Here is a 57,671-nt window from a genome sequence, read left to right as displayed (position 1 = left end):
CTGGCAGGCGACATAATTCTATTTTTTACTGTTTACCATAAATAGCTACTCCAAAGCCTTGATATTTCTAGGTCTAACTAAAAAAGGTTCATAACTTCTATACAGTAAAAAAAGGTCGCTGAAGCGATCTTTCTTCAGCAAACCTTTTTGCGCATCTGCCTTTTCTGAACGTATGTGAAGAAATTCTGGCAGGCGACATAATTTTATTTTTTACTGTTTACTATAAATAGCTACTGAAATCCTTGATATTTCTAGGTCTAACCAAAAAAAATTATAATTTCTATACAGTAAAAAAGATACCTAAACCAAACTCCCAGCAGCTCTGATTTAGGTACCTTTTTTGATTATTGGACTTATGCGTTTCAAACATTAATATTTTGGCCACATATCCAAAGAATATTCGTATTTTTTTTATAATTTTACACTATTTTTTATATTTTTTTATATATTAAACACTAGTGTCACGAATTACTATATAGTATTAATTTCTTTTTATCCCTTGGTGTTAGTGCCCACTCCATAAACAGCTTCCCAATCTTGTATAAACTTATCTACACTCCAATCAGTTAGTGGATGATCCATCATTGCTTTGGCTATGTCATAAGGTACAGTGACACTATGAACACCAGCCTTCATCAACTCAATTACCTGCTGAGTGTTCTTAAAACTTGCAGCTAGTACCTTAGTTGATAATCCGTATCTATCTATTATTTGAATAAGGTCCTTAACTGTTCCTACTCCATCTGCAGATATGTTATCAAGTCTATTTACGTATGGTGCTACATAGTCAGCTCCAGCCTTAGCAGCTAAAAAGCCTTGGTGAGCAGTGAATATAGCTGTAGCAGTTATCTTTATCCCCTTATTTTTTAATTCCTTTATAGCTCTCAAACCATCATGAGTTACAGGTATCTTTACATAGATATTTTCACGCAGCCCACTTATAAATGTAGCCTCTTCTATAATATCTTCATAACTAGTACTTATAACTTGTGCATGTATTGGAGTTTCATCTCCGATTATTTCTCCTATTTCTTTTATTAAATCTACAAAATTCTTCTTCTCTTTAGCTACAATTGTAGGATTAGTTGTTACACCGTCTATGTCCAAAATTGTAGAAAGTTCTTGGATTTCTTTCAAGTTGCCAGTGTCTAGTATCAGTTGCATGATTATTCCCCCTAATTCTTTTTATTATTATAAAATGCTCCCTAAAACTTAGATTAATTACAAAACATATTTTTTACATCCTTACAATAATTTATTTATTGTTATTGTTTTTTATTACTTATTATTATTTTAATACTTGTTTTTTATTATTTCAAGTGTGATTTTTTTAAGTTTTGTATAGATATTATTATTGATTGATTCTTATTTTTATTTCATAATTAATATATACTAAAAAAGAGGTTAATTATATTTTATGATATCAGTAATAAAATCAAAGGAATATATATTAGCTTAAGTTTTGAAGGAACAAGATATATAGGTATCCTTTACGAAAACTTAATTTATACTTGTTATAAAATCCCGGCTTCTGGGGATTTTGTGGCATGTATAAATTAATAGTTGAAGTTGGTTCCCTATATGTGTAAGTTATAAAAAAGAGTGGTAAATAAATATTCTATAAGAGATAGCGGACATTAAAGCATTTCATTGAAATTAAGTGGCTAATCATCTGCTGCTTAGATGAAATTAAGTGAATAATTAATATGAATTGGAGGTACAGTAGTTGTTTGCAGAAGAAAGATTAGATTCAATTATTAATATATTAGAAAATGAAGGAAAGATTAAAGTTAAAGACTTAAGTATCAAATTTAATGTTACAGAGGATTGTATAAGAAAGGACTTAAAGACTTTAGAAAACCGAGGGCTTTTGAAAAGGACTTACGGAGGAGCTGTCCAGGTTAGAGGAACTGCCGAAGTTAAGGACGTAGTAACAAGAAAAGATGCCAATATATCTACAAAAAGCATAATAGCAGAAAAAGCCTTTAAGCTAATTAATCATAGAGAAACTATATTTTTAGACATATCAACTACTAACATTTTATTAGCAAAGCTATTAGCTGCTAGTGATAAGCAAATAACTATAGTCACAAACATGCTGGACATACTAAATGTTCTTTCAAAACCAAGCAATATAAGAGTTATAGCTACCGGTGGAATCCTTAACAGGAATCTAGATGGCTTTACAGGTGCTCCAACCATTGAGGCTATATCAAAATACAAATTTGACAAATCCTTTATAGGAAGCTGTGGGGTTGATGTCTTCGATGAAAGCATCACAACCTTTGATATAGATGACGGCATAACAAAAAAAGCTATATTAGAATCAAGTAAAAAAAGCTATGTAGTTATGGAAAGCTCAAAGTTTCATATAGATGGGAACTATAAATTTGCATGCCTAGGTGATATAGACTCAATAATTACAGATACAGCTCCAAAAGAAGAAATTGCTAGTATACTAACAGACTTTAATATTGATGTATTTTAGAATAAACCTATATTTCTTTGCAAAGTAAAAAGCAGCTTGATAGCTGCTTTTTATGTTATACTTTGAATCTATTTACCACTGAAACCATACTGCTTGACATTTCAGATAGAGTTTGAGCTGATTCTGCTACTTCTTCTGAAGAACTACTCATTTGCTCTGAAGATGCTGTTATTTCTTCCGATGAAGCTGAATTTTCCTCTGCTACTGCAGAAGCATTACCAATTCTCGCAATTATGTCATTCTTATCAGAATCAATACTATTCATAGCTCCACTTACTTCCTTCATCAATGGAATCACTTCTTCCACTAGCTCTATTATATTCTTAAAGGAAGCTATCGACTCTTCTATAGTATTTATCTGTCCTGTAAACTCATCATTAACCACATTGGTGGTATCTACCACCTCACTAGTTTCCTTTGATATCATATCAAGTCTACTATTTATTTCTGTAGATGACTCTTTGCTTTGTTCTGCTAATTTTCTGATTTCATCTGCTACTACAGCAAAGCCTTTTCCAGCTTCTCCAGCTCTTGCTGCCTCTATTGCTGCATTTAAAGCTAAAAGATTGGTTTGATCTGCAATACTATTTATAAGTGAGGTTATTCCATTTATTTCTTTTATGTTTGCTCCCAGCTTATCAATTTTATCAGTAACCTTTTCAAAGGATTCACTTACCGTCTTAGCTGAAAGAACCAAGCTCTGCATTTGTTCGTTACTAAGGTTTGCCATGGAACTTATAGTTTCCGTTGATTTATTAACATTACCAACAATGCCAGAAATGTTTTCTATAGCTTCTCCAAATTCATTAACAACGCCAGCTATTGTCATAAGCTCTTGAGCCTGTGAGGTAGAACCTATTGCAACTTCTTGTATAGCAGTACTAACCTCTTGAGATGAAGATGTCATCTCTTCTGAAATGGCAGATAGAGATAACGCTTGGTCATTCATCTTACCAGCATCTTGCTTAACCTCACCTAATATGATGGCTATTGCATCTACTGTTGAAGATAGTTCTCTTTTCATTATTCCAAACTCATTATTCTCGTTTGTTTCTATGTCCAAAGTTAAATCTCCTGATGCTACAACCTTTAACTGAGCTGTAAATTCTTTTATAGAATTTCTTATGTACCATAATATAAACATAGATATAGCTGTAACCAAAATAAAAATACCAGCGGTAATTAATATAAATTTGGTTCTTGTTGATACAAAATCATCTTGACTTTGCTTATTTATAAGATCTGCAGACTGCTTTTCACTAGCAACAAGCTTTTCTATACTTGTGCTCACTCCTGTACCAACCTTAGTATAGTCGTCCATGTACTCCTTAGTCATTGCTTGTCCAACTTTTCTTTTTTCAGCTAGTGGAGGGAACTTGTCCATATACTTATCATAATAATCTTTCATATCACTTATAAGTTTATTCTTTTCATCAGAATTACCTTTAGTATTAAGCTCACTAATAAGTGTTCTTATCTTACTATCAGTATCCTTGACAGTTGTTATCATTGCCTCATCATAAGTTCTGTCAATTATTTTAGTAAGTACATTTCTCATCCCATTAAAAGAACCATTAACATCTCCAAGAATTTTAATATTTTGAAGTTGCTTCTCATTGAGACTAGTGAGATTGCCATTTATTTTGTACATATTTATTATGGCTACAGATTCTACTGACAATAAAGAAATTACTGCAATTAACCACAAGGCTACAATCCCATGAACTATTTTGAAATCTTTCCTTCTCTTTTTCATACAATTCCTCCAAACCTATATATTAGTTTTTATTGTTGGAATATTCACGCAACTTCTGCAAAAATATCCCTATTTATTTTTCATAATACCGATTATTAATTATATTATCGTTCCAATATTATAAAAATTCATAGATGATTTATATTTTTAATGTAATAATTATTCGGTATTTTTTACTATAGCTATCCAACTTCAACTAATAATTTATGCATCCGTGATGCTTCCCAAAACCGTGATCATCTAATCCTCAGAAACCTGGATCATCTAATTCCCAAAACCTACGATTTTCGAACATGCATAACTTAAGTTTTCGTAATAGAACCTATATATTAATTCCATAATGAATTAAAATACAAAAACAAGCCATAGTATTTTAACCTATGGCCTGTTTTGAATATCAGTTCTATTTTGTTTTTCTTATCTTAATAGTAACGCCTGCCCCTAAAACTATCATTAGCAATGCCAGTACTATTAATAAATTACTATCAACAGCTGAGCCAGTTGTAGGAAGGACTTGATTGCTACTTTCAGCTTTTTCAGCCACTATAAATTTCGGTAAATTATTTGTAGCAAAGCTTACCTTGTTGCCATCAAGCTTAGTGTCCATAACTTCAAATTGCTTTGTATTCTCATTGTAGTAGAATACTGAAAGCTTGTTCTTATCTAAGCCTTTAAGCTCATCGTCAGTGAGTATTAAAGATATTTGAGCTTTTCCATCAGCAAAGTTGTATATATCAACTTTATTTGCTCCAGTTACAACAGATAAGCTGAGTTGGTATAGCTTCTTTATACCTCTAATATCTTTTGTAAGATCATTTCCCTCAGCAATATTGAAGCTTAATACAACTCTAGATCCATCTTTTAATAACTGTTTACTTATAGCTGTAAATGGAACTAACACATCTAGATTTGAGCTCTTTATCTCCAAACTTCCATTGCCAGACTTTAAGGTTTCTATATCGCTAACCTCTAAAGTAAACTCTCTAGAACCATCAGCTATTTGAATCAAATTATAACTAGAGGATAGCTTAGACACCTGAATCAACTTCTTACCATTTTCATCGGTTATTATGGTTATATTCTGTCCATTATTGGAGTTGCCATTTCCTGAGTTATTGCTAGGATTGCCAGGGTTATTGTTTGCTCCATTATTGGAATTTCCGTTTCCGCCTTGACCTGACCCTCCATTGCCTGAATTATTTCCTCCATTGCCTGGATTCTGAGCTACTTCTTTTACAGTGACCATTCTCTCTTTATTTATTATATTGCCCTCTTTATCAACTATCTTGTAAATAATCTTATAGCTTCCAGCTTTAGTGGTATCAACATTGTTAAATGTTACTTCTATCCTTGAGGTCAAGTCTTCTCCATCTATGTCTAGAGCCTTCACTCCATATAAAGGATTGAACTTATCTCCTACATTTATAGTTATATCACTTGTATCAATTACACCCATGCTCAATACTCTTACTATAAAGTAGCTTACGGAACTATTTCCTGAATTATCAGTAACTGATACTTTTACTCTAAATACTCCATCCTTAGATGTATCAACAACCTGAGTAATAACTGCTTTATTAGTTATATCTCCATCCTTATTATCAGTTATCTTTATTCCTAAATCTTTTATTGGATCAAAGCTTGCACCTACTGGCAATACTGCATTATGTCCTTCTATAACCGGTGCAATGGCATCTTCTTTTACAGTTATCTTGAATGTCTTTGAAGCCTTATTGCCAGAAGTGTCTGATACTGTGGCAGTAACTTCATAAGTTCCTACATTATTTATATCCAGCTTACTGTCATCTAATGCCACCTTACCAGTGATATCTCCATCCATATCATCTATGGCGCTTAAGCCAATAGCTTTCATTAAATCTGGCTTTTCTCCCTTTTGAATAACAGCATCACTTCCATATATGCTAGGTGCTGTATTATCTAATATATACTTTAAATTAAATGATCTTATATTAAAGCCATCAACATCAACATAAACTCTTAAGGTTTGAACTCCCTCATTAAGATATACTGGTGTTGAGTCGGAATCAGCCCACTTATTCCAATCTCCTGTAGTTGGAAGTTTTACTTTACCAAGCTCTTTTCCCTGACCATCCTGAAGTACTGCTACTGGCACTGAACTTACTGAATCAGCATAGTTATAAGTTACTTTGTAAATTCCTGCTTTTTTAACATTTACAGAGTAATCCATGTATGAACCTACAGAAGTATCCCCTATATTCTTTACACCATCTTTTGTCTCAATAGCATATCCCTTATCTCTTGATCCACCAAAAACACTATCAGCATTGATAACAGTTATATCTCCATTACTATCTGCTTTGATATCCTGTGGCCCTTGCTTCTTAGCTATAGAGATTGAATTTAAACTAAAGCCTCCGTTTACAACCTCTAATCTTAAGGTCTGAAGGCCAGCCTCTAGCCTTACAGTATCCTTTACGTCAAGATTATTTCCCCAGAACTTAGCTAGGCTTAAAGTAGCTATATTTCCTGAAACATTAAGGTCATTTCCAGTGCTTATCTTTATGGCATTGGTAATTGAAGCATTGTTATTTGCAGTATAGGTTATTGTATAGTCTCCAGCTTCTGCTACATCTAGATAGTAATCAACTCTATTACCTGGTTGAACCTCACTATTTAGAGAACCTTTAGTTCTATAAGCTTTGTCCTCAGTTAAAGTAATTGCCTTATCCCCAACCTTACATGGCGTTGGCTTCAAATCACTCTTTCCACAGGTAATTTCAGTAGTCAATCCACTATCGTTTGTGGAGTCGCTATATGCAGTTACAGGTACATTTATATCCATTGGAAGATCTTCATAATAGGTTGCAAGCCATTTTAAATGAATTCTTATATGAGTTGCATCCAAGTATTCAACTGAATCTAGCTTAGCATACTTTCCATCAACAAGAGCTCCTGATAGACTTACATCATTAACCTTTTCTTGTATAAAGGTTCCTCCACTTAAGGTTACATCTACATATGGTGTATTTATAGGAATAGTCTTATCAGAAAGTAAGGTTTCTTTATCGTTATTAGCTGTTATTACAAAGCTGCTACTAATACTATAAGTTTTATCACTTAATCCTCCAATTTCCTTAGCACACATCTCTATATTTATAAGTTTATCATAATCAAAATCAACATTTGAGTTCCCATGAAGTGTAAGCCTTGCAGTTGTATCATCTACTCTTTCAATGTCGTAATCAATACCTGAAGGTAATCCACTTAACTTCCAATTTGCTTTAGTAAGAGTAGGTACAAACTCACCATCATAAAGCTTAAGGTTTACCACGGCTTTATCTTCTTTACCTTCATTTATAGTGGTATTGCTTGAACTTATTGCTGCACCTACAGAGAACCAATCTAAGTTAAAGCCTACTTTAGCTAATAGCTTAAGAGTATGTTCTCCTTTTGTAAGACTTATTTTTGATCCTTCTAGCTTCCAGTTATCCCAGGCACCAGTGCTTTCAAGCTCTACGTTTTTAATAAGTTTATCATCAGAATATATATCAAAACTTGGCTTGTCGTTATTTGAAGCAACATTAAGATTGAGATTATACTCGCCATCTTCAGCTACGTTAACTTTATACTCCATAAAGTCGTCTTTATCTACGTAGCCTACCTTTCCATTTTCTATCACTACACCTCTTGAGTTAATATAATTTGTACCATCTATTCTTCCAGGCAGATTATATATTGGAACAGCCTTTTCAAATTTAATATTTCTTATATTAAATTCTCCTGCATCAATATTGAATCTTATTTTTTGCAAACCTTTATTCTTGAAGTTAACTGTATTCTTTACTGTAAAGTAATTACTCCAGGTTTGATTGTCCCAAGCAGTTTGAGGCACTAAAACATTTGTTAACTCTTGGTCGCCTAAAAGCACATGTATCTGTCTATTCTTTTTAACATTATCATCATAGTTTCCCCATGGTGTTGCTGTTTCAAAGGTCATGTTATATAAACCAGCTTCATCAACCTTCACATAATAATCAAGGTAATTATTGTCATGTATATAAGCAGTATGGTCTCCCTCTACCTTTATATTTGAACTAGCTTCTGTATAGTTGGTTGAACTAAAGGTTCCTGGAACAGCATTTACCTTATCTCCATCAATAGGTTTCCACACATAAGTAGCTACATTCTTTGCAGGGATACTTGCAAAAATCTGTGCTCCACTACTTGTTAACTTAAAGCTTTGAGCTTGATCAGTCTGATTTACCACTACTGCTACTAAAGTACCATCTGTGTTCTTGAACACCACATCTGTAACAGTATCTGAGGAACCATAATCGCTATCTACTCTCACTGCTCCTGGCTTAATGAATTTTGAGAACTGTCCAGTTATATAGTATTCTGGTGTAGCCCAATAATTGTTGTTATCATTTGCATCTAAAACGAACATGGTAGGATCAGGAGTTCCAGTCCATTGTTCCGGTGATATATTACTATCTAGCATAGTTACCCAAGAGTTATAGCTTTCAGCATAGTTTCTATAGTACTGAATTATTCTATCAGCACCAGTGGTCCCCCAAACAGATCTTTCTGTAAGATTTACCGAGTGATCTGGGAACAAATTATGAACCTGTGTCATTGCGGTTGGCTCTCCACCATAATCATGGAAGGCTATGCCATCAATTGCAGACTTTGAAGCATCATTATTTAGAGCCTGAGTTGCAAAACTAACTCCGCTGTCAAAGTTGTGATCAAAAGCCCATATCTTAATATCTTTTCCTTTTAGTACATCGCTCTTTGCAATATCAGCCTTAATTGCTATGGCCAATTTTTGTTCTTGCTCTGGTGTAATATAACAGCTTGGATAATCTATCTGAAGTCCTGGTTCATTCTGAAGAGTCATAGCATATATTGGAATGCCTTGCTTAGCATATTCTTCAAGATATCTAGTATAGTACATAGCTGCATCAGAAATATGTGCATCACTTAACTTTCCACCTTTTATGAGCTTATCATTATTTTCATAGCTCTTACTGCTGTCTGTCTGTTCCTTCATCCATCCTGGAGGAGTCCAAGGAGAAGAAAATAGCTTTAAATTTGGATTTATTTTTAGTGCTTCCTTTACTGTAGAAACTATATTATAGTCTATATCTTTTTGTATAGAAAAACCTTTACCAGTAGTATTGTACCAATCTGGCCCGTCTGCTGCTGGAACATTATCGTAATAGGTATAAAAATCTCTTCCTGTAAAATCTGCTGTACCTATAGTAAGTCTCATAAGACTCATTCCAGCTCCATCCACAGGATCTACAAGCTTCTTTAAGAACTCAGTTCTTTTCTCAGGTGACATCTTAGAGATATTATTTATAGTTGACTCCTCTAAGGAACTACCCATACCCAAGAACTTTTGATATTCTTTGCTTTGATCTATTTTTATATCAGTAACCTTTGTATCATCTTCTGAGGTTATATCTAGATTATCCTTTTTACTTAGGGTGTTAGATAAATCCTTAGGAGCATCATACCAGCTCATACTACCTGACTGCTCTGATGAGCTCATGTACACATCAACTGCACCAGCTTTTATAATAGGTCCTGATGGTGTTGGTACTGGAGTCTGCCCACCACCATTATCTCCTCCATTGTCTTCATAGTCTCCTATTCTGGTGAAATTTATCCAGTTCATATTGAAGTTTCCATTGCCAGCCTTAAATCTTAAAGTTTGTTTTCCAGCTTTAATATTAGCTACACCTTCTACCGTAGTCCAATTCTGCCAGCCACCAGTGTCCGGTATATCTGCTTTTGTAAGATTTTTCGAACCTGAAAACAGCTGAGCTCCAGAAGTTGAACCACCAGGGCTAGCAACTCTAAATTCAACTTTGTACTTGCCATCCTCTTTAACATTGACACTATAGTCCATCCAGTCTCCGCCATCTATATAGCCCACATCTTTTCCGCCACCTACATCACTTACATTCTCTGTTTGTATTCCATACATACTAGTGTAAGCTTCGGCTTCTACTTTTCCAGGTATAGCTATAGAGTTATCCACTTGATTTGGTTTTGCTGGCAAAGCTGCTGTTTGTCCCTTCTTTAACCCATAACCAAACTTGAATAAAGCTTTTCCATCAGCCTTTTTATTAGTAATATCAGAAGCATACCATGGCCAAGTAATATTTAGTTTGCCAGTGAAATCATAATTGCCAAACAATACATCAGCTATGCCTTGTCCTTCAGTACCAGGAAGCCAAGCCTCAACTAACCCATCCATATCACCTATTTGATCTGCTATAGTTAATGGTCGTCCAGAAACCAATACTACTACTATTGGTAGATTAGGATTGGTAGCTTTAATATTTTTTAGTGTTGTAATATCATCAGAGTCAAGAGTCAAAGCATCTGGAGTCCTATCACCATCAGTTTCAGCATAAGGTTTTTCACCTATTACAACTACCGCAGCATCATTGTCTGAAGCTGCCCTTCCACGGCTATTGTAAGTTACCTTAACATCCTTTCCTACAGTATTTTTTATTCCTTGTAAAATGGTAGTTCCATTGGTTGTCTTGCCTGCAGCACCTTGCCAAGTTATAGTCCAACCGCCACACTGAAGACCTATATCATCTGCACTTTTTCCTGCTACAAGTATATTTTTCTTATCCTTAAGTTTACCCAATATATCATTATCATTTTTCAATAACACTAAGGATTCTCTAACCGCTTGTCTTGCTATATCCCTATGGTCTTGAGAGCCTACTGTCTTTAGTAAATCTCTTTGAGCATAAGGGTCTTCAAATAATCCCTGCTCAAACTTAACCTTTAATATTCGTGTAACTGCATCATTTATTCTATCCTCAGTAACTTCTTTCTTTGCTACTAAGTCTTTTAAATTAGTTATAAAACTTCTCCAGGAGTTAGGTACCATGGCCATATCGATTCCAGCATTAATAGCTTTCTTTATCTGATCTCTTTCAGTTCCTGGAAGCTGAGCTATTCCTTCATAGTCAGATACAACTATTCCTTTAAAGCCTAACTGCCCCTTAAGAACATTGGTTATAAGATCTACGTTACCGTGACACTTCTCGCCATTTATACTATTGTAAGAAACCATAACTGATCTAGCACCAGCGTTTACAGCTGAAATATATGGTGGAAGTAATTCATCTTTAAGAGTTTCACTTAGATTGCTTATTACAGCATTTCCTTGATTTACTCCATCAGTAGTTAAGCCTTCCCCTATATAGTGCTTAGCAGTAGCAATTACAGTGTTATTCTTTTTAAGCGTTCTGCTTGGCTCATCTCCTTGTAAACCTTTAACATAAGCTGCTCCTAGTTTTGAAGCAAGCTCAGAGCTTTCTCCAAAGGTTTCATAAGTTCTACCCCATCTCTCATTATGAGCAATTCCAAGAGTAGGTGCAAAAGTCCAGGTTACACCTGTTGCTCTCATCTCCTCAGCGGTTGCCTGTCCTATCTTTTTTGTAATATCTGCATCGCCTGACGCTCCAAGTCCTATGTTATGTGGGAATATCGTTGCTCCGAAGACATTGTTATGACCATGAACTGCATCAACTCCATACAATATCGGTATCCTAAGTCTAGTCTCTGATGCAGCCTTTTGAAACCCATCTACCATGTCAGCCCAGCTTTCAGCTGTGTTAGGTGTAGGCAAGGAACCTCCTCCACTCAATATAGAACCTAAAAAGTAATTTTTAACATCTTCTGCTGTAGCGGTTTTTCTTTCAGCCTGTACCATTTGTCCTATCTTTTCATCAATAGTCATCCTAGACATCAAGTCCTGAACTCTTTCATCCACAGAAAGCCTAGAATCTAAGTATCTAGGCGTATCTTCAGCTTTTACAATAGATGCTGTTCCATTACCTAACACCATAGTTGTTATAAAAGTCGCTGTTAAAAATCTGGCTAACCACTTTTTCAACATTCCTACTACTCCCCCTTTAACCAATTAGTATTTGATTTACTATAAACCTATTAATTTTCCTAGGCTTAAAATTATTCTTGAAATTAAGTGGTTAAGAAGGAGATGCTATATGAGCGAGTAATTAGAATTAAATGATTTTTTTAGATGGAATGGGCTTTAAAAATCACTAATACGTTCTTCATTAGTGATTTTTTGCGCATCTGCCTTTTCTGAACGTATGTGAAGAAATTCTGGCAGGCGACATATTCTCTCTTTTTACTCTTTATTTTAATAGCATTCTTAATATACTTAAGATTAAGATACATAAGATTTATAAAAAGTCAATGGTTAAATAAAGAGTAAAACTGTACTGTTCGAACGTAGTGAGTTTACAGTTTTAGCCATGGAATATGACAAAATCATATTAATTCTTTGCGCAAGCTCATCTAAGCATCGGATGACTGACCACTTAATTTCAACAGTGCCAATAATTTTAATTACTTAAGCTCTTCTTTCTTTACCTCCTTATCTATGTCATTCAAGAAATTTTCAGGGCTTATCCTTCCTGCTGCTAACTGATAACATAATTCTTCTGTAGATACTTTAAAATTTGGAGTCAAGCTATCATGCCAAGATGTTCCGCTTAAGGAATTAGCTTTACTTAAAATATCTACCAATTCTTTTTGAAGTTTTGTTTCATTTTTATTTGAATAGTTCTCATACTTTTGTGCAGGAACTATTAACCCCTGTTCAAAACCATTTTCAGCCCAATTTTCTGGCTTCATCATATACTCCAAAAACTTTATGGCCTGCTTTTTCACCTTTGATGTTGAAGATACCGCATATCCTCCGCCATTCCATGCAATCAAATTATTTTCAGTACTTTGATGCTCCAAAAGTAATGGCATCTTAGAAACCTCTATCTGCTTTCTAAAATCATCAGGTAAACTAATATTGCTCACCATTCCTACTTCCCAAGATCCTGTATATAGCATGGCACTTTGTTTTCTTGTAAATAAATTCATAGATGTATTGTAGTCTAGCTGTGACATACTCTCCTCTAATCCACAAGCTTCAAGCAACAATTTTAGATCCTCTGCAGCTTTTCTTAACACAACATTATCCTGAAAACTTACTTGTCCTAAAATTGCATCATATATAAGCCTCTGATCTTGTCCCTCCATTAGCACTAATTCCTGATATAGCAATGCTAATGGCCATTTATCTTTTATATTTATTGAGATAGGGTTAATTCCCATCTCCTTAAACTTTTTGCACACCTCAATAAGCTCTTTAAAGTTTTTAGGAAAATCTATATTGTTTCTATAAAAAAGTTCTTTATTATAATACAAAACCATATAATCCATACTCTTTGGAATTCCATAAAGTTTTCCTTCAAAACTAAATCCATCTAAAGCTCCTTCTTTAAAATCATTCTTTCTAAACTTGTTAGCATCCAAAGCTTCAGCATATCCACCCTTCATCACAGGATTAAAAAATGAGGGTTGACCCCAAACAAAGAATACATCTGGAAGCTTATCACTTATGGCATAAGCCTTAAATCTTTGCTTATAAGGCTCATCTTGGTAAGCTTCCACCTTTATATTGATATCAGGATTTTCGCTAATATATCTATCAATAAGCATCTGTTCAAGTTTTCCTTGCCCTGACTGTCTATCAGGTAAATTTGACAAAAAGCTTATAGTTATTTTCTTTTTATCCTCCCTACCTGTAGAGGTTTCATTATTGCAACCTACAAGAGAAAATAATAGAATCACTACTAATGATATGCATTTAATGTTTTTTAGCGTCTGTTTATTCATATATCTCTCCAGTTTCTATAGGAACCCTTTATGAAAACTTAATTTATACTTGTTATAAAATCGCGGCTCCTAGGAATTCTGTGGCATGTATAAATTAATAATTGAAGTTGGATACTTATAGATCTATCATTTATTTTTAAAATTTAAAGTTTGCAAAACTCCTCTCAGGAATCAGAGTAGTTTTGCAGATAGATTTCGGGTTGAAGTTGTACATCTTTCCTTATAACTTAGGTTTATTTACAGTGTAATTATAAAATTAACTGTAATAAAATGGTAGTGCTCAAATTGTAGAAAATGGTTCCGTTTTTAAGAACTTGCACTTAATCTAAGCTAATTGAAAAGCTTTTCTTTTTAATGTAAAATATACTTGAACCAACAGTAAATTTATTCCAAAGGAGAGGTTCTTTATGAAAATTCTTAAAACTTTCTCCATTAGATTCCCTATGAATTATATGAACTTGAGCATAAAAAATAAGATACTAATTTTCTATGTATGCATTTTATCAATAATATGTCTTATCCTTGGAAGCTACTCCTATGTAGTTGCATCAAAATCTTTAAAGGATGAAGTAACTTCTATTAATATTAAAGATATTAATCAAACCTCAGATAATATCAATTTTCTTCAAAAGGATATTACAGATTTATCAACCTTCATTTGCTTAAATCCTCTAATCCAATCCCTTGTCACCAGTAACGAAGCTTCTTCCGAATATGAGAACTTTACTAAGTATGGGCTAGAGCCTCTAAATATATTATTGGCCTCTAAAGACTATATAAGCTTCATATTTATATACGGTGATCAAGGTTCCAAATACTATCTCAGTAAGGATGGAAGCAGTGGACTAAACTCCTACGAAGAAATTAAAAAAAGCGATATATATAAAAGTGCCCATGCTTTAAAAGGAGCCCCTCTATGGGTCAATTTAGATACTAAAAACAATGTATTCATAACTGATAATAGAAACCCTAAGATTGCAATGGTTCGAACTATAATAGATACCAATACCTTACAAGAATCTGGATTAATGGTTATATGCATTAATACCTCCTTCATAGAAAACATATATGCTCAAGATTTGAAAGGATCCGACAGCATTGTATTGTTAGATAATAAAAATAACATAATATCCTCAAAGGATTCGAAGAAGATTATAAACTCACAGGATATACCTAAGCTTTCTCCTTTGCTAAATGAAAGCAGTGGCTACCATAATACCACCTTAGGCGGTTCTGAAGTTCTTTTTACTTATAGCACTATAAAAGAAAGTGGCTGGAAGCTGGTTTCTCTCACTTCTCAGTCTGAAATGTTCAAAAGTGTACAATCCATAATGACAATGACCCTTGCAGTCATTGGTTTATGCATAATAATCTCATTTTTTATATCTATATTTGTATCCTCTAAGTTAGTTAATCCTATACAGAAATTACTTCAATCAATGAAGCGAGTTAAGAGTGGTAACTTTAAAGAAAAGGTAGATTACGAATATAATGATGAAATAGGCAATTTGGTTTGTGAGTATAACGATATGATTGATAACCTACAGAACTTAATCGATAAAGTGTACAAACTTCAATTAAAGGAAAAGGAAGCTGAGCTTAAAGCTCTTCAAGCTCAAATAAACCCTCATTTTCTATACAACACCTTAGACATGATATTTTGGAAATCAGAAAGAGCAAAGCAACCTGAAATAAGTGAAATGATATATGCCTTATCAAAAATATTTAGAACTAGCTTAAGCAATGGAAATGACTTTATCTTAGTGAAATCAGAAAAAGAATTTATAGAAAATTATCTACTGCTTCAAGGAAAGAGATATAGGGATAAACTAGATTATTCTGTAGATATTGACAATGATATTCTTGATTATTATATTCCAAAGTTAATTCTTCAACCTTTTGTTGAAAATTCAATAATACATGGCACCGAGGCTGATAATGATAAAAGTTATCTGAATATATCAGGAAAGCTAGTAGACGGAATGCTTATTTTTACTATAGAAGATAATGGAACTGGCATTGATGAAATAACTCTAGAAGCTCTACTTAAAAATTATAATAGTAATAATACTTCAAACTATAAAAAAGGTTACGCCATTAGCAATGTTAAACAAAGATTAGAGCTTTATTACGGAGATAATCATTCATTATATATACAAAGTAAATTAGGACAAGGAACAAAAATTACAATATCTATACCATTCAAAGGAGTTTGATGATATGTATAAACTATTCTTAGTAGATGATGAAATAGAACTTATTGAAGGCCTAAAAGAATTGGTAGATTGGGAAAGGAATAATATTCAAATCTGTGGAGAGGCAAACAACGGTATAGATGCCCTTGAAAAAATACTTACTCTTAAACCGGATATAGTAATCATGGACATAAGAATGCCTAAAATGAGTGGTTTAGAGCTTCTTGAAAAAATATATTCTAAAGGTTTAAGTATTAAATGTATAATATTAAGCGGCTATGATGACTTTTCTTATGCAAAACAAGCTTTAAACTTATCTGCTTATAATTATCTTTTAAAGCCTTGTCGTCCATCAGAAATACTGGAAGCGGTTCTCGACGCAAAAAATAAATTAATAGAAGAGCGTTCAAAGGAAAAAATAATCCAAGCCAATATGCTTAAGGAACTTATATTAAAACCCTTCAGTAATACTGAAACAAATGATAGTATTTTTATAAGTAGTTTTGATTACGCCAACCTGCAAGTTATTATATTATCAATAGACCACTCCACTGTTATCTACAATCTTTTTGATAATAAAGATATAGATTTCTTAAAAGAATCTATTAAAAATATAACTATTGAAACTCTGGATTGCCTTAATATAGTGAACTTATTTGAAGAAGATTCTAGCTTAGTACTTCTAATAGCTCCAAGCAGCAGCCTTTTAAGTGAAGCACCAGTCTCTACAACACTCTTAAAGCTTAAAGATCTCATAAGAAGCTCCTTAGGTTTTTCCATAACAATAGCTGTAGGAACATCCGTTAACAAACTAGAAGCTTTAAATCTTTCATATAGCAGTTGTAAAAAAGCTTTGGAGTATAAGTTTTTTCTTGGGGAAGGTAATATAATCTACGCTGATAATATAAGCCATTACAATACTGCTTCCAATCCCTACCCCTTAGATGAAGAGTTAAAGTTAATGAGTTATCTACGAACTGGTTCGATAGATGATATCCATAGTATCCTTGAAAGGTTTTATAGCAGGCTTTGCCAAGGGGGCATTCCTAGAAAGAAGAATATTCAATCCTATAGTTTATCGCTTTTAGGTTCTATAAACAAGTTTTGTATAGAAAGTGATATTGATATAAATTCTATTTCAAAGTTAGGCTCTCCTTTTGATGTTATTCTTCAATGCGAAACAATAAATGAACTAAAAAATCAGCTAGAAATCATTATATCCAATATATTCGATAGAATTAATAGCACCAATAAGAATAACAGCTTAGTAAAGCTTGCATTAGACTTTATCACAAAAAACTATGATAAGGATATAACTCTTGAGACCGTAGCAAAAGAGATACACTTTACTCCTGGCTACGTGAGTCAGTTATTTAAACAGGAGACCGGAGTAAACTTCCTTGAATTTCTTCATAAATACCGCATAGAAAAGTCCAAAGCACTTTTAAAAAATAAGCTATTAAAGAATTACGAAGTAGCCTATATGGTAGGTTACACTAATGAAAAACACTTTTCAAAAACCTTTAAGCGGTATACTGGACTTACTCCTAGTCAATATAAATCTAGCATAGTTTCTTAGATATCATAAATACCTTTAACCATTGCGAAATATATTTTCAAAAGCTCCTCTCAGAACCGAGAGGAGCTTTTGAAATGGCTTTTTTATTGAAGTTGTACATCTTTATATAGACTAACTTAAACTATTAACTTATAAGTGCCAAAAGATCCACAGGAACTGAAATTATCCAACAAGTATAAATTAAGTTTTCATAAATTATACCTATAATAAATCCTTAATAAGGATAAACATAGTCAGCCTTTGGCTTTTCAGCCTTATCTACCTGCTCTGCTTCTATGACAGGCATATTCTGACCTTTGTAATTGACAATATCTATGGTTCCATTAACCATGACCCAAGTATCTTTTTGTAAAAGCTCTGCAGCATTGTATCTGCAAAGAAAACCCACTGGCTGCAAATCTGCAGTACAACAAGTCATCATAAGTCGTGCAGGGACAAACTCATTTTTAGTAAAATCTTCGCTTTTAAAAACTGATCCAACTAGCCTGATTTTTTTTCCTTTATATTTATCCATATTTGTAGAGATCTCAGTTACCCACTTTACAAAATTCACATCTGTCATCACAATAGTATCATCTACTATCACAAGACCATTTTCCACTTGAAATTTATCTGCTGCACTTGAGCTGTTATCATTAGAATTACTTGACTGTACACTGCCAGCTTTATCAATACCATTGCTCAAATTTTTAGTTTTTTGAGTACCTGAAGTAACAGTATTGGCCTCTATATCATTGAAGGACATAGAGCTTGAATCCATTGCTTTTGCAGGTATTGCTAGAGCAAAAACAATAGGGATAAGAAAAAATACGTACTCTTTGCCTTTACTCTTTCTTCTAGGATGAAATATATCTGGTACAATAGTTAAAATTAGAAATATCATAGTCAAAATAGCAAACTTAATGTAAGGTATAATCCTAGGATGAACATAAAATAGAACTTTTCCAGTAAAAACTAGATACACGAAAAATAATGTAATAGCGCTAAGAATTAAGATTTTAAAAATAGCTTCCATATTATATCTATTGCTTCTCAATTAACACCCTCCTACTATTAAGATAATATAACCTCAGCTATTGGACACGATGTAGCAATATTAATTATTAAACTAAGCTCATTAATGTATCTAATAATCACTCTCTTAATTTAATAAAGCTGATTAATAACATCTAAACTTAAACACTTTCATGCTTTTGGTCTGCTTAAATTACATATTTAAATTAACTGATTAGTAATCCAATGCCTTAAATAGTCAGTCTTACAAATGCTACAAAGAATATAAGTACTACTACCTTAACCACAAATTTCTTTTTAAAGTTTCCTAGCAGCATTGATAGGTTTTTTATATCTATCATAGGCCCTACTACCATAAAGCCAAGAACGGATCTAAAAGGTAGTTGATTAATAAAGGTCCTAGCTATAAAGGCATCAGAGGTAGAACACACTGACAGTATGAAGGCAGCTAACATCATAACAAGCAGAGAGGTTATAGTGGTTCCCCCTAGGTTAAAAATGATATCTTTAGGTACCATAACTTGCAGCAACGATGAAAGAAAGGCTCCTATTATAAGGAACTTACCCACTTGAAAAAATTCCATACTTGAATGCTTAAAAATAGCTTTAACCTTTTCTACAATTCCCTTAGTTCCACCATAATAATCACTACATACTGCACACTCACACTGAGCCAAGTTATCTAGGCTATCTAAAGCTACGTCTTTTTCAGGAAAAATATAAAATATTAGTCCTACAAAAAAAGCTATGGTTGCTCCAAAATATATTCTATATAGTGCTGTTGTAGGTTGATTGGGAAAAGCATACAAGGTAGAGGCTATTGCTATGGGATTAACTATTGGTGCTGCAAGCATAAAGGTTATAGCTATAGGTAGTGGTATTCCCTTCTTTATAAGCCTAGATGCAACTGGAACTATTGCACAGTCACATACCGGTAAGGCCACTCCACTAATCAAGGCAAAAAGGAAGCCTAGAATTGGATTCTTCGGAAAAAATCTACCTAAAACCTCACTAGTTACAAAAACTTGAATAATTGAAGAGAAAAGAACCCCTACCAAAATAAAAGGTACAGCCTGTATTAATATACTTAAAAACACAGTACTAAATATTTGAACTTTTGAAAAATTAAAGCCATGGATGTTTGTCCACTTTGTTAATAGAAAACTACAATATCCTAAGAAAACTGCGAGAAGAAAACATATTACCAAGTTAAAACCATTAAACTCTAAGTATTTATTTACCCTTGCACTTCTCTCATATACCTCCAATATATCTTTCTCATCCTGAAATCCTACTAACAGCTTTATATTTTTGTTTAGCTTTTTAGCTACTTTTTCTATATATAAAGTACCTTTTTCATCTTTATCAGATACCTTATTTACAACCAATAGATCGCAGTTAGAAATATGCTCAACAGTGTTATTCTTCAAATTAGTAAAATACATTTTAAAGGCCTTTGCATCTACTAAATTGATAACGTTACTCAAACAACTTACTTTTCGTAACTGCCTTGAGTCTACAATATCTAATATTGGTTCAAGCTTATCAAAGCCATTACACTCAATAACCAAAGTGTCTGGTGAAAACTTTTTAATGATCTCATACAAATAATTAATTGTTATAGGCTTATCCTTCTCATGATCTATTATATTTACAGAACTATCTTTGGCATATTCAGAACTAATCACTGCTTCGCCTTTTTCTTTCTGTATCACGACTATCCTAGACTTATGTTGGTAAGACTCTCTTAATAAGCCATTTATAAATGATGTCTTTCCTGCTCCTAAAAAACCTGTAACCAGAATTATATTTGTTTTCATAACTCCCACCCTTAGTTTAACTATTTATTATCCTATAAAAGTTTGGTCTTATATATTTTTAATAAATATATGGCAGCTTTTTTAATAATAGACTATTTTTTATGCTGACCTATAAGTTTCTTTTCTTTTAACTCTAAAAGCATTAATTATATTCTTTGTAAGGATTATGCCAACAAGAACAATCACCCCTGTAAGTACTATAGTTCCACCAGGTCTCAGATTACAGTAATAAGATAGATAAAGACCTGTTATAGTGAAACTAATAGCAAAAAATATGGACAATACCATTGTTTTTTTATAGCTTTTAGCTATCTGCATTGAGCAAGCAACTGGTAAAACCATAAGAGACGATACAACTAAAGTTCCTACAGTTCTAGACGCTAGTGATATTGCTAAAGCAGTTAATATCATAAATACGAAATTTATAGTTCTTACAGGTATTCCTGCAAGCCTTGCTGCCTCTTCGTCAAAACTCATATAAAATAACTCTTTATACAAAGCCACTACTGCTATGATAACCACAATACTCAAGCCCACCACTAGCTTGAGCTCAAAATCTTCTATTGCAACTATACTTCCAAAAAGAAAACTATTAAAATTGGCACTATTTTTTACAAAACCGGATAGCACTCCCGCAAGCCCAATTCCGGTTGACATTATTACAGCTATTGCTATTTCCGAATACTTTGAGAAGGATTTTCTTATCTTTTCTATTGCAAGTGTAGAGATTATAGAAAAGGCTATAGCGCCTAGCACCGGATTAATTCCCATAATAAGTCCTCCTGCTACACCAGCTAAGGAATTATGCGAAATAGCATCTCCAAGCATAGAAAACCTTCTTAGAACAATTGTTAGTCCTATACAGGGAGTTATTATAGAAATTAAAATACCTACTATAAAAGCCTTTATCATAAAATCATAACTAAAAATACTCAACATATATCTTTCTCCGTCCTTAAATAGGTTTTTATAACAATTCCGTCAGAAGAATAATCTACTGACTGTTCTTCTTTTCCCTCAAGTCCTATATTGTCATATTCAAATCTTTGCTTTAGTCTTCCATCCTTCAGTATTAGCACTCTATTACAGTACTCATCTATTGCTTTCATGTCATGAGAAATAATCATAACTGTAATACCATTTTCCCTATTGAACTTCTTAACTAAAGATAAAATTATTTCTTGAGACTTTGCATCTACTCCAACAGTAGGTTCATCTAAAAGAAGTATTTCTGGTTCATTTACCAGCATTCTGGCTATAAATACTCTTTGCTGTTGTCCTCCTGAAAGTGCACCAATCATTCTATCTTCATATCCAGCCATTCCTACTTTATCTAAAGCTTCAGCTACCATCCCTTTATGATTCTTATTAGCACGTTTAAATAACCCTATCTTTTTATATAAATTTGCACCAACTACCTCTCCAACAGTTGCAGGAAAACTTAAGTTAAATGAAGTTGCTTTTTGTGATAGATATCCTACTCTATCCCAAGCATTAAAGGCTTCTAGCTTTTCTCCTAAGATTTGAATTTCTCCAGTATTAGCTATTAAAGATCTAGTTAGTAGCTTCATCAAAGTACTCTTTCCTTCACCATTAGCTCCTATGATACCAATAAACTCTCCCTTATTAACTTTAAAACTTATATTTTTTAAGATAGGTAATGCTCCATAACTAAAGCTTAGATCTTTAATGTTAACAACTTCATTCATGTTTTTTCTCCCTTTTAGCTTCAGTATATACCTAGGTATACTGATTTATTTTTAACCCTAAGTTATGTTTTACTCTAAGGCCTTTTTTAACATTTCAAGATTGTCTCTCATTACTGAGAAGTATTCTTTACCAGCTTTTATATCCTCATCTTCAAGCCCCTCTAATGGATTAAGAACCTCTGTTTTAGCTCCTATTTCTTTGGCTATAGCTTGTGAAACCTTAGGGCTTATTAAATCTTCATAGAATATATACTTAACATCATTTTTCTTAGCGAAATCAGCTATTTCAGCCATCTTTGCAGCTGTAGGTTCCGCATCAGCCTGTAAGCCTTCTATAGGAACTTGATTAAGTCCATATGCAGCACATATATACCCAAAAGCCTGATGAGCTACAACTATATCCTTCTTCTTAAACTTTGAAGTTGCAGCTTTAAATTCCTTATCTAAGTCATCTAATTTTTTAGCATTTTCCTCGTAATTACTTTCATAGTAATCCTTGTTTGAAGCATCAGCTTTTATTAAAGCTTCCTTAATTGCCTCCATTTCCTTCTTTGCATTCATTGGATCAAGCCATACATGAGGATCATATTTTAAATCCGCCTCATCTTTTTCTGGATTATCCATTAACTTTACTTCTTTTGAAGCCTCTACCTTTATAAGTTTTTCATTTTTAAGGGTCTTAGAAACTTTATCTATCCAGTGTTCCATGCCACCACCACTATAAACCAATACATTTGCCTTTTCCAAATTTGCAACATCCGTTGTACTTGGCTCCCAGTCATGAGGTTCTGTTCCTGCTGGGACTAAATTAGTGACTGTAATCTTATCTCCTCCAATTTTTTTAGTAAAATCATACATTGCATAAAAGCTAGTATACACTTGTAGCTTTTTATGCTCACTTTCTGTAGCAGCACTATTTCCAGTGCTCTTACTTCCGCACCCCACAAAAATTGATGCACTTAAACTTACTAAAGCTATTAATCCTATAGCTTTCTTCTTCATACTTTTATTCATTATCAACCCTCCTGAGCATTTATGCGAATGCTTTGCATTTGCAACTCTATTTATTAATATAATTTATATTCTCTATTTATGCAAGATTTTTTTATAAATAAATGGAAACTTAGCTATGGTTGTTAGTTCTAAATTCACCTTTCACAAACGTACTACTTTCCAATAAAATTTGTATTTTCTTATCTAAGTTATTTATCTTTATATACTTTTCTTATCTGAATAGTATATAATTAAATCGTATACAAGTTAGGAGGAGTGTTTATGTCAGTTTTACTTAGTTCATTAAAAATAGGTTCTTTAAACTTATCCAATCGTTTGGTAATGCCCCCTATGGCAACCTCTAAGGCTGGATCAGATGGGGAACTTACAGAAGATATAGTAAATTACTATGAAGAAAAATCCAAAGGCGGATATATAGGATTGATAATCATAGAACACAGCTATATCTCAAAAGCAGGAAAGGCAAGTAATCACCAGCTTTCAATATCAAGAGATTCTGATATTGAACCACTAAAGAAACTTGCAAAAACTATTCAAAACAATGGTTCTAAAGCTGTTATGCAAATAAATCATGCAGGTGGTTCTACAAAGGAAGAGGTAACAGGATTAACTCCAGAAGCACCTTCTGCTATTGAGAATCCATACACTAAGCTCGTAACTAAAGAACTGTCTAAGGAAGATATTAAGAAGGTAATAGCTGACTTTGCTGAAGCTGCAAGAAGAGTAAAAGAAGCTGGCTTTGACGCTGTAGAAATCCACTCAGCCCATGGCTATCTACTAAATCAGTTCTACTCTCCAATATTCAACAAAAGAACTGATGAATACGGCGGGGATATATTAAATAGAATAAGAATTCATTTAGAAGTTATAAAGGCAGTAAAGGAAGCTGTAGGACACGACTTTCCCGTATTACTTAGATTAGGAGCATTAGATTACATCGATGGCGGAAGTCAGTTAGAAGATGCAAAAATTGCAGCTAAGGAATTTGAAAAAGCTGGAGTTTCTATCTTAGATATATCTGGTGGTTTTAGAGGTTTCACTGTTCCTGACTTCAATGAGCAAGGATACTTCTACCCTGTAACTGAAGAACTTAAGAAGATAGTATCTACCCCAATATTACTAACTGGTGGAGTTGTTGACGCTACAGCAGCAGAGCAACTATTAGAAAGTAAAAAGGCTGACTTAATAGGAGTAGGTAGACCTATACTTAAGGATTCTGAATGGGCAAAGAATGCTATAGAGAGCTTACAATAATAAGGCAGCCACTATGGCTGCCATTTTAAATCAAATATATTCCTTATATTTATATAGAAAAAAGAAGCAACTCTTAAATAGAAATTGCTTCTTTTTCTACTATTCTTCCATCCTCTATGCAAATAGTTCTATGACAAAACTCTGTAACAGATATGTCATGAGTTATTATGATTATCGTCTTTCCTTTTTGATTTAATTGCTTAAGCTTTTCTAAAATATCTCGCCCAGTATTTCTATCCAAAGCTCCTGTTGGTTCATCAGCTAGAATAATATTAGCATCAGAAGCTATGGCTCTTGCAATTGCTACTCTCTGTTTTTGTCCACCAGAGAGTTCCTTAATTTTATTTTTTGCCTTATCACTTAAACCTACTGCTTCTATAGCCTCATTAGCTATTTTTTTCTTTATACCGGATTTCAGCTTTCTAAAGCTTAGAGGCAATACAACATTGTCAAGCACAGTTTCATTGTTTATAAGTGCAAAGTTTTGAAATATAAAAGCAATGTTTTTATTCCTATATTTTGAAAGCTTTAAGTTGTTAAAACCTGATGTATCTTCTTCCTCTAGCATATAAGTACCTTCCGTTGGTTTGTCCATAAGTCCAATAATATTTAGCAAAGTAGTTTTTCCAGAACCAGATGGCCCCATTATTGCTACCATTTCTCCCTTTTCTATAGTTAGATTTATATCTTCTAATGCCATGAACTTGTTACTTTTAGTACCATAAATTTTATTTATTTTTCTTAATTCTATAGCCATGTCATCACTCCATTATCAGTTTACTTGGATTTATACTTAGAATTTTTTTTATAGGTAATAATGTTGAAAAGATACCTACGGTTAGAAATATACCTGTAACCATAAATATAGGCCTAAACTCTATATTCTTATAAGTAAACAAGAACAATACCTTATCATTCTTACATAAGAAGTTTAACCCAAACCCTAATATTAATGCCAATAAAAATACAATTGCATTTTCAATAAACACATAAGTTAATAAAAACCTATTACTTGCCCCCTGAGTTATCATAACTGCAATATCAGCCTTTCTTTCATCTATAGAAATAATCATAGATAATGAAGCAATCACAGTTACAAAAACAATTACTATTAAGGCTATTGCACTCATATATCTTATATATTCCTGCCTAGACTGCTTTACATCAAGTAGAAGACTATATGTACTTAATGGATTGATATTAATCTTTCTTTCATTGGCGAACTGTTGCAAAGCAGTAGTAAGCTTATCAGCACTTGCTCTATCCTTAGCTTGGACTATATAGTTTTTTCCTATAGAAGTGATAGCAAAAGACTGAAAATCAGTCTTTGTATTATACGGAACTACAAAGTAATCGTCTAAGCTTTTAGGTACTTGTCTATAAAAATCTCCTGCACTAATCCAACTAGCATCCTTGTCTAAGAAAGCTATTATCTTATACTTAACCCCTTCAACATCTGTTAACTCTTGCCCAATATTAAATATATCTTTATATGCTGCTCCTACTACCACTGGTACATAATCAAAAGACTTGCTATATAAAAGCTTAACTTTGCTATCTTTATAAGGCATCATATTTACTATATCCTTATCCAGATATAAAAGCTTAGATGCCATAGGTTTTAAACCTAAAGTATCATTCTTCCACAACTTATCATTTAGATATATGTAGTTTTTATTACCTGCTAACTCTTTAAATTGATAGTTTGTGTAAGTATAACCTCCATTTTTAACCTCTTTATTCTTCAGGAATTCACTTATACTATCTAAGTCTTTTTTCATATCCTTTAGATCTTTATTGTATTCCTCGTATTGGAGTAAAATCGTAGTATCTAAATCAACGTAGTTCTTTATTATATTGTTTTGCAAATCATTCATTTTCATCATATGCAACAAATCATACATAATTATTACAGCTATAATTAGGTTTATTAGAATAAACCCTATACTGAATTTTCTTTTTTTAATAGAATTAAATAATAAGCGTCTCATTCTTCCTCCATAAATTCTTAGAGCTTGTTAATATTCAATGAAGGATTTATCCTTAGAATATTAAATAAATTTACTCCTACAATAAAGATGCTATTAACAACACATAAAATAGCTGAAATCATTAAATTGTCCAAATATAATCCGAAGCTTACTTCAATTATCTTTGATAAATAGGAATTAATAATTACAAGTACAAATATAGCTATAACTGTTGCTATTATGGACAAAAATAGGACATTGAGAAGCACAAAGCTAATAGTATTTACGATACTTCCTCCAAAAGCTATTCTTATAGACAACTTAGCTTCCATTACCCTAATCATATAATTAGTAATATATATACAAGCTGATATAGCTAAGGCATAGGTCATTATAATCAATACTACAAAGTATGAGTTATCTCCAAATGCATTAAGTAAAATAACTTGATTACTATCTATGTCCTTTACTTCAACCTGAGGGTGTTCTTCCTTTTCATATATTTTATTACTTATATATTTTGCAATTGATACCTCATTACCATTTCCATTTAGAATCATTTCAAAATCATTATTTCTAAGTATCTCATTAGCTAAGTCATTGTTTAATTTATTACAGGCTAAAATTACACAATAATCCAACTTAGTCTTATACTTTTTATTTCCCATAACACCTCTTATGTTGTAGCTTCTTCCTAATATATCCAAAACTTTGTCATTACTAGTTAAACCTATTTGTTTGTATAGGTCTTTGCCTATAAGTATAGAATCACCATTACTTATATCTGACTTAGTAAAATTACTACCTTCAACTATAGGTATTGGTACTATAGGTTTATTATTTTTATATAGATCTACATATAATAAAGGTTTTCCATCTATATTATTTAAAGAAACATTAGCTTTTAATCTATATTGCATAGCATCATCAATAGAATCAAATACACTAAGAAGGTAACTTTTGTCCTTCAAACCACTTCCATAGTAAAAATCTATAGATGACTTCTCCAACCCATTATTTTCTTTCTTCAAGCCTTCAGCTGTATTTTTATACCCTACTGCAAATAAGGTTATTGAAAGCTGACAAATAGCTAATATTATAATAAATACTAAAGCCATTGCTTTATATGTCCTTATATTCTTTAACACTTGTCTTAACAAATTATATACTCCTTAAACATGTTAGAATTTTGTCATATATGTTTCTATATATAATGTTTATTGTAAATAAACACTTAAATATATTAACATGCATCTTTTGTTTTCAATGTTGCTTTATGTCGCTATATTAATATTTTTTTCTACAAAAAAACACACTAGATTGTAGTGTTGATTGATAATTATGTAATATAATTTCATTTATGAATTTATAAGCCATATTTTATAGCTAAATCATTTATTCAGACTATAAAATTACAGAAATATTTTAAAAATACTTAGTTACTAATTTATTTAATAACAATTTTTCTACTGCTTATCTTATCCATCTGTCCTAACTTTTTGATATCACTAGGTTTTGCCGTCAATACTGTTCTTAACAGTAAAAATAATAAGGCAGCCACTATGGCTGCCCTTTTAAATCAAATATATTCCTTATAATTATCATCCTGATTGATAGTATTTAAAAGATGTTTAATCTCTTGGTCCTTATCCTTATCCATGACTAGTATAACGTCGCCTGCATCAACTATTACTAAGTCTTTTATTCCGAATCCGATTATGAGATTTTTACTGCCAAATATCGAGCAGTTCTCGCATTCCTCCAAAAATACATTTTGAGAAATACTATTGCTTCTATGGTTGCCTAAGAATCTGCTTAAAGCGCTAAAGCTGCCTATATCATCCCAAAGAAAATCACTTTTTAGCACGTAGGCCTTTCTTGTTTTTTGCATTACTCCAAAATCTATAGAGATACCATCTATCAAAGCATACTGTTCAGCTATGGCACTAGCTTCATTTTCCGTATCTACATTCTTATATATTTCCATCAAGCTTCTGTACATCTTAGGAAGATACTTTTCCATTTCTCTTAAAATAACATCTGCTCTAAAAACAAACATACCGCTATTCCAAAGATAAGTTCCTTTTAAGATAAAATCCTTAGCTACCTCTACATTAGGCTTTTCAGTAAACCTGGCAACCTTAAAAGTAGCTATATTTCCTCCAACTCTTTCACCCATTTCTATATATCCGTAGCCTGTTTCTGGTCTACTTGGTTCTATTCCTAAAGTTACTACCCCTCTTCTCCTATCAGCTATTTCTACTGCTTGTGTTAAAGTGTCTAAGAAGTTTTTCTCGCCTTCTATATGATGGTCAGAAGGTAATACTATCATCACAGCATCCTTGTCTTTCTTCAATAATTTGACTGCTGCTAGACCTATACAGGTAGCGGTCTCCTTATTACTAGGTTCTGTGAATATATTGTCAGCGCAAATGTCTGATAACTCTTCTTTTATTTGATCCTCATAGTCTTTATTAGTAATAACATAGATATTGTCTGTCGGTACCAATGGGTGAATTCTTTCAACAGTATTAACCAAAAAGCTTTTGTTATTTACCACCTTCAAAAACTGTTTAGGTCTGTCCGATCTAGATAGTGGATAGAGTCTTGTTCCCTTGCCTCCTGCTAAAATCAGTGCATAAAGCATTTAGCCTTCAACTCCAAGTATTGTTATACACTATACTATGTCTATATATGAGGTAATGTGAAATATGTTTTACTATTAATGGAAATAATAACTCCCGTAAACTTTTAAAACAAAAGTCTACAGGAGTTAAAAACTATCTCCAAATTACATTTTTCTTTGTCATCTCAATTATTAATATATGAGATTTCTCTTTAGCCTTTATCTTTACATCTTCTTCAACAATTTCAGCTGCATCTCTTTGCTCTAACTCAACATCATTAACAGTACTTGTTCCTTCTATTTGCACCATATAAGCCTGTCTTCTATCGCCTACAGCAAAATCAATTTCATTACCTTTTTCTAATTCAAGAGCATAGAAGTTTATATCTTGATTAACCTTTATAGGTGCATCTCCTTCTTTCGAGGAAACAAAGTGGAACCATTTATTTTTTCTTAATTCCCAATCGAACTTAAAGTCTCCATATTGAGGAGTATGGTTCTTCTTATCTGGTAACACCCATATCTGAAGAAATCTTGCAGTTACATCGCCTCTGTTGTGCTCACTATGATAAACTCCAGTTCCAGCGCTCATATATTGTACCTGGCCTCTTCCGATTACGCCTTTACTCCCCATAGAGTCCTCATGAGTAAGTTCTCCTTCTATACCGTAGGATATTATCTCCATATCCTTGTGGGGATGCGTATCAAAGCCAGTATGAGGCTGAATTAAGTCGTCGTTTATTACTCTTAAATCTCCAAAGCTTATATTTTCAACATTAAAATAATCTGCAAAGGAAAAATGGAATATGCTATCTAACCACTGATTCTTACTTTTTCCCATATCGCTACTTTTAATTCTTCTAATCATATCGCACCTCTATATTAATTATAGTTAATTACTTTTAATAACTTCGTAACTTTATAATATATTATCTTTTCTCTGTTGTCAATCTTATAATCCTATATAGTTTTAATATATATTAATCCTAATTATATTATTGAAATTAATTGATTAAGAAGGAAATGCTATATGAGCGAGCAAATAGCACAAGCTCATCTAAGTATCGAATGACTGACCATTTAATTTCAACACAGCCTTTAAAAAAACTTACTTTTTAACTTGTATTAAGTTTTACCGCCCTTATATCTACTTATACTCAAAATTAATATTCAGCAACCGATTTAGTTATACTTTTTACTTTTAAAAACCCTACTTAAATAGTATAATTATTAGGAATAGCAAAGGTCCGTTTTTAGGAGGAATTTATGGATAAACTAATTGATTTAGTAAAAAAGGCGAAGACTACTCATTGTCTTACAAAAGATGAGCTGGTTGAGCTTTTGAAGAATGACGAAATAAATGAGACTATATATAAGGCTGCTGATGAAGTAAGAGAAGAATATCGTGGCAACGAAGTACTTCTAAGAGGGCTTATAGAATTTACAAACATATGTAAAAGAAACTGTATGTATTGTGGACTTAGAAGAGACAATAAAAACATTGAAAGATATAGATTATCTGAAGAAGAAGTCTTAGATTTCGCTACTAAGGCTGTGGGCTATGGTTATAGAAATCTAGTTCTTCAAGGTGGTGAAGACGATTATTTTACTATAGAAAGAATGTCTAATATTATTAGAAAGATAAAAGCTCTTGGAGTTACTCTTACCATAAGTATTGGCGAAAAGACTTATGAAGAATATAAAGCTTTGAAAGAAGCTGGAGCTGACAGATATCTGCTTAGAATAGAAACTACTGACGAAGATCTATACCATGAACTTGATCCTGGTATGAGCCACGCTGAAAGAAAAAGATGTCTTAGAGATCTAAAAAGCTTAGGCTATGAGGTTGGATGCGGTTCACTAGTAGGACTTCCTAATCAAACTGTAGAATCAATAGCTGATGATATTTTATTCTTTAAGGAAATAGATGCAAATATGATTGGTATCGGTCCTTTTATACCAAATGGGGACACGCCTCTTGCAGATTGTGCTGGCGGTGATTTTCATATGTCAATAAAGGTAATGGCTTTAACTAGATTACTTATGCCTGGTATAAGAATCACTGCTACAACCGCTATGGAAACTCTAAACAAAAACGGAAGGGTTATTGCATTAGAAAGCGGAGCAAATGTAGTTATGCCAAATGTCACTGAGGGCGATTACAGAAGATTGTACGCACTTTACCCAGGTAAGATATGTATAAATGATACTCCTGCTCATTGTAGAGGATGTATTTCTGGAAAAATAAAAGCACTTGGAAGAACTGTATCCGATATTTCAAACGATGCATCTATTCTAACAATTGCTAATAATACTATAGCTTCAAATTAGTCTAATCTTAATATTTCAGAGCATATTTTTAGGGCTGCTAGTTTAACACTTAGTTAATCTGGCAGCCCCTTTTATATCAAGGGTGGGAATAGCTAGAATTTCTTAGAAAGCTTGCACAAAATTTCTCATCGTACTAGCCCTCTGGTTAATCTATTTTAAATTTCCGGCTGTTATAACAGATGAACCTGATAATATACTAACCGTTCCATTGTAAGAATAACAGTCAGTAAAGGTTATTTTACCGCTAATAGGTTGTTCAGGGAAATTATAATTATTTTTCAAATTGCCTGTAGCGGTACATTTTGTGATGACAAAAGCTCCACCGCCATGGTTTTGTGCATATCCACTAGCTCTATTGTTGTTAGCAGTACAGTTAGTTAACTTATGAGCTCCTGTAGAACGTGCATCTCTTGTTCCACCAAGCTTGAAGCCTTCCCCGTTTCCTGCTGGAGCTCCTTTATGATATCCATTATGGGTAGCAGTACATCCTTGCAATTCTACTGCATTCATATTATTGAAAAAGTCCCATCCATCATCAGAGTTATCTTGAGCTGTACAGCTTATAAATTTATTTCCTGCTCCAGGTAAGTCTTTGCATGCATATCCATCTGCATTGCCGCCTGCTGCTGCTTGATCATAGTTATCATGGGAAAAACAATTTGACACTGTTGTATGATGAGCACCATTTGTTATCTGAAGTCCGCTGTCTCCATTGCTGTCAAATTCGCAGTAATCGAAAGTATTGTATCCAGCTGTTGAGCCAGTAAGTTTTACTCCATTATCTCCTGCATTGTATATCTTTATATTTCTTAAAGTCCAGTAACTACCAGTAACCTTAAATCCTAAAGAATTATCATTACCACTCTTTGACTGACCGGTAAAGTCTAAAACTGGTTTACTACTTGAGTTTGAAGCGGCTATGGTTATAGGACTTCCACTGGATCCGCTTTTAGCTAAGTTAATAGTTCCTGACATATTCACATTTAATTTATAGGTTCCACTAGACACATATATAGTTGTTCCTGCTGTAGCTTTTGATATAGCTTTTTCAAAAGTCTTAAGAGGCTTAGCAACACTCAGTCCATCGTTATTATCGTTTCCATTGGGTGAAATATACAAGGCTGAGGATGCCGCACGTACAGTTGTAAATCCACTTACTGCTAAAAATAAAACTGAAAGCATTAACGTTGAAAATATACTTAATATTTTTCTCATACTATTACACTCTCCTATATACTTTATATTTATTAACAATTTTAACTAGCAAGTCATTTCAGTCAGCTGTATTAATTAACATTAAATTATATATTATCACCTCGTTTCACGTTAACATAAACAATTGCAAGTCACTGAAAGTTAAACATAACTTATATATGTAACTATTGTTGATAATTATTGTACACTAAAATCAATTTATTGTAAGCATTAAAATATTTTTCTTATATAAACTCCAATTTTTTCTTATATTCCAGCGCAATACTTGTAAAATATTACAACAATTCAATCACTTTACATAAATTCATATTTATAATTGTGCTTTTATATATGTAATGATAAAATGTATATACATTTATTGCAAGTATACATTCTTATTCAAACTAATAAACACATTATATCTTAAGTTTTTATCATAGCATACTTTACTTTCTATTTGTTCATGTAATTTATTATCAAGACAAAACTTTGATTATATTATGTAAAGCTTATAAATAGAGATTTAAGAAAGGAGGTACTAATCAAAACTTATATAATCTTTACATCATGTAAAATATAGAATATTAATAGGAGGTTACTATGAAAATTAAGTCTTTTATAATGTCACTAATATTATTAACAAGCTTTACTATCCCATATTCTCAAAAAGCTACCGCTGCCACTACTGGCTTCCATGTAAACGGTTCCTCACTGTATGACGGGAATAACAAACCTTTTGTCATGAGAGGAATTAATCATGCCTACACTTGGTATAAAGGGCAAGAATCAGTGGCTATCCCTGCTATAGCAAAGACTGGAGCAAATACAATCAGAATAGTGCTATCTGATGGAGATCAATGGACAAAAGATGACTTGGCTTCAATAAAAAATCTTATAAGTCTATGTGAAAAAAATAAGCTTGTAGCCATATTAGAAGTCCATGATGGAACTGGTTCTGACGATATCAATAGATTAAATAATGCGGCTAATTTCTGGATTGAGATGAAGAGTGCATTGATAGGCAAAGAGCATACAGTGATATTGAATATTGCAAACGAATGGTATGGTACATGGAGCAGTTCAGGATGGGCAAATGGTTATAAACAAGTAATTCCAAAGCTTAGAGACGCAGGTATAAAAAATACTCTAATGGTAGATTGTGCTGGATGGGGCCAATACCCTGCATCAATTTCAGACTACGGCACAGATGTATTTAATTCCGACAAGCTAAAAAACACTATGTTCTCCATTCATATGTACGAGTATGCAGGTGGAAATGCATCTAATGTAAAGAATAATATTGACAGCGTATTAAATAAAGGCTTAGCACTTTGTATCGGAGAATTTGGAATAAGACACACCAATGGCGATGTTGATGAGGCAACTATAATGAGTTACTGTACTCAAAAATCTGTTGGCTACTTAGCTTGGTCTTGGTATGGTAACAACTCTGACTTAAGTTTCCTAGATCTATCAAAGGATATGAAAGGTACAAGCTATACAGAAGCCGGAAATATAATAATAAATGGCACAAATGGTATAAAAGCTACTTCTAAAATATGCTCTGTGTTTAAATAATCTAAAAGTTGCTGAAGCAAGCTTAACAGTAAAAATGGACAGTTATTGATAACTAAAGTCATCTCTAACTGTCCTATAATATACTTATTATTGGTATTATATTTTTATATGTACCGACTTCCATTAGATTAAGTTAGTGAACTCTGAATGAAAAGTAATCTGTATTTTCACTGAAATTATTACCTGTGATAACTTAATTAAAGCTCTCTCTACAGCTTAAACTTTTCAATAACTTCCTTCAAGCTTTCAGCTTGTCCATTTAAATCTAAGGCCAACTCATTAATTCTCTTATTATCAAGAGCCTCATCTTCTATAACAGCTGTAACTTCCTCAGTAGCCGCAGTATTTTGTTGAGATATAGCCGCAATATTGCCTATAGCAATATTTAAGTTATTCTTAGCTTCATCAATGCTTTTTACGGAAATCATTGACTTTTCTATAGCAGTTGATACTTCTTTAAAAGTCTCTCCCAGTTGTGAGAAAGAGTCTATAGCTGATTTAACTTGTGACTGTTCTCTCACAAAGGCCTCTTTAGCATTTTCAGCAATAAGCATAGAGTCATTTATTGCCGAGTTTACATCTTCGATTATCCCCTTTATCTCTAATGATGCTTTTTGAGATTGTTCTGCTAATTTTCTTATCTCATTAGCAACTACTGAGAAACCTTTTCCAGCTTCTCCAGCTCTGGCTGCCTCTATAGAAGCATTTAATGAAAGAAGGTTTGTTTGGTTAGTTATACTATTTATTTCATTTAATATCTTTAATATTAATTGAGTGCTACTAGTTAATTTGTTAATTGTAGACGCTACGTCACTCATAGCCTTTGAGTTCTCTATTGAGGTCTCATGAAGCTCATTTATATCTTTGGTGCTATTTCTTATAGCATTTACTGCGTGCTCCTTTGCCCCTTCTAACTGACCTAAGGTGTTCGTAGTATCTGTGATTTGATCATCTAGTTCGTTATTAATTGTAGCACAGTCCATAGTATCCTCAGCCTGCTTTGAAGATCCCATAGATATTTCTTGTATGTTCCTTACTATATCCTCTGATTTTTCATTAATATTATTTGAAACCTTAAGTAAGTCTGAAGATATAGCTGCAGTTTCATCAGCCAATATAGCTGTATTTGTAAGAGCTCCCTTTAGTCTAGCAACCATATTGTTAAAGTTAACAGATAACTCATTTAATTCTTTTATTTTATAAGTCCTATCAGATAAAACTGTAAAGTCACAGTTTGAAACCTTTGTTATTAATCCTATAAAGTTCTTAATTGGCACTGTAATCTGCATTGATATAGGAATAGATGCTGCTGCTGCTAATATTAAACTGACAATTAAGATTATTAAAGAATACTTTCCTACATGTAATGCACTGCTGTAAAGTTCACTAGAAGGTATAAGGGCTATGTACTTCCACCCTGTTTCTGATAACGTAGAATACATTATGTAATAAGATTTGCCATCAACCTTTTCGCTAAAGGCTCCTTCTTCTTTACCCTTAATTGATGAATAGAAATCTCCACTATACTTTTCTCCAACGGTTACTTCTGTATTTCCTCCAATAACTTGTCCCTTATCATCGACAATTATTACCCTACCATTGTCCCCTATATTTATATCTTCCATAGCTTTTTTAAATATACTATCGGCTACATTTATCTGAAGCACTCCAAGTTCCTTACTAGAAACTCCATTACCCACTGACTTTATGTAGCTTAATTTTTTTGTTCCATCTGTATCTGTTACTGCCCAAAACGCCTTTCCTGGCTGCTCCATTGCAGTCTTATACCAATCTGTTTTCTTAGCTTCATCTCCAATCTTCTGAGAAGCATCATCGTAAACATCTATTTTTGTATTAATTGACAAACCATCATTATCTTTATATAGATAAATGCTATCTAACACCTCACTATTGTTCAAGCCTATAATCTTTTGTAAGTTAGTCTTAGCATCTGTTGCTTTACTTATAACTTGATCTCTTTCGGTACTAGAAAAAGCCATTCCATCTTTTATCTGTGTATCAGACAAAATTTGATAAGAAATTTGTTCTGAGAAGTCATTAATTAATCGTACATAATGCTTGTTCTGATTTAGGATGTGATCTGTAGATGTCTTAAATTCTTTTGTCATATTACTTGTCATAACAACAAGATTGAATGAGGTAGTTATAACCATAACAATAAGTACCAACGCAACAAAGGCTATAACTAGTCGCCCTAGCAAACTCTTAGTGCTCAATACATCGTTAACAAAATCTTTATTTATTTTCTTTTTACCACTTTTAGCTGAAAACACCCCATTTAAACGTTTAGATTCAACTCCTGACTTTAAACTATTATCTTTTTTCTTAGCCTTAACAAGCCTTGTTTTGAACATAAAACTCTCCTCCTCATCTCTTAGGCAATCGCTTGCACATCTGTATACACCTAACACATCTATAATTATATATAAACACTTTTTGACAAAAAAGTCAACTTACACAGAACCGTAAGTCGACTTTTTATTCTTATATTCCTATATTTTTACGATATTTTTTAACCAGCTTATATTTTCTATTTAACCTACTGAAGTCATAGCTTTTTGTGAACTTCTCATTCTATATGCTGCTACCACTAGGAATGCAACTGTAAACAAAATCAATACTACAAAGTTCATTCTTATATCACTAAGATGGTTACCGTTTTGAAGCTTCTGTATTCCATCAATAACCCATCTCTGTGGTGTAAAGAAGGATACTTTCTGAACTGTTTCTGGCAATAGCTTTGCTGGAACGAAGCAGCCTGAGAACATAGCAGTGGCTGTGACTATTAAATTTGAAAAGGTTCCATAGCTTTGAGAATCATTAAACAATGCTACACATAACATTCCAAAGGCAACTGATACTACGCTTATCATAAGTAGCAGTAAAAACATCGACATAATGTCAACGCCAGTCTCTATATTAAATACATACTTGAGGCAAACCAATATTACAATTACCTGAATAGCTAAGAAGATCATATTAGATAATATACTGGCAAAAGTATATTTTATTGAGGAAATTGGAGCGGTAAATATCCTTGAATAAGTGTTTTCTCTTTTCTCCTTTAATATTAATCCAGATATTGTTATAGATCTTACCATCATGTAATATATCATGAATCCTATACTTGCTTCTGTTACTGATAACCCAGAGCCTATATCTTTTAATGGTGTTTTCTCAAGCTTTACAGCTCCGTCTTTTGCTTCACTCACCATACTATAAAACTTATTCTTATCTCCTGAGGAAGCCTTGGCTAGATCATATAAGTTTTTAGTTTGAAAGTCTAGTACACCTTTTATATTATTAGATAAACTATTAGCTTTTGCTGAATATACTGTAGCACCGGTTGAACTTCCAGCTATAATATCCTCTTCAAAATCCTTTGGTATGGATATAGCTACAAATATATCATTTTGACTAAGCTTTTCTTTTATATCAGCAGCATCTTTGACAGTTACTATATCTACCTGAGTCATGTTTTTAACATTTTCTATAACTTGCTTTGATACTTTTGTATTATCGTTATCCATAATTCCTACTCTTAGCACACCTTCTGACACACTATAAAGCTTCATGAATACCAATATTATTAAAGCTGGAACTAAGAGCTGTATTAATGATTTAGGTGAATCAAATATTAACTTCAAATTTTTCTTTACTAAAACTATAATTTCGTTCATTTTAAGCTTCCTCCCCTCTTATAACAAATGGTACAATCATCAATATAATGGATAAAGACAAACATATTATTAGTGTTGTATTAAACTTAGAAAAATCATTGTTAAAGGCTATATTTATTATAGTTCTATTTACCCATCTTATCGGTGATGCCTTAGTTGCTAAGTCTAAAGCAGCATTTACATGTTCTCCAATATACATATATCCACCACCTAAGAAGGTCATAGCTGGAATTATTACTACATTTAAAATCATCTGCCCTGTCTTTTCTTCCTTAAACATAAAGCCTAAACATACTCCTAAGGAAGATGCAAAAAGATTTAAAGCTAGCATTATGGCTATAATGCTCATAAGATGATCTCCCCAGTAAACTTTAAGTACAAAGGTTGCAAATAAAAATGCTGGGATTAAAGTCACAAAGGTTATTATAAAGGTTGCTATTATCTTAGTAAAAACATACTCTACTCTTGACATACCTGAGACTATAGTTCTTCCTTCTATCTTCATATCTCTACCTATAACTACCATGTAAAATCCAAACATAGAACCATACAAGGTCATCATAGTTATTTCTACTATTCCATAATAATCGAAGGAGGTGGTTTGTCTTCCTATCTCCACTTTACTTATCTTTGTATAGCTTTTAGAAAAATCATTATCTACATTTTTAATAGTATCTGGAGCAAACTTTACTATAGCTCCATAAACTCCATACCTTTCAGCAATTCCTTGCAATCCTCCCATAACTATATTTACTGATATATTATCCTTCTCGTTCTTGTAAACTTGTATATTGTCACTTTTAAGTTCTATTAATATATTGTCAGAATCTTTTCTTACTATCTCCTTACCTTCATCTATGCTACTTGCCTGCTTAAAGGTCACTTTACCATCCTTTTGTTCAGTCTTAAACTGATCAAATATATCCTTTGTATTCTTAGAGCCATTATCTACATAAACTATATTTAACTTGTCTAAGTCCACATTATTATCAAATGTATTAGCGAGAGCACTGCCTAATATAAGCATGAAAATTATTGGAAATACAACCATTGATATTACGCCTGATCTCTCTTTAATTGAATTTAATATGGTATATTTTATATGATTTATAATTCTCACAAAACTCCCCCCTAATCTCTAAGCTTTCTTCCAGTAAGACTTAAGAACACAGTTTCTAAATTTATCTTTTTATATTCAATATTTCTGATTGCCATATCCTTATTACTAAAATAACTGATTATCTTATCCAAATTATTTATTTCTCTTAAAGAATTTACTGTGATCTTCTGATCACTTATTTCAAAGCCCTTAACCCCTGGTATTTCTCTTAATTCTTCTTCAACCAATTTTTCTAAACCTTCTACTTGGATATCAAGACTTTGGGTATCTGATACTATAGATATTAGTGATTCCTTTGTTCCTTCTGCAATTACTTTACCATGATCCACTATCACTATTCTTGAACAAAGCTCTTCAACCTCTTCCATATAGTGAGAAGTATATATGATAGTGCACCCCTGCTTATTAAGCTCCTTAACCGACCTTAATATATGATTTCTAGATTGAGGATCTATACCTACTGTTGGTTCATCCATTATTATTAGTTTTGGCTTATGAGCTATAGCGCAGGCTATATTAAGCCTTCTTGCCATACCACCAGAGAACTTTTTAGCTTGAGTTTTCCTATGCTCTAGAAGTCCTGTAAACTCTAAAGCTTCTTCCACAGCAGCCTTTAATGCCTTGCCTTTCAATCCATATAAGCCTGCAAAAAAGCTAACATTATCCTCTGCACTCAAAGCATTATATATAGCAAGACTTTGTGGGACTAATCCAATTTGGCTTTTTATTGAATTTTCATTACTTTTGAAGTCCTTGCCAAACATTTGTATATCTCCTCTTGTTGGCTTTAATAATCCTGTAATCATATTTATTGTAGTACTCTTTCCTGCACCATTAGGTCCAAGTAATCCAAAAATCTCACCTTCTCTAACATCTAGTGAAAGATTATCTACAGCTACGTAGTCTCCAAATCTCTTTGTTATGTTTTTGATATTTAATATATTCATTATAAAAACTCCCTTCGAAATAACAATTTATTTAATATCGCTTAACGATCTCTCAACTTGTTACTATATTTATATTATAAAAAAACCTTCCCTACAGCATCAGTAGAGAAGGTCATAACTTCATATGACTTTTGTCATATTTATAGGATTAATCTTACATTACTTATATCCTTTTATATAGTAGATGGCAATTTGTGTCCTATGGCTTAGTCCAGTTTTATTTAATATATTAGTTATATAGTTTTTTACGGTACCTTCTGATATAAATAACTTAGAGGCTATCTCTTTATTGGATAACCCTTCAGATATTGCTTTTATAACTTCTATTTCTCTTTCGGTAAACATAGAAGTATCAATCTGTTCTCTGTCACTCACCATATTTTCTTTAAACTTATTAAATACACTTTCCTCCATTACACTATTTCCACTTGCTACCAACTTTATGGTATTAATTATCTTATCCGGAGGATTATTTTTTAATATATATCCACTAGCACCATTTCTTAATGCTTCCTTTATATATTCATCTTCGTCAAAGGTTGTAAGTATTATGACCTTTGACGAGGTCTTACTTATTATCTCTCTCGCTGCCTCTACTCCATTCATAACAGGCATTCTTACATCTAGTAATGCTATATCTATTTTATTTTTAATACATATATCTAATGCTTTTAATCCATTCTCAGCAACGTCTATAACTTCTATTTCCTTATCCATAGATAAAATTATTCTTAAACTCTCTCTTATTAATGCGTCATCATCGCATATTAAAAGTCTTATACTCATAATATTTCCCCTTTATATTGGTAATAATAAGGTCACTACAAAGCCATCACTACCATCAAAAAGTGCATTCCCACCGCAATCTATGCACCTTTGCTCAATGCCAATTAGCCCCAAACCTTTTTTTATATTATCTATACCTATTCCATTATCCTTTATAAATACTCTTATAACCTTATTTAATACATCAATATTTACCTCTATCCTAGAGGCATTAGAATACTTAATTGTATTAGTAAGACTCTCTTTAATACTATCTAATATAATACTCCAATGGTTGTACCTTATCCTATCTAAATCTCCTGTATAAATTAACATATATTTCAGTTCTGTTCCTTTTGTACACTCCTCCAAAACCATCTTTACTCTATTTATGCCTAACTGTTCAGTGGCTGGTTTAATCTTTCTTAAGGTAATTCTTATATCATCCATGCCTTCTCTCAAAACTTTTATAGAGTTATCAAGCATCTCAGTAGCTTTATCACTATCAACCTTCAAAATATACTTTGCTGCTTCTAATTGCATTAAACTTGCGGCTATAGTATGTCCTATTTTATCATGCATTTTCTGGGATAGAGAATTTCGTTCTTCTAACTGAGTGGTATACTGAACTTGTTTCTCATGAGCTCTCAAATCATCTATTTCCATAGAATACTTATTATTCTTTTCTCTAAGAATATCATTTTCTTCTAACAATTGCTTAACTCTAAAAAAGTAATTGGTAAACATAGAATCAAAGATAACTAGAATAAAGATTATGAATAAATATGTAGGATTAATGGCTTTGTTTATATTAATAATTACTATAGTCAATATTGATATTACAGGAAACATAACTTTATTCATCTTAAGCCTGTCCACAATATCGTATATAGAGCAAGGTATTAGCAATACAAAAGAATAATTTATATAGTAACCTAAATACAAAATTATAATTATTGAAATTATCGATATACAAAGAGAATATTTGTAATCAAAAAGCATAAAGTACATTATGCTAGATATACAATAAAGAAGTACTGGAACAACTATATAAAATGAAAACTTTGCTTCCTCTATATAGCTATAGATAGCATAAACTATAATTAAAATCCTAAGCATTAGCAAATAGTCACTTCTATTTTTCAAACTATTCTTCTCCTTCTTTAGTGATTTTTTTTGCGCATCTGCCTTTTCTGAACGTATGTGAAGAATTTCTGGCAGGCGACACACCTTCTCTTTTTTATTATTCTATTTTAACATTTAAGCCGTATATACATGCTTATACACAACTTTATCTGAAGTTTAATTTTATAAAGAATAAAATATGCCGCTTCATCTAGCTACCTCTTAACTTATGAAGCGGCACAGCATTAATACATATTTTGCCATACTACTATTATATTATCTATTACAACTTGCTTCAACAATATTATGTAATTATAATTTTGTTGAAATTAAGTGACTAAACAAGAGATGCTATACCTTGCAACGCCTGTTATTGAAACTTATATAATAATCCATCTTGTAGCTGAGAAAATGGTATATGAAACTCTCTTATACCAGCTACATATGGAGCTATTTCATATAATTGAAACACTATAACTATTCCATTATTATCTATATAGAAGTCTTGTTTATTCTTTATGCCTTTAAACCCATTTTGATCTTGAAAATATTCATCAGGCTTTTTAGCAATTTCTTGTTTAATTATGTTATTTATCTTAGTTTGATAATCATATCCATCTTTAAATAGTTCGAAAAGTCTTAATCTCCTACCTTTAACAAAGTCATAATTATATGTATTTCTTGTAGTCAATCCGTGAGCCCCTCCTGTGAACTGATAGTAATCCACTACTAAGCTCACAAAATCTTTAGTGTTATACGGAACTTTATAAGTTGTATCTAAAGAATAAGGCCTAAAATCAACTCCCTTACTTTTCGACTCTGCTTCATCTTGCTTTGCAAGCTCAACTATATCTTTCTCCCAATCAGTTATATCTCCCTCTATAATACCATTAAACTCCTTAATATTATTATTACTACTATCACTAATGAAAGGAATCTTAATATTTATAGTGCCGTAAGATTTGTTTTCATTAATATCTCTCTCAGAAAACTTATATCCACTTTCTACAATAGTCATTCCTGTCATAAGTACACATAGTAGTCCAATAAAAATCGATTTTCCTGCCTTCTTTATCATAAATTAATTCCTCCTTATACCTTTGATAATATTTTATCCACAACATCAATAAGTATAAGCATTGCAACCATAAAACCCACAAAATTTAAACAACTTATCCACAGGCGAATGTGGATAGTGTGCACAATTTCCATTTTATGTATTTTAAAGAATATTATCAAAGCTTTTTTGGAATAATACTATTTATTAATCACATATTACCAAAAAACACAGTATACATAAAAGCATATACTTTTTACTTATCCTATATATAAGAAGGTGACTTATTGTGAATAATAAAAAAAGTGTAATTCTTAAATTAACTATAACATTTATTATTCCACTAATACTAATGGTATCATTACTATCATTGCAGAATGCTAATTATAACCCATTGTCTTTACTTAGTTTCAATACTTTTAAATTATTTAATAACACAAAAATGACAAACAATCACGTAAATGAAAAAAGTGCAAATTCTAGTACCAACCTATCTTCTAATGATAGTTCTGCAGCAAAAGCTTTATCAAAATCACAAATCAGTTATGGAATACCAGTTTTATGTTATCATGATGTAAATCCTACTGTTGGTAATGAATTATTGCTACATCCAAATAAGTTTAGAAAACATATGCAATATCTAAAAGACCATGGATATACCACTTTAAGTATGGACCAACTATATTCATTTTTAAAAGAGGATGGAGCACTTCCAGAAAAGCCAGTAGTTTTAACCTTTGACGATGGATATGTTGGCAACTATACATATGCCTTTCCAATACTAAAAGAGTTTGGATTTAAGGCCACTATATTTATCATAAGTGACTGCATAGATTTAGGACCTTACATGACCTCTGAGCAAATTAAGGAAATGTCTTCCTATGGCATAGATATAGAAAGCCATACAACAAATCATTGCGATCTTTCAAAAATGTCTTTAAAAGCTCAAACTACTGATTTAGAAAAATCCAAAGAAAAACTTGAGCATTTGATAAATAAACCTATTGATTACCTCGCTTATCCTTATGGGAAATATAATATGAATACAAGAAAGGCAGCCGCCGCTGCTGGTTATAAGATGGGGTTCAGTATTCATGGTGCTCTAACTGATAAAAAGGATAATCTATATAATTTAGATAGACTTTACGTAAGTAATAACAATTCAATGATCGATTTTATAAGAATATTATCTACAAAAAGTAGATAATATTGATATTTGTTATAATTAAGCATATTATGTTATAATATACCTAGCAAGTAAATTTATATTTACTTCTATACTTATATTTTAATCTTAAAGAAATTTACATAATACCACTATAAATGAGGGACAGATTATATGAATAAAAAGAATATTTTTTTATGGATAATATGCTTAATTCTAACTATCGCCATAGTTTTCGTTGTATTTATTGGCGAGTCTATGAGAAAATCAACAACTTCGGATTCTTCACAGACAAAAAAGAACGAACAAGCTACTAATTCTACTAAAGAGACTAGTACTCCAGTAAAAACTGATGATGCTAATAAAGCAAATAATGCTCCAGTGGCACCAAAGAATAGATTTGACGGCTTAAAGCTAACAAATGCTGATAATGGTATTCCAGTATTATGCTATCATGAAATAAATAACAACAAAGGCTCAGATTTGTCTTTAGATACAACAACTTTTGCTGCTGAAATGAAATACCTTAAGGATAATGGTTATTTTACTTTGACAATGGATGAATTGTATAGCTATATGAAGGAAGGTAAAGAAATACCTGAGAAATCGGTAGTACTTACTTTTGATAACGGTTATTCCAGTACTTATACCAATGTATTTCCAGTACTTAAAGACCTTAATTTTAAAGCTACTATTTTTGTGCTTAGTGATTCAATAAATACTGATAATTACTTATCAACTGCTCAAATAAAAGAACTTTCAAACAATGGTTTAGATGTAGCAGTCCACATTGGTGATAACTCTAATATTTCAAAGTTAAGCCTAGATAAACAACTATCTACTTTAAAGCAATCGAAGCAATCTCTAGAAGGCATAATAAATAAAGGTATAAATTTTGTTTCATATGGATACAGCAACCCTACAGAAAATACTAAAAAAGCTACTGAACAAGCTGGATTCAAAATGGCCTTTAACATACAAAATTCATTAGCGGATAAAAAAGACAACATATTTAATCTAGATAGGTTTTACATAGGCAGTAAAACAACATTAAATGATTTTACTAATATCTTAAATTCCAAGAAGAAATAGTACAAGCCATTTAGTAACCATCTACCTATAAAACTTTATGAACAAAATCCCTGCATAAAAAGGTTATTATACCTCTTTAATACAGGGATTTTACTTTTACAAAAAACTTATAGATTTTGTGTTGATTTTTGCTATAGGGAAGCCTCCTCAGTCTTTATAGACTCAGATATTAATTTATTTATACCAGAAATCTCTTTTGAGGTTAAGTTTCTCCATTGTCCTATTTTTAATCCACCAAGATTAATATTCATTATTCTTATTCTTTCTAATTTTGTAACCTTATACCCAAAATACTCACACATCCTTCTGATCTGCCTGTTCAATCCTTGTGTAAGTATTATCCTAAATACATTCTTCCCCTCTCTCTTTACATAACACTTTTTTGTTACTACCCCTAGAATAGGAACGCCTCTTGACATGTTAGATATAAATTCATCATTTATAGGCTTATTTACAGTGACAATATATTCTTTCTCATGATTATTTCCAGCTCTTAAAATCTTATTAACTATATCGCCGTCATTGGTAAGTAGAATTAAACCTTGAGAATCCTTATCTAATCTTCCAATTGGAAATATTCTTTTTTCATGCTTTACAAAATCCACAATATTTCCTTTAACCTTCTTTTCAGTAGTACAGGTTATTCCAACAGGCTTATTTAAGACAATATACACTAAATCATTTTCTTTTTTTATCGGTTTCCCATCGATTAGCACTTCTTGCCCAGCACTTACCTTAGTTCCAGTTGTAGCTTTTTCACCGTCAATAGTAACACGTCCTTGCTCTATTAACTTATCAGCCTCTCTTCTAGAACATATGCCTGTTTCACTTATATATTTATTTATCCTTATATCTTCTTTTTTCTCATGATGGATAATCTGATTTTTTTTTCTTAAGTCCTGCTTCATTACAAATTCCTTTCGAAAATACTATTGATCCTTTTCTTTAGAATATTCTATTTTCTTTTCGTCGCCCATATTATTTACAGTTACATTAATTTTATCATTTTTTTTGTCTTTATTATTGTCTTCTATATACTGCTCCAACTTCTGAAGATCTGTATTATCTAATTTATGTCCAGAAATCACTATTAATATATCTTTATTTGATAAAAATTTCTGTTCATTCAGATACTGAAAAAGCTTAGCAACTCCATCATCTACGCTGTCATATTGAATATTTAAGGAATCGAGGATTTTTTGATTGTTAGCATTTTGAGAATAAGCTTCGCTTATCTTCTTAAATCTATTTATTTCTAAAATCATCTTAGAATTCGAATTAATAACTAAGGTTGTGTAATTTTCATTGTATATGTAGAGAGCAGTTGAGCCAATGAGGACCATAAAGAAAACTACTGCAGCTATGATTCTTTTATAGTATTTAAACCCTCTTTTCTCATATCCACTTAGTTCTTGTCCTATTTTTTTATCTGACTCATTATTCTTAATACGCTTAAACTCTCCTGTAGAAGTTAATATATCAGAATAGTTCTTACTACCTTTTAATGATATTCCTATATGCTCCTTACTTGTGTCCTTTGATTTATTAACTATGGATAAGCTACTGCTTCCATCTTCTTTTTCTTGTATATTCAAATATTTTTTCAACTCTAAATAATTTGAATTAGAAAGCAATAATACATAACTTATTAAGTAGTCTCTCCAGTTTTCTATAATACTCCTTGATGCACCTATATACTTAGTAAGTTTTGAAATTGGAAGTTCTCTTTTAGATACTAATTCTTGAAGTATATCTCCATTTTGTACGATAAAAAATGCTATATTTAACAAGTAATTTCTTAACTCATACTTAGGTGTCTTGTTTACTAAACTTTTACTTGTAACTTTATACAGCCTTAATTCTCTAATGAACAATGCCATTTGCTTTCCATAAGAAATCTTATTTTCCCTAACTACTTTTATTTTAGGTATGGATAAAAAAATATATTTATCTTTGTAAAAAGGATTCATACCTTATATTCCTCCAACTTCATAACTTAAGTGCATTAATCTTATACTCTATTTCTTCAAAGCACCTTTTACAATCAGCCTTTGCTTTGCTCCAACAGTACAAGTAACCAACGTAATAGTTTCATCCTTTGTTGGGCTTAATACATCTACTTCATCAGGATTTACAATAAAACTTTTGGTCACTAAATAAGTAAACTCTTTATCTTTGGTCTTTACAATTATTTCATCATTCTTTTGAAGTTTATCCAGATCTTTAAAATATTCCGCATATGTAAAGTTTCTATGGCCAGCCAAACATAAATTACCCTTTTCGCCTGGTAAAGCTGTATTCTCAAAATGTCCAACAGCATACCTTAATAAATCATTTCCAGTCCCCTCTCCCACAGCAACATTTATATCTATCTTAGGAATTATAAGTATAGCTATCGGCTTAACCTTGCTTACTTCAGGATCTTTTTGAGCACTAGAATCTTTAGGGGTAGAAGACTTATCGGCAGACTTAGTATCTTTATCTGTATTGCTATCAACCATACTTTCAAATGATGCCCTAAGCTCAGCTTGTCTTTTATGGGCCGTATACTTCATATAAATAGTTGCCCCTATCAATGATATTCCACAAACTATTAGAAGCACTGCAACTATATTAATAATTTTCTTTTTCATACACTTCCCCCTAATCATTTTTATAAATCAATCATATAATATATTATAACATAGAGTTACTCCTAATTTTAATGCCACATATAACTAATTAATATAGGATTTTATTTAATTTAATTTTTCTTAATATTCTTTCAATTTTATGCTATAATAGTATTATAAAATATTCTAGTGAGGTGATACCATGAAAAATAATATAATATATGTTGATTTCGTCCTAAAAAAGAAAGTCATTACCTCAGAAGAGTGCAAAATATCATTTTTTCACAAGATACACCTAGGACTTAAACGGATATTTTCTGGAAAATCTAATTCAAAAAAATATGTATCTACTGTATATAAAACAAATAACATTTTATAATAGCGTTTTTGTAAACGTTTATACCACCTGCAACTCTAGATATTAGCCTATAGCTGAAACCTTGTTTCACTGATGTAGAGATAATTATTAGTAAGCTAATATTTTAAGCTTATTACCTTATAACAGCTTTTGTGATAAAATACTATTCATAAACGAATATGAGGTGATAAATATGAGAATAGGCACAGGTTACGATGTGCATAAGCTTGTAGAAGGAAGAGAACTTATAATTGGCGGGGTAAACATTCCGTTTGATTTAGGATTACTTGGTCATTCAGATGCTGATGTATTACTTCATGCAATTATGGATGCACTATTAGGAGCTGCAGCACTTGGTGATATAGGTAAGCACTTTCCCGATACAGATATACGCTTTAAAGGGGCTTCCAGCCTAAAGTTACTTGCAGAAGTAAGACTTTTACTAGAAAAACAAAACTATAAAATAATAAATATAGATTCAACTATAATTGCTCAAAAACCTAAGTTAGCACCATTTATTTATGAGATGAGACAAAATATAGCTTCCGTATTAGGTATTTCTTTAGACCAAATAAATATTAAAGCTACTACCGAAGAAGGTCTGGGATTCACTGGAAAACTTGAAGGTATTTCCGCTCAGGCAGTATGTCTTGTTGATTAGTATGCTCACATAAATCCCTAATGGATCTTGTATATCATTATCGTAGGGATTTATTTTTTTATTCTTTATAAAATTATATTTTAGTATACCTTAGGTAAAGTGGCAAAAAGCTATGTGTAAAAGAAAATCGCTTTAGCAAATTTTTTTTATTCTATACTTATGCCCAAATATTCACAGGTTTTTATAAGTAAGTATTCAGGGTCAAAAGGCTTGGTTATATACATATCTGCACCTAACTCAATGCCTATATTTACTTCTTTTTCTTGAGCTTTTGCTGTTATAATAAATGTTTTAGTCTGCTTTTGACACTCCATGGAGCCTAATCTTCTTAGCAGTTCATATCCATCCATATTGGGTAGACTTATATCTAATAATATCAAGTCTACTGGAACTTTCTCTATAAATTCCAATGCGGTCTCCGCATCTCCAGCCTCATATATATCAATATCTTCTAGTTCCTCAAGAGTTTGTTTTATCAATAATCTTATATTATTATCATCATCTACTATTAACAACTTTTTCATAATATTCACCCTCAAATTTTTTTATAGGAATAGTAAAATAAAAAGTGCTCCCCCTAGAAATCTTACTATCTACCCATATCTTACCTCCATGCTTTTCAACAATTGCTTTACATATCACCAGTCCTAAACCTGACCCCTGTGGTTTTTCAGAACCACTAGGAATTTGCTCAAATCTCCTAAAAATCTTTTCGTAGTACTGTTCTTCTATACCTTTTCCAGTATCCTCAACACTTACTAAAACTTCATTTTCATTGTATAGTGAAGCTCTGCAAACTATCTTACCTTGCTCGGTAAACTTTATAGCATTAGATAACAAATTAATTATTACCTGCAATATCTTATTTTTATCAATATATACTAAAGGAACATTACTACTAATCTCATCATTTAGTTCAATATCTTTATTTTCTATGAGAGAATATGATATTAATATTCCCTTACTTATTAATTCTCTTAAATCTGTTTTCTCTATATTCCAGTCAACCTTATCTGACCTAAGCTTTGAAAAATCTAGTAAATTATTTATAAGCGATGTCAATCGTTCACTTTCAGATATTATTATCTCTATATTTTCACTTATCTTATTAATCCCTAAGATAACTTTATCTACCTCCCCAGCATTGCCTTCGTTATTAGAATCATTTTTATTTATGTATGGAATAACTATCTTATTGAGTCTTCTGCTTATTATTTTTGCAAATCCTATAATAGATGTTAAGGGAGTTCGTAGCTCATGAGAAACATCTGACAATAATTCAAAATGGTTTTCTTCAGTTTGCTTAAACACAAGTAATTTATTAATGGTTTCCTCTTGTTCACTTATTATGCCTTCCAACTTCTTAATCGCTTTTCTTTTTGAATAAAAATTAACTATAAATATTATTATTGAACCAATTAATATATCACAAAACAATATATCCTTAATCAAATGATTATTAATTCTACTTATATACAAATAAATAACTCCAATTAAAATTACTTGTAAAACTACTATTAAAGATATTAATTTAAGCCTATTTTTTTTGTTGTCGCTCATAAATACCTCCATAAGTCATAATAAGTAAATAAACTTTATTTATATACCTATTTACATGAAAAGGGGCAGTCTTAATGACATGCCCCTTCATTTTTTCTATAATGTAATTTTAACTCATATAAGCTACTTATTCAATGGATTTTTTCTTCTTGTTACCATTAATGTACCTATAGCTATAACAACCATAGCTAGTATTATTATAGAAAAGCTTGAAACTCCTCCAAGTTTACTTATTTGACTTACTCCAGTACTTGTTGAAGGTTTATTGTTGTTGTTTGAGTTAGAATTCACACTGCTATTTGAGCTACTAGAATTATTTCCTTGATTAGTATTAGAAGTATTACCACTTACTGCACTACCATTGTTTGAGCTGTTACCACTTCCTGCTCCATTTCCAGTAGTAGTTCCAGTGTTATTACTTCCATTTCCATTGTTGCTTCCAGTATTGTTGTTTCCACTGCCTGTATTACTACCGCCATTACCATTATTTCCGCTGTTTCCATTGTTGCCTGCGCTATCATCTACAAGCTTCTTATCTGTAATTAAGTAATCGCTACAATGTGTTGTTTGGAAAGAAACATATCCATCTTTAACAGTACTGTCACCTATAAGAATTAAGTTACCATCCTTATCTATATAATATACATAAACATTTTTATCATTATACTTGCTATCAATCTTTTGCTTAATAGTTACATTGCTTTGGAACTTACCATCAGGCAGATTATTATCTATTCTTAATTCAATTGCCAATTCTGGTGAGTACTTAGCTTTTATTGCCTTTAAAGCATCTTGATTTTGCATATTAGGATAGCTTTCAAATATCAAACCAGTAAGACCAGAACTGATTAGCAAATCTTTAATCTTACTTGGTTCTTCAATAATTAATGAAGTGTCTCCTCTTTGAATAACAGGCTTAACCTTATTTTTAGCTGCTGCGTCAAATATAGCTCTTGTTACTTCTTCTACCTGGCTAGATACAACTACCTCTTTTCCGGCATTGTCTTGTTTTGATAGTTCCGCAACAACTTCTTTATCACTTGAAGGCACCTTTTTCTCTTGCACTGTAAAACTAGGATCATATGCATCTTTTAATGCATCTTCGTTAATCACAACATTCTTAACTTCATCAACAAGAATTACTCCACCTATAGCTGGCACTTTTACTGTAACCTTACCATCAACTACTGTATATACTTCTTGTTTATTTAAGATATTTGTTAACTTAGTTCCATCCTTTATTCCCTTAGCATCTAATGTAAGCTCTATCGGAGTTGTTTTTCTATTAGCAACCACTAAAGCCTTGTTGTCATCATTTGTTCTAGTAAATGCTATTACGTCGTCTGCATTAGCTTTATCTACATTGATTGAGTTTATATCTCCAGTTCTAAGGACACTATATGCATTTCTTACATTAGCCAAAGTAGCGTACCATTGTACTATATCCTTGTCACCTTTTCCCCAAATCATTCCTCTTCTATTATCTGGGTCATCAGCTCCTACCATTCCTGCTTCGTCACCATAATAAATACATGGTGCTCCTGGATAAGTCATCTGTAAGAATGGTACAAGTCTTAATTTTTGTTTAGCTTGAGCTGTTGCTTCTCCAGCTATTCCTCTTTGTCCCTTTTGCCATCCATCTAAAGCAGAAAGAACTCTTTGAGTATCATGAGAATCAACTAAATTTAGCATAGCTTCAAAAGCTTCACTTGGATACTGTTCTCTCATCTTTTCTAATTCCTTTACAGAATCAGCTGCTGAAGTAACAGTCTTATTATCATCCTTTGTTCCCTTCGCAAAGTCTAAAACTGCTCCTCTAAATCTATAGTTCATTACAGAATCGTACATATCTCCAAGTAAATATCTTGAAGCATCTGTCCAGATCTCGCCTATTATAACGTTATCCCCCTCTGACTTAACTGCCCCTCTAAAATGTCTCCAAGTCTCATCTGAAACTTCATTAGCAACATCAAGTCTCCATCCGTTAGAACCTTGTCTTAACCACATTCTAGATATAGCATCTTGACCATCAATTATCTCATTAGCCCAAGATTTAACTTGATATTCTGAACCATTTAAAGCTTGTATAACTGGCATTGAATCATATCCCCACCAGCCTTCATAGTTATAATGCTCAGTTGGTAAACCTACATCTACCTTGCTATTATTAACTATAAACCAATCTTTATAGTGTAAGTCAGTTATACCCATAGCTGCCAAATCTGCAGTTACTTGCTTTTCTGCTTCCTGTTGAGTAACACTCTTAGAATTCATAAGATCATATACTCTTGACCAATATTGATATGCTCCTATAGGCTTATTCTTAGACATATACTTGTCATATCTATCAAAATATACTGAGTCATCAGATACATGATTAAATACTCCATCTAAAACAACATGCATGCCTTTTTCACTAGCTGCTTTAGTAAGGTTAGCAAAATCCTGCATATTACCAAGTAATGGGTCTACCTTTGAATAATCTGTTGTATCATATCTATGGCTTGAAATAGACTGTCCTACTGGGTTGAAGTAAAGTATAGTAACGCCTAAAGCTTTTAGATAATCAAGTTTCTTTTCTACCCCTTGAAGATCTCCGCCATACATTTCATTACTCCAATTACCATCACCTACTGTACCTTTATATTGAGGATTTATCTTAGGATTTCCGTTTTCATCTTTTATTACGTTTCCATCCTTATCCTTTAGATACTCTAGCTCAGGATCTTCAGTAGTATTATACCAATTTGTATAGAATTCATATGGAGTCATTCCCCTTGAAATCTTCTGTAGGAAGTCGTTACTGTTATCTCCATTAAAGAACCTATCTGGGAATATTTGATATACAACACCGTTTTTCATCCAATCTGGAGTTTTAAAATCTTTCTTATATACATTTAAACCATATTCTAGAACTGAAGATAAATCTCCTACTTTTCCTAAACCAAAATAACCATCATCATCACTATAAGTCTTTACATCAGATCCATTTGATATAACAAAGTAATAAGTATATTGACCTATTGTGTTTAAATTTAGTTTTATTGTCCACTTATCGTGCTTTTCATCGAAAGCACCCTTCTTAGTCATTTCATATTTATTTATTCCATCTGGCCCTTTTAATATAAGTTTAGCTTCTGTCAAATCATCTTTTGCAGCCTTTAAATTAAAGGTTAAATCTTCCCCTTCTTTTACTGCACCAAAAGGAAGCTTATAGCTAGAGTCCTTTGAATCAAAAGAAACCTCATCTTCATTAATCTTTACTGAAGCTGCATCATTAAATATAGTCTCAGTTATTGGGTCAAAATTAATAGTTACTAGCTTATCCTCAGCAAGATTTATTGCATTAACATTATATGTCTTTCCTTCGCACTGAACTACTAGCTTATCATGGACACCTTTCTTTAGGCTAAGCACTGCAGAATATATTCCCTTATAGTCATTATCTTCAAGCTTAACTTTTTCTGTAAGTTCTGGTCCGCTTATATATGCATCTACCACAGTATAGTTAGTAGAATCCACTACAAAATGGCTATCATCATTGTAGTAGAAAGTAACATCTCCTGCTTTAGATACGGTTAGAGGAATATTAGAACCATCCTTTACAGCCTTCTGTCCATAGTTCTCAGTCCAACCTCCCATAGCTACCTTATACTCATAGCTGCCTGAAGGAACATCTTTTATTGTAAGTTTATACTTACCATTACCTACATAATCCATCTTTGTTTTATCTGATCCAGGTGTCCAAGCTGACTCACCTGCAGCAGTCTGGATAGTTCCTGCTATAACCACTTTTCTTCCTGAAAAGCCTGGGAACTTGTAAAGTGAATTATCATCTTTAACTTCTGTGTTGCTAGGATCCTGAACCCAGTTTCCATCAACAATAAACTTATACTCTATATCTTTAGCCTGATCCCCTACTCTTACAGAGGTTGACCAAATACCATCATCATCTTTAGTCATTTTGATTTTATTATTTTGCCAATTAGTTATACTTCCTACTAAGTAAACCTCTTTTGCATCAGAACCTTGATATTGAAACTTAACTGTACCATTATCATTTAATGTAGGGCCACTAAGCTTCACTGGTGGTTTAGGTGCATCTTGAAGACCTAGCAACTCAGCTACTTTTGAATAATTGCTTATTGAGTCATAAACTGTTTTATTCTTTTCATCAGCAACAAACACTACGTATTTTCCTGAACTAGGTATATTGATAGCCACATTCCCTGATGCAGGTAGTCCACCATCATCCCAGGAATAATTATTAACTATCTTATATTGATAGTCTCCTGCAGTAGCAAAATATCCAGAAAATACAAATAAACCATCTTTGCTTAAAGGTTGCAACTCCCATCCTGTTGCATCAACCTTCCAGTTTACAGCTTCTCCACCATTTCTTATTGTTCCTATAATAGATGGATTTTTTGAATATTCTTTAACAAGAACATCGTTACTAGCATATCCTTGTAAATAATCTGCTATAATTGTTATTTGATTTGTACCTTTAGGTATGGTTACCTTTACATTGTCGCCAACTTCACCGTTGCTCCACGCCCCATTGTAAGCCACCTTGTACTCAAGATTATATTCATTGGACTTAGCAGATTCCTTTATATTAAAGGTTTTCTTATAAACTCCTCCACCTATATAATCAAGTTTAAAGTTGTCATCAGTAGTATCCCATGACTTACCATTTTCTAAAAGATTGTCTATATTACCTGTAAGTATAGCTTTAGTCTTAAACTGATCTGCATTATTTATAGAATCGTATAATTTCTTTTGTTTGTAATCAAGTCTAAAGTACACTTTACTATCTTTGTCCAACTGTAGCTTTACATTACTTCCACCCTGAGCACCATCTTTGCCATAGTTCTCATCAAAAGCTTTATTCATAGCTACTTTGTACTCATAACTTCCTGCCTTAAGATCTAATGAAGTCTCATATATACCATTTTTATATTCCTTCATTAATCCCTTAAGATTAGCTGGATTCCAATTATCTGGCGATTTATCACCGAAAAAGTCACCAACAATTGTAGCCATTGCATCAGCAGCTACGCTAGCCTTATCCTCTGCTATTGCTGGCTTTACGTAAATGTTGCTAAACATAGTAACAAATACTGTCAAACAAGCAAAAAAGCTTAGAACTTTGTAATACTTTTTCCTCATACTATCCCCCCTTATATTTATGCAACCGATTGCATTTTTAACGAAATCGTTTGCATTACAATTTATATTATACATCTTAATAAAAATAATTCATTTATGGCTTTTACTGAATTATATGCATATGTTTTGTGACTTATTCCAAATCATTCCTTTACCTCTTACTTTTAAGCCATCCTCCTATCCACAGTTATGGTTACTAAAGCATATTATAAGCATTAAATTAACTTCACCACAGTGTTCTAACAGCAAAAAAGTCACTGAAGTGCCCTTCTTCAGTGAGCTTTTTTACGCATCTGCCTTTCCCAATTTATATTAAGAAAATCCGGCAGGCTAATAAGACTTTTTTACCGTTCACCCTAAATAGCCACTCTAAAGCCTTGATATTACTAGACCTAGAGACCCTAAAATTTTATACTTCACTATACATTAAAAAGTTAAAGGTGGCACATAAAAATGTACCACCTTTAACTTTTCATTTGCTAATACTTAGGCTATGTTTAAGAATATTGTTGAAAAGAGCCAAAACTTAAAATGTTTCTAAATGATCTTTTCTGTTCTCTTGCTTCTCCAACAAGTTCTTAAGATTCTCTTTAGGCATATTATCTCCATTATTCTTTATATAGCCTGCGCTGTTTATCATATTATCAATTATATTCTGCTCTTCGTCTTCTTTATAATTGTCGCCGTAAACAATCTTATCTTTTAATGTATCTATCTCTCTTTTTCTAGCATTTTGTATCTTTTCTGTATGTTCTAATTGATCATCAGATATTATATCTAAGTTTTGTTCTAGATGTCTTTCTGTTCTTGTATACTTCTCTACTGTATCAACTATCTGATCTATTCTATTCTCTATTTCATGTCTTCTTCCATCATTCATAAATATTACCGTTGACAAAACCTTATAAAACTCTATAAAGTTCATTCCTTTTTCGTTGAACCCAATTTTGTAAACTCAAAAGAGTAAACTACTTTTGTTTGATATAGTTCTCCAAAGGCTTAAATTCCCGTAAAACGCACGGTACATATTCGTAAACGCTTGTTAGTGCTTAGTTTACGAAGTGTCAACATTCTCCTTTCTTAATATTTATCAAATTAATCTTTATCTCTCCACACGGTGTTAAACACCCTCACCATTCTACTGGATGACTACATCACTTTCGCAATGTATGGGAATCACAATAAACCACCGACCTCAACGAAATGAGGACTTTATAAAAAATTATCATAGTTTATAATTTTTTATTAGTTTTCTTTAACTGTTACTAGCCTCCTTACAAGATTTTTAAAATCTTTGCTTGTTGATAATTGGATCGGTTTCTTAAATATATATAATATTAGATTTATAAAGAAACCTTTCACTAAATATATTTTATGTATAACCGACTCAATAATACTTATAAATAAATTCATGGTTTATTTATTTTAACCTTAATAAGAATCGCTAGCCAATTTATATTACTTTTTATCATTTTAAAAGTAGTGTTGAGGCAATTTCTTAAGGTTACAGGCCTTATGTTAAAGTAAAAAGTATAGATTTCCCATATAGTAGAACTATCAAGAGAACAAAGTATATCAATTCTCTCACAAAAAAGCTAACCTTACTTTTTCTAGAACCATATCTAGATCTAATTCTATATACACAAAAAGAAATTAGTAAAAATAATAAAATCAAATTTATATATATGAACATACTCACACCTCGATTTATGATTTTGTAATATAATACCATTTAATGAATGTGATTACAATTTAATCTTATGTTTTCCTACGAAAAAAACAGGCTTTTCTATTATTCTTTTTCAGGTGCTTTAGATTTCAATAATACTTTCTACATAAAAAAACTTTATAAATGCGTATAAAACAAAAAAATCATAATCTATGATTATGATTATTGGTGCACCATCAGGGACTCGAACCCAGGGCACCCTGATTAAGAGTCAGGTGCTCTACCAACTGAGCTAATGGTGCTTATATGGAGCGGGTAGTGGGAGTCGAACCCACCTTTTCAGCTTGGAAGGCTGGAGTATTACCGATATACGATACCCGCATATTTACTAAAATTATTATATCTACTTTTTAACAACTTGT

The 57,671-nt window shown here is 32.2% G+C and carries 38 protein-coding genes and 2 tRNA genes; 9 read left to right on the top strand and 31 right to left on the bottom strand.

The features are described from left to right. Positions 1-492: 492 nt before the first annotated feature. A complete protein-coding gene (gene fsa, locus C1I91_RS04585) occupies positions 493-1,164 on the bottom strand; it encodes a fructose-6-phosphate aldolase (RefSeq protein WP_128211546.1) in 672 nt (223 codons plus the stop codon). 562 nt (positions 1,165-1,726) lie between these two features. Between fsa and C1I91_RS04580 the strand changes: the two genes are divergently transcribed. Further along, on the top strand, positions 1,727-2,488 hold the full coding sequence (locus C1I91_RS04580) for a DeoR/GlpR family DNA-binding transcription regulator (RefSeq protein WP_128211544.1): 762 nt from the start codon (positions 1,727-1,729) through the stop codon (positions 2,486-2,488). Positions 2,489-2,543: 55 nt separating this feature from the next. On the opposite strand, the gene C1I91_RS04575 is transcribed toward C1I91_RS04580, so the two are convergent. From C1I91_RS04575 to C1I91_RS04565, 3 genes are all read right to left on the bottom strand, one after another. Continuing rightward, positions 2,544-4,244 carry a methyl-accepting chemotaxis protein gene (locus tag C1I91_RS04575; RefSeq protein WP_128211542.1) on the bottom strand — a complete coding sequence of 567 codons (1,701 nt, stop codon included), beginning with the start codon at positions 4,242-4,244 and terminating at the stop codon, positions 2,544-2,546. 403 nt (positions 4,245-4,647) lie between these two features. Next, on the bottom strand, positions 4,648-12,159 hold the full coding sequence (locus tag C1I91_RS04570) for a glycoside hydrolase family 3 N-terminal domain-containing protein (RefSeq protein WP_128211539.1): 7,512 nt from the start codon (positions 12,157-12,159) through the stop codon (positions 4,648-4,650). A 476-nt stretch (positions 12,160-12,635) separates the two neighbouring features. After that, positions 12,636-13,961, bottom strand: coding sequence for an ABC transporter substrate-binding protein (locus tag C1I91_RS04565; protein ID WP_128211537.1), 1,326 nt, complete (start codon positions 13,959-13,961; stop codon positions 12,636-12,638). A gap of 407 nt (positions 13,962-14,368) precedes the next feature. On the opposite strand from C1I91_RS04565, the gene C1I91_RS04560 reads away from it, so the two are divergent. Together C1I91_RS04560 and C1I91_RS04555 are read left to right on the top strand one after the other, a co-directional pair. Beyond that, entirely contained in the window at positions 14,369-16,177 is a 1,809-nt protein-coding gene (locus tag C1I91_RS04560; protein WP_128211535.1) for a cache domain-containing sensor histidine kinase, read from the top strand. 4 nt (positions 16,178-16,181) lie between these two features. Continuing rightward, positions 16,182-17,735, top strand: a complete 1,554-nt coding sequence (locus C1I91_RS04555; protein WP_128211533.1) for a response regulator — start codon at positions 16,182-16,184, stop codon at positions 17,733-17,735. Between the two features lie 214 nt (positions 17,736-17,949). Here C1I91_RS04555 and C1I91_RS04550 read toward each other — a convergent pair whose 3' ends face one another. The 5 genes from C1I91_RS04550 to C1I91_RS04530 form a co-directional block, all read right to left on the bottom strand. Then, complete coding sequence (locus C1I91_RS04550) at positions 17,950-18,771, bottom strand: TIGR03943 family putative permease subunit (RefSeq protein ID WP_238475921.1); 822 nt, start codon at positions 18,769-18,771, stop codon at positions 17,950-17,952. Between the two features lie 208 nt (positions 18,772-18,979). Continuing rightward, positions 18,980-20,569 carry a permease gene (locus C1I91_RS04545; protein ID WP_128211531.1) on the bottom strand — a complete coding sequence of 530 codons (1,590 nt, stop codon included), beginning with the start codon at positions 20,567-20,569 and terminating at the stop codon, positions 18,980-18,982. A 99-nt stretch (positions 20,570-20,668) separates the two neighbouring features. Further along, positions 20,669-21,508 (bottom strand): metal ABC transporter permease, encoded by an 840-nt coding sequence (locus C1I91_RS04540; RefSeq protein WP_128211529.1) that lies wholly within the window; start codon positions 21,506-21,508, stop codon positions 20,669-20,671. Beyond that, positions 21,502-22,278, bottom strand: coding sequence for a metal ABC transporter ATP-binding protein (locus tag C1I91_RS04535; protein WP_128211527.1), 777 nt, complete (start codon positions 22,276-22,278; stop codon positions 21,502-21,504). The genes C1I91_RS04540 and C1I91_RS04535 overlap by 7 nt, the downstream gene beginning before the upstream one ends. Positions 22,279-22,347: 69 nt before the next feature. Continuing rightward, a complete protein-coding gene (locus C1I91_RS04530) occupies positions 22,348-23,292 on the bottom strand; it encodes a metal ABC transporter substrate-binding protein (RefSeq protein ID WP_238475920.1) in 945 nt (314 codons plus the stop codon). Positions 23,293-23,553: 261 nt separating this feature from the next. Here C1I91_RS04530 and C1I91_RS04525 point away from each other — a divergent pair, with 261 nt between their 5' ends. Continuing rightward, the gene (locus C1I91_RS04525; protein WP_128211525.1) at positions 23,554-24,546 is read left to right on the top strand and encodes an NADH:flavin oxidoreductase; all 993 of its coding nucleotides are present in this window, start codon (positions 23,554-23,556) and stop codon (positions 24,544-24,546) included. 73 nt (positions 24,547-24,619) lie between these two features. Here the strand turns inward: C1I91_RS04525 and C1I91_RS04520 are convergent, their stop codons facing one another. The 5 genes from C1I91_RS04520 to C1I91_RS04500 all read right to left on the bottom strand — a co-directional run bounded on the left by C1I91_RS04520 (position 24,620) and on the right by C1I91_RS04500 (position 30,010). Then, a complete protein-coding gene (locus C1I91_RS04520; protein ID WP_128211523.1) occupies positions 24,620-25,303 on the bottom strand; it encodes an ABC transporter ATP-binding protein in 684 nt (227 codons plus the stop codon). Between the two features lie 4 nt (positions 25,304-25,307). Beyond that, positions 25,308-26,423 (bottom strand): ABC transporter permease, encoded by a 1,116-nt coding sequence (locus C1I91_RS04515; protein WP_164880438.1) that lies wholly within the window; start codon positions 26,421-26,423, stop codon positions 25,308-25,310. A gap of 131 nt (positions 26,424-26,554) precedes the next feature. Further along, the gene (locus C1I91_RS04510) at positions 26,555-27,676 is read right to left on the bottom strand and encodes an ABC transporter permease family protein (protein ID WP_128211520.1); all 1,122 of its coding nucleotides are present in this window, start codon (positions 27,674-27,676) and stop codon (positions 26,555-26,557) included. 419 nt (positions 27,677-28,095) lie between these two features. Beyond that, positions 28,096-29,163: a mannose-1-phosphate guanylyltransferase gene (locus C1I91_RS04505; RefSeq protein ID WP_128211518.1), complete on the bottom strand. Its 1,068-nt coding sequence runs from the start codon at positions 29,161-29,163 to the stop codon at positions 28,096-28,098. A gap of 133 nt (positions 29,164-29,296) precedes the next feature. Continuing rightward, a complete protein-coding gene (locus C1I91_RS04500; RefSeq protein ID WP_128211516.1) occupies positions 29,297-30,010 on the bottom strand; it encodes a pirin family protein in 714 nt (237 codons plus the stop codon). 398 nt (positions 30,011-30,408) lie between these two features. On the opposite strand from C1I91_RS04500, the gene hydE reads away from it, so the two are divergent. Beyond that, positions 30,409-31,473 carry a [FeFe] hydrogenase H-cluster radical SAM maturase HydE gene (hydE, locus tag C1I91_RS04495; protein ID WP_128211514.1) on the top strand — a complete coding sequence of 355 codons (1,065 nt, stop codon included), beginning with the start codon at positions 30,409-30,411 and terminating at the stop codon, positions 31,471-31,473. Positions 31,474-31,623: 150 nt separating this feature from the next. On the opposite strand, the gene C1I91_RS04490 is transcribed toward hydE, so the two are convergent. Continuing rightward, a complete protein-coding gene (locus tag C1I91_RS04490) occupies positions 31,624-32,688 on the bottom strand; it encodes a right-handed parallel beta-helix repeat-containing protein (RefSeq protein ID WP_128211513.1) in 1,065 nt (354 codons plus the stop codon). A gap of 579 nt (positions 32,689-33,267) precedes the next feature. Here C1I91_RS04490 and C1I91_RS04485 point away from each other — a divergent pair. Then, the gene (locus C1I91_RS04485) at positions 33,268-34,245 is read left to right on the top strand and encodes a glycoside hydrolase family 5 protein (RefSeq protein ID WP_128211511.1); all 978 of its coding nucleotides are present in this window, start codon (positions 33,268-33,270) and stop codon (positions 34,243-34,245) included. Between the two features lie 209 nt (positions 34,246-34,454). On the opposite strand, the gene C1I91_RS04480 is transcribed toward C1I91_RS04485, so the two are convergent. From C1I91_RS04480 to C1I91_RS04450, 7 genes are all read right to left on the bottom strand, one after another. Then, complete coding sequence (locus C1I91_RS04480; RefSeq protein ID WP_128211509.1) at positions 34,455-36,620, bottom strand: methyl-accepting chemotaxis protein; 2,166 nt, start codon at positions 36,618-36,620, stop codon at positions 34,455-34,457. A 180-nt stretch (positions 36,621-36,800) separates the two neighbouring features. Beyond that, the gene (locus C1I91_RS04475) at positions 36,801-37,946 is read right to left on the bottom strand and encodes an ABC transporter permease (protein WP_128211507.1); all 1,146 of its coding nucleotides are present in this window, start codon (positions 37,944-37,946) and stop codon (positions 36,801-36,803) included. A gap of 1 nt (position 37,947) precedes the next feature. Continuing rightward, positions 37,948-39,066: an ABC transporter permease gene (locus C1I91_RS04470; protein ID WP_128211505.1), complete on the bottom strand. Its 1,119-nt coding sequence runs from the start codon at positions 39,064-39,066 to the stop codon at positions 37,948-37,950. An 11-nt stretch (positions 39,067-39,077) separates the two neighbouring features. Next, on the bottom strand, positions 39,078-40,013 hold the full coding sequence (locus C1I91_RS04465) for an ABC transporter ATP-binding protein (protein ID WP_128211503.1): 936 nt from the start codon (positions 40,011-40,013) through the stop codon (positions 39,078-39,080). 159 nt (positions 40,014-40,172) lie between these two features. Continuing rightward, complete coding sequence (locus C1I91_RS04460; RefSeq protein ID WP_128211501.1) at positions 40,173-40,799, bottom strand: response regulator transcription factor; 627 nt, start codon at positions 40,797-40,799, stop codon at positions 40,173-40,175. 12 nt (positions 40,800-40,811) lie between these two features. Next, positions 40,812-41,924, bottom strand: coding sequence for a sensor histidine kinase (locus C1I91_RS04455; RefSeq protein ID WP_128211499.1), 1,113 nt, complete (start codon positions 41,922-41,924; stop codon positions 40,812-40,814). Between the two features lie 349 nt (positions 41,925-42,273). Then, positions 42,274-42,981 (bottom strand): DUF3298 and DUF4163 domain-containing protein, encoded by a 708-nt coding sequence (locus C1I91_RS04450; protein WP_128211496.1) that lies wholly within the window; start codon positions 42,979-42,981, stop codon positions 42,274-42,276. Positions 42,982-43,249: 268 nt separating this feature from the next. Between C1I91_RS04450 and C1I91_RS04445 the strand changes: the two genes are divergently transcribed. Beyond that, on the top strand, positions 43,250-44,167 hold the full coding sequence (locus C1I91_RS04445; RefSeq protein ID WP_128211494.1) for a polysaccharide deacetylase family protein: 918 nt from the start codon (positions 43,250-43,252) through the stop codon (positions 44,165-44,167). A 132-nt stretch (positions 44,168-44,299) separates the two neighbouring features. After that, positions 44,300-45,217: a polysaccharide deacetylase family protein gene (locus tag C1I91_RS04440; RefSeq protein WP_128211492.1), complete on the top strand. Its 918-nt coding sequence runs from the start codon at positions 44,300-44,302 to the stop codon at positions 45,215-45,217. Between the two features lie 131 nt (positions 45,218-45,348). On the opposite strand, the gene rluF is transcribed toward C1I91_RS04440, so the two are convergent. The 3 genes from rluF to C1I91_RS04425 are packed head-to-tail and all read right to left on the bottom strand — an operon-like array spanning position 45,349 to position 47,850. Next, a complete protein-coding gene (rluF, locus tag C1I91_RS04435; protein ID WP_128211490.1) occupies positions 45,349-46,125 on the bottom strand; it encodes a 23S rRNA pseudouridine(2604) synthase RluF in 777 nt (258 codons plus the stop codon). Positions 46,126-46,146: 21 nt separating this feature from the next. Beyond that, entirely contained in the window at positions 46,147-47,187 is a 1,041-nt protein-coding gene (locus tag C1I91_RS04430; protein ID WP_128211488.1) for an anti-sigma-I factor RsgI family protein, read from the bottom strand. 48 nt (positions 47,188-47,235) lie between these two features. Next, complete coding sequence (locus C1I91_RS04425) at positions 47,236-47,850, bottom strand: class D sortase (protein ID WP_164880437.1); 615 nt, start codon at positions 47,848-47,850, stop codon at positions 47,236-47,238. 530 nt (positions 47,851-48,380) lie between these two features. On the opposite strand from C1I91_RS04425, the gene ispF reads away from it, so the two are divergent. After that, a complete protein-coding gene (gene ispF / locus C1I91_RS04420) occupies positions 48,381-48,848 on the top strand; it encodes a 2-C-methyl-D-erythritol 2,4-cyclodiphosphate synthase (RefSeq protein ID WP_128211484.1) in 468 nt (155 codons plus the stop codon). Positions 48,849-48,994: 146 nt separating this feature from the next. Here ispF and C1I91_RS04415 read toward each other — a convergent pair whose 3' ends face one another. From C1I91_RS04415 to C1I91_RS04390, 6 genes are all read right to left on the bottom strand, one after another. Then, positions 48,995-49,372: a response regulator gene (locus C1I91_RS04415; RefSeq protein ID WP_205694280.1), complete on the bottom strand. Its 378-nt coding sequence runs from the start codon at positions 49,370-49,372 to the stop codon at positions 48,995-48,997. Further along, positions 49,347-50,408, bottom strand: a complete 1,062-nt coding sequence (locus tag C1I91_RS04410) for a sensor histidine kinase (RefSeq protein ID WP_164880436.1) — start codon at positions 50,406-50,408, stop codon at positions 49,347-49,349. The genes C1I91_RS04415 and C1I91_RS04410 overlap by 26 nt, the downstream gene beginning before the upstream one ends. 123 nt (positions 50,409-50,531) lie before the next feature. Beyond that, complete coding sequence (locus C1I91_RS04405; RefSeq protein WP_164880435.1) at positions 50,532-55,580, bottom strand: pullulanase X25 domain-containing protein; 5,049 nt, start codon at positions 55,578-55,580, stop codon at positions 50,532-50,534. 526 nt (positions 55,581-56,106) lie between these two features. Next, a complete protein-coding gene (locus C1I91_RS04400; protein ID WP_128211478.1) occupies positions 56,107-56,460 on the bottom strand; it encodes a hypothetical protein in 354 nt (117 codons plus the stop codon). A gap of 1,015 nt (positions 56,461-57,475) precedes the next feature. After that, a tRNA-Lys gene (locus C1I91_RS04395) sits at positions 57,476-57,551 on the bottom strand. Positions 57,552-57,556: 5 nt separating this feature from the next. Then, a tRNA-Gly gene (locus C1I91_RS04390) sits at positions 57,557-57,630 on the bottom strand. Positions 57,631-57,671: the final 41 nt, after the last annotated feature.

The organism is Clostridium manihotivorum (genome assembly GCF_004015185.1).
Classification (GTDB): domain Bacteria; phylum Bacillota; class Clostridia; order Clostridiales; family Clostridiaceae; genus Clostridium_AR; species Clostridium_AR manihotivorum.
Note: the sequence above shows the minus strand (reverse complement) of the source record. Positions and strands in the feature narration are given on the sequence as shown.

Coding starts and splice junctions, on each gene's coding strand:
- C1I91_RS04405 (WP_164880435.1), bottom strand. CDS start 55,580: ATGAGGAAAAAGTATTACAAAGTTCTAAGCTTTTTTGCTTGTTTGACA.
- C1I91_RS04560 (WP_128211535.1), top strand. CDS start 14,369: ATGAAAATTCTTAAAACTTTCTCCATTAGATTCCCTATGAATTATATG.
- C1I91_RS04490 (WP_128211513.1), bottom strand. CDS start 32,688: ATGAGAAAAATATTAAGTATATTTTCAACGTTAATGCTTTCAGTTTTA.
- C1I91_RS04475 (WP_128211507.1), bottom strand. CDS start 37,946: ATGAACGAAATTATAGTTTTAGTAAAGAAAAATTTGAAGTTAATATTT.
- C1I91_RS04415 (WP_205694280.1), bottom strand. CDS start 49,372: ATGAAAAAGTTGTTAATAGTAGATGATGATAATAATATAAGATTATTG.
- C1I91_RS04410 (WP_164880436.1), bottom strand. CDS start 50,408: ATGAGCGACAACAAAAAAAATAGGCTTAAATTAATATCTTTAATAGTA.
- C1I91_RS04545 (WP_128211531.1), bottom strand. CDS start 20,569: ATGAAAACAAATATAATTCTGGTTACAGGTTTTTTAGGAGCAGGAAAG.
- C1I91_RS04520 (WP_128211523.1), bottom strand. CDS start 25,303: ATGGCTATAGAATTAAGAAAAATAAATAAAATTTATGGTACTAAAAGT.
- C1I91_RS04540 (WP_128211529.1), bottom strand. CDS start 21,508: ATGTTGAGTATTTTTAGTTATGATTTTATGATAAAGGCTTTTATAGTA.
- C1I91_RS04450 (WP_128211496.1), bottom strand. CDS start 42,981: ATGATAAAGAAGGCAGGAAAATCGATTTTTATTGGACTACTATGTGTA.
- C1I91_RS04400 (WP_128211478.1), bottom strand. CDS start 56,460: ATGAATGATGGAAGAAGACATGAAATAGAGAATAGAATAGATCAGATA.
- C1I91_RS04505 (WP_128211518.1), bottom strand. CDS start 29,163: ATGCTTTATGCACTGATTTTAGCAGGAGGCAAGGGAACAAGACTCTAT.
- C1I91_RS04480 (WP_128211509.1), bottom strand. CDS start 36,620: ATGTTCAAAACAAGGCTTGTTAAGGCTAAGAAAAAAGATAATAGTTTA.
- fsa (WP_128211546.1), bottom strand. CDS start 1,164: ATGCAACTGATACTAGACACTGGCAACTTGAAAGAAATCCAAGAACTT.
- C1I91_RS04500 (WP_128211516.1), bottom strand. CDS start 30,010: ATGATTAGAAGAATTAAAAGTAGCGATATGGGAAAAAGTAAGAATCAG.
- C1I91_RS04425 (WP_164880437.1), bottom strand. CDS start 47,850: ATGAAAAAGAAAATTATTAATATAGTTGCAGTGCTTCTAATAGTTTGT.
- C1I91_RS04440 (WP_128211492.1), top strand. CDS start 44,300: ATGAATAAAAAGAATATTTTTTTATGGATAATATGCTTAATTCTAACT.
- C1I91_RS04530 (WP_238475920.1), bottom strand. CDS start 23,292: ATGAATAAAAGTATGAAGAAGAAAGCTATAGGATTAATAGCTTTAGTA.
- C1I91_RS04465 (WP_128211503.1), bottom strand. CDS start 40,013: ATGAATATATTAAATATCAAAAACATAACAAAGAGATTTGGAGACTAC.
- C1I91_RS04525 (WP_128211525.1), top strand. CDS start 23,554: ATGTCAGTTTTACTTAGTTCATTAAAAATAGGTTCTTTAAACTTATCC.
- C1I91_RS04485 (WP_128211511.1), top strand. CDS start 33,268: ATGAAAATTAAGTCTTTTATAATGTCACTAATATTATTAACAAGCTTT.
- C1I91_RS04430 (WP_128211488.1), bottom strand. CDS start 47,187: ATGAATCCTTTTTACAAAGATAAATATATTTTTTTATCCATACCTAAA.
- C1I91_RS04575 (WP_128211542.1), bottom strand. CDS start 4,244: ATGAAAAAGAGAAGGAAAGATTTCAAAATAGTTCATGGGATTGTAGCC.
- C1I91_RS04565 (WP_128211537.1), bottom strand. CDS start 13,961: ATGAATAAACAGACGCTAAAAAACATTAAATGCATATCATTAGTAGTG.
- C1I91_RS04515 (WP_164880438.1), bottom strand. CDS start 26,423: ATGAATGATTTGCAAAACAATATAATAAAGAACTACGTTGATTTAGAT.
- C1I91_RS04570 (WP_128211539.1), bottom strand. CDS start 12,159: ATGTTGAAAAAGTGGTTAGCCAGATTTTTAACAGCGACTTTTATAACA.
- hydE (WP_128211514.1), top strand. CDS start 30,409: ATGGATAAACTAATTGATTTAGTAAAAAAGGCGAAGACTACTCATTGT.
- rluF (WP_128211490.1), bottom strand. CDS start 46,125: ATGAAGCAGGACTTAAGAAAAAAAAATCAGATTATCCATCATGAGAAA.
- C1I91_RS04460 (WP_128211501.1), bottom strand. CDS start 40,799: ATGAGTATAAGACTTTTAATATGCGATGATGACGCATTAATAAGAGAG.
- C1I91_RS04535 (WP_128211527.1), bottom strand. CDS start 22,278: ATGAATGAAGTTGTTAACATTAAAGATCTAAGCTTTAGTTATGGAGCA.
- C1I91_RS04555 (WP_128211533.1), top strand. CDS start 16,182: ATGTATAAACTATTCTTAGTAGATGATGAAATAGAACTTATTGAAGGC.
- ispF (WP_128211484.1), top strand. CDS start 48,381: ATGAGAATAGGCACAGGTTACGATGTGCATAAGCTTGTAGAAGGAAGA.